Here is a 55,978-nt window from a genome sequence, read left to right on the forward strand (position 1 = left end):
GGATTGTCGACCTTGATCGCATTCGAGGGATCGGCTTCGATCCAGTCGCCGCCGACCAATGCGGCCTGCCGGAACAATGTTGCGTCTTTCAAATCCATGACTGTCTCCTGCCGACGGTAGAAAGCGGGCGTTTTCGCCCGCACCTGGAGTAGCCGTTCAAGGCGCTATGATCGGCTGTGCCTTCAAGTCAGGCTCGGCCACGTCAGCACCGGCAAACAAGCTGCCATGTTCGAACCAGGATTTGGGAGCGGGTGCGCCCCAAAGTGTCTGACGCTGCGGATCTTTCAGATCCCACTTGATCGGCTCAAGATCGGGATCGACGGTCTGATAGTCCGAGCAATAGATCTCGATGCGGTGGCCATCGGGATCGAGGATATAGAGGAAGAAGGCGTTGGAGATGCCGTGGCGTCCCGGACCGCGCTCGATATTGGCGACCCAGCCGGTGGTTGCCATCAGGTCGAGCAGGTCGATGATGTTGAGCGGCGTCGGCACCCAGAATGCGGTGTGGTGCAGGCGCGGACCGCGGCCATTGGTGAAGGCGATGTCATGGACGCCGCCCTTGCGATGGGTCCAGGCGGCCCAAAGACGGCCGGTCTCTTCATCCTCGGTATACTCGGTTACGCGGAAGCCGAGCTCGTTATAGAAGGCGACGCTCTCGTCGACATTGGTCGAGAAGCAGTTGAAGTGATCGATGCGCAGCGGCTTCACGCCCTTGTAGAGGGCGTATTGCTGATGGATCGGCGGCAGCCGGTCCATCTTCGAATAGAATTCGAGCGGTATGCCATGTGGATCGCGTGTGCGGAAGGTCCGCGCCTGGTAGCGACGCTCTACCCATTCGACCGGCAGGCCCTTGTCCTTGAAGAAGTGCGCGGCCTTGTCGAGGTCCTCGTCGCCGAACACCTTGAAGCCGAGATCGCGGGCTTCGGCCTTGTCGGACTTCTTGAGCACGATGCAGTGATGGCCTCGTTCCTCCATCGCCCGCAGATAGATCGTGTCGGCGGTCTCGTCCGTCACCTGCAGGCCGAGCGTGTCGACATAGAAGGCGCGGGACTTGGCAAGATCGGTGACGCCGAATTCGACATGGCTAAGGCGCACGATGTTGAAGGGCGGATAGAGATTGGGTTTCGGCAGGGGCATGGGTTCCTCCTCTTTATGCGCATTTATGTGTATTGACGGCTCAGCCGCCGAGTTTCTGGATGGCGTGCGGCTTGGTGGCGAAGGCGACGTTCTTGGTTTCCATGTAGAAATCGAAAGACCAGTCGCCGCCGTCGCGGCCGATGCCCGAATTCTTCACGCCACCGAAGGGGGTCGGCAGGTGGCGCACATTTTCCGAGTTCACCCAGATCATCCCAGCTTCGAGATGGTCGGTGAAACGGAAGGCGCGGGTCACGTCCGACGTCCAGAGATAGCCGGTCAGGCCGTATTGGACGTCGTTGGCGAGCGCCAGCGCATCGGCTTCGTCCTTGAAGGGGATAGCGGTCAGCACCGGCCCGAATATCTCTTCCTGGGCGATGCGCATCTTGTTGTTGGCACCGGTGAACAGAGTGGGGGAGACATAGCAACCGCCGCCCGGGCCGTTGACCTTCTCACCGCCGGCGGCGAGCGTTGCGCCTTCCGATCGGCCGATCTCAATATATTCCAGCACCTTCTGTTCGTGCACCGGATGCACGAGAGGGCCGATCACCGTCTCGGGATCGAGGGGATGGCCGACCTTGATGCGTTTGGCCTTCTCGGCGACGAGGTTGGTGAACTTGTCATAGACGCTTTCCTCGACCAGCAGGCGCGAGGACGAGGTGCAGCGTTCGCCGTTTAGCGAATAGATCATGAAGACAGCGGCGTCGGCGGCGCGCTCCAGATCGGCATCGGCGAAGACGACGACCGGGTTTTTGCCGCCAAGCTCGAAATGCACGCGCTTCAGCGTGTCGGCGCCCTGCTTCATGATCATCGAGCCGGTGCGGCTTTCGCCGACGAAGCCGATGGCCTTGATCAGCGGATGCTCTGTCAACGCGCGGCCGGCATCCTCGCCAAAACCGTTGACGAGATTCCAAACACCCTTCGGCAAGCCGGCTTCCTCGGCGATTTCCACCAGCAGGCGCGCGGTCAGCGGCGAGAATTCGGCCGGCTTGTGGACGATGGTGCAGCCGGCGGCAAGCGCCGGCGCGATCTTCCAGGTCGACAGCATGAAGGGCGTGTTCCAGGGCGTGATGATGCCGACGGGGCCAATCGGCACGCGGGACGTCAAATTCACTTGACCGTCAGCGCGTATCGCTTTCCCGTCACGGGCCTCCGGCGCGCGGTCGGCGAAGAAGCGGAAGTTCTCCGCCCCGCGCAGGGCGGCCTTGGCCATGAACTTCAGCGACTGTCCGGTATCCATGCATTCGACGAAGGCGATTTCTTCGGCGCGGGCAACGATTGCGTCAGCTATTTTGTGCAGGAGTTTCTTGCGCGTATCGCCGGGCATGGCGGCCCATTCGGCAAAGGCGGCTTTTGCGGCCCTTGCAGCGCGATCGATATCGGCCGCCTTGCCGCGGGCGACGGTGGCAAGTGGCTTCAGATCGACCGGCGAGATGGTCTCGAAGGTCGAGCCATCATCACCAGGCACATCCTCGCCATTGATGCGGTTCAGGACACCGCGCTCCTTGAACCGGGCAAGATAGGCTTCCGCCTTTGCGATGTTTTCCTGCAGTTTGGACATCGTCTATTCCTTTGATGTTATGTCGTCCCGTGAGGGGAAGTGTCACTTGCCGCGCAGCCGCGGATGAATGGCGTTCTTCTTCCAGCTCAGTTCCGCATCGATCTCGCGGATCTCCAGCGACAGCGCGAAATGCGGAGTCTCGAAGAGGGGGCCGAGAGTGTCGATGGCCGCGGCGAAGATCGCTTCGCCGGTGCGCTTTTTCTCTTCGTCCGTGCGGCCCTTCCCAATCCGGAAGTTCAGGTCGACGAAGGCGTTCTCTGGCAGCTTGTCGGCGATGGCGTAGTGGTCGGCGCGAAAGGCGCGCACACGCACGGCACCAACCTCGAAAAGGCCCGTCTCCAGGACCGTCTTCAGCAGCATCTCGCAGAGCGCGCCGATGTCGGCACGGCCCTCCAGATTGGCCGAATATTCGATGGCGAGATGTGGCATGAAGTCCTCCCAACCCCTCATTTATTTAACACGTTAACAATTATGCCGAAGATGTCAAGCGGCGGCCTAGAGCTTTCTTGCCATCTCCAGACTTTCAGCGATGTAACGCGACAGGCGCGCCGGGGCGTCCGGAGTTTCAGGACGCTCGGCCAGCCATCCGATATAGGTGAGGCTTCTCAGCACCATGAAGAGCGGCAGGCTTGCCAGCGCTGCGCCGGAAAGCGCGCGTCGGCTGCGGTAGCCGCCTAGCAGCGCTTTCTCGATTGCGGGATAGGCCGGCTCGTTGCGGTTTTTCAACAGGGTGGTCGCGAGATCGAAGAGGCGGTAGCCATGTCCCGCATCGTCGAAATCGATGAAGGCAACGTTGCTTTCGTTTTCCGTCAGGAAGATGTTTTCCCGCACGAGATCGGCATGGATTAGGCCGTAGTCGAGGTCGTCTGGAGATATCGCCGCAAGCGCATGACGCAGCTCATCTCGCAATGCCGAGAGCGCGGCGGCGCTGTCGGATGAAAGGCCTCGGCAATCCCAGAAGCGCCCCCAGAGCGGCTTTTTTCCGAGCAAGCCTTCGGCGTCCCATGCCGGCCGGCGAAAGCGCTCCGGCGGCTTCCAGGTATCGGCAAGCTCGTGCATGGTTGCCATGCCTTGACCGACGCGGAAGAAGACGTCCACCTGCATCTCAGCCGATTGCGACAGCGGCATGCCAGTTTGGCCGAGCGGAAGGCCATCGATCCAGCTCACCACGTCGGCATGCTGTTCGGGAAAATGCTTGTTAGCCGGCAAGAGGACGAGGCTTTGCCCGTTGCGCGTCGGAACCGGGCTCGGCACGTCGAGGCCGCCGAGCTTAAGGGCGGCCATGAAATGCAGTTCCGAGCGCAGGCTCGTCTCGTCGTGATAGCCCGGCCGATGCAACCGCAGCGCGGCGAATTGCCCGTCTCTCAGCACAATGCGGAAGACGGCATTTTCCCGATATTTCATCAGGACTGGTTCGCGAGCCTGCGCGGACCAATGGTCCAGTGCCTCCAGCGCACGCTTTTGTAGAGCATCCCGTATAGTCTGCGGCAACTGATCAGCCATATCAGCCTCACAGGCCGGACAATACGTCGTCGAAGATCGACAACATGAAGTCGGCATTTGCCCTGGAGAATGGCATCGGCGGGCGGATCTTGGTAGCGCACTGGTGAATGCCGATCTTGCCCATCAGCACGCCGCGTTCACGCATGGCGTTGACGATCCGGGTCGCCTCTGCGGAGGCCGGCTCCTTCGTTTGCCTGTCCAACACGAATTCCGTGCCCATGAAGAGGCCTCTGCCGCGCACATCGCCAATGATCGAATGCTTCTGCGCCAATCTCTTGAACGCATCGCGCGTATATTCGCCGACGTTGCGGGCATTCTCGATGAGGTTCTCATCCTCAATGACATCGAGCACGGCCATGGCCGCCGCGCAGGAGACAGGATTGCCGCCGAAGGTGTTGAAATAGCGGAACGCCTTGCGGAAGGCATTTATCGTATCGACATTGGCAATGACGCCGCCGACCGGATGGCCATTGGCCATCGGCTTGCCGAGCGTCACGATCTCGGGAACGATGCCGGCGTGCTGATGGCCCCACATGTGCGAGCCGGTGCGGCCGAAGCCGGGCTGGACCTCGTCGGTGATGACCAGACCGCCGGCCTTGCGCACGGCTGCGATCGTCTTGTCGAGAAAGCCAAGCGGCAGATCCGGAAAGCCCTCATTGGCGAAGAACGGATCGATGATGATGGCCGAGAAACCGTGCGGGCTATCCTGAAGCGAGGCGATCGCCTTCTCGACTTCGGCTGCAAATGCCGTGGCGAAGGCATCGCCACCTTCGCCACCGAGAGGACGGTAGCTGTCCGGCGCCGGCACATGGCGGACATGGCCGCCGAAGCCGCCGACCGGCGGCATGCGGGTCGATAGCTGCGACACCGCGGTCGTGTTGCCGTGGTAGGTATGGTTCGTAGCAATGACGCCGGTCTTGCCGGTCACGGCCTGGGCCATGCGTAGCGCCACGTCGTTCGCTTCGCTACCGGTGCAGGTCAGGATCGCCGCATTCAGGCTCTTGTCGAAGGTTGCCGTCAGCCGCTCGACATAGTCGAGAATGCCTTCGTGCAGGTAGCGCGTATGGGCATTCAGCGTCGACGCCTGCCGCGTGATCGCTTCGACCACGCGGGGATTGCAATGGCCGACATGCGGCACATTGTTGTAGCAGTCGAGATATTTGCGGCCGTCGGCGTCCCAAAGCCAGACGCCTTCGCCGCGCACGAGATGCACCGGGTCGTCATAGAAGAGCGACATGTTTCGGCCAAGAAGCCGTTCGCGTCGCGCGATGAGGGCTGCGTTCTCGGACATGATCAGCCCCTCGCTGCGGCGAGACCTGCGTCGAGCGCGGTCAGGATGGTCTGAACATTCACGGCGGTCAGGATCAGCGGCGGCGACATGATGACGTTGGTGCCAGACGTGCGAACCAGAACGCCGGCGTCATAGGTCGCATCCTGAACCTTCTGCACGACATCCTTGGCAGCACCGCTCTTCTTCGCGCGGTCGCTGACGAGTTCGAGGGCGCACATCAAGCCCTTGCCACGCACGTCGCCCACCAATTCGTGCTTGTCCTGCAGCTTCTTCAACCCGGCCAGCAGTTCTTCGCCGCGAGCCGAGGCATTATCGGCGACATTGAGCCGCCTGGTTTCCTTCAAGGTAGCGAGTGCTGCGGCGGCACCGACGGGATGGCCGGAATAGGTGTAGCCATGGCCGATGCTGCCGACCGGACCCTTGCTGCTTTCGAAGACCTGCGCCACCTTGTCGGAGATCATCACCGCGCCGAAGGGGAAATAGCCGTTGGTGATCGCCTTGGCCGTCGACATCAGGTCCGGCTGGACGCCCGAGAGGCGCGATCCGGTCCAGGCGCCGGTGCGGCCGAAAGCCGTGATGACCTCGTCGGCGATCAACAGGATGCCGTGTCGGTCGCAGATCTCGCGCATCAGCGGCAGGAAGGTGTCATGCGGGACGATAACGCCGCCGGCGCCGAGCACCGGCTCGACGATCAGGGCGGCGATGGTATCGGCACCCTGGAAGGCTATTTCATCCTCGAAGAGCCTGCCGATAGCAGCCGCAATCTCCGCGCCGTCGGTAGTGTTGAACGGGTTGCGATACGTGAATGGAGCGGGCAGGTGGATGACGCCCGGCAGCAGCGGCTCGTAATTGCGGCGGAAGTTCTGGTTGCCGTTCACCGAGGCGCCACCGAAATGCGTGCCGTGATAGCCCTTCTTCAGCGCGACGAATTTGGTGCGCTCCGGCTCGCCGTTGACCTTGTGGTACTGGCGCGCCAGCCGCAGGCAGGTTTCGACCGAATCCGAGCCACCCGAGGTGAAGAAGGAACGGCTAAGGCCATCCGGCTTGAACCATTCGGCAAGCTCGTAGGAGAGTTCGATCAGCGGCGAGTTCGTCGTGCCGCGGAAGGTCGAATAATAGGGCAGCTCGTCGAGCTGGTCGCGGATCGCCTTCTTTACCGGCTCGCAGGAATAGCCGAGATTGACGTTCCAGAGGCCACCGACCGCGTCCAGCACCTTCCTGCCGTGGATATCGACGATCTCGACGCCGTCGCCGGCATTGATGATCCGCGGTGGATTTGCCTGCATTTCCGCCGGATGGGCCATCGGATGCCACAGGTGGCGGGCGTTGTTTTCGATGATGAAATTGGTTTCACGCATATCGATTCCTCTTGGTTCAGAGCCCGAGCATGGCAAGTGCGCGGGCGTAGCTTTCAGCAGGGCAGGTCACGTCGAAATGCACGTGAGGCAGGTTCACGACTTTGGCGCCCTCGATGTTTTTCTTCTGGTCGTCGACGAAGACGCAGGCCTCGCGCGGCAGGTCGAGCTCGGAAAGAACGAGCTCGTAGGAGCGCGGATCGGGCTTGAGGATCTTCGTGTAGGTGGCATCGACGATGACATCGAAAAGATCAACCAGGGGGAAACGCTGGCGGAACTCGATGCCGTAGAAGAGATCGAGTTCGTTCGACAGGATCGCCAGCTTGAGGCCCGCCTCCTTCGTGCGCAGGATGGCGTCGCGCGCTTCCGGCCGGAGAACCAGTTCCGGTTCAGCGCCACGCGCTCGGCGCACGAAGGTCTGCATATCCGTCCAGTTCTCGCCGACCAGATCGCCGACTTCGCCGGCACGTGTGAGCCAATAGTCGCGTTCGGTGATTTCGCGGTTCTGCATCGCCACCCAGAGCGGGTCCGTTGTCGTGTCGAACGGGCCGAGCCAGGTCAGCGATCCCTTTGGAAGGCCGAGCGTGCGTTCGGTGATGTCGTGCGTTTCGAAAAGGGTGCGGGTGACGACGCCGCCGAAGTCGAGGATAAGAGCGCGGTCTTGTGTCATGGCCGCCCCTCCGGAATGACGCCTTCGGCTACCCATTGATCGAAGATGGTAAGCGCCGCCGCCGAAAAGGCTGGTGCGTTGATATGCGCATCGACTTCCCGCAGCGTAACGGTAGCCGGAATGGCCCGGCGCATTTCGTCTATGAAAGCTTCGAGGCCATCAGGGTCATGCAGCGGCTCATCCGGCTTATCCCATTCCTGCAGTCCTTCGGTCGGCAGCAGGAAAGCGACTTTCGCACCGCCGCGTTKCAGTTTCTGCCCGATCAACCGGGCGACCTCCCGTCGTCCCTCCGGCGATGTCGTCACCGATCCGATCAGCCGGTTATGGGCGTGATAGGGGCGATCGGCGAAAATCTCCGGCAGGGCCTGCCACGCCTGAAGATCGACCATGTCGACCGCGCCGGGTGCAACGATCTGCGGAATGCCGGCGCGTCCGGCATTTTCGAGCCTGTCCGGGCCGGACGTGACGACGGTGCCATAATGATGATTGCTGACTTCCTGGATGCAGAAATCAAAGACGGCGGCAAAGTCGCCCTGAGAGGCGATCGCTTCATAGGCGCGTCCGCCCATGCCGGTGGAATGGAACACGGCGACGTCATAGCCGCGTTTTTCCAGCTCAGGGCGTAGATATTTCATATATTTCAGGCAGGACGAGCCGAGTGAAGTCATCCCGACGAGCGGCCGTTTGCGATCGGGCTTGGTGCCGTGCTTCGCCGCGCCGACGACCGCACCGCAGGCCTGCGAAAGGACCGAGCGGCAGATGCTGTTGAGGCCATAGAGGCCGCCGGCCCAGAGGATCATCATCAGGTCGGGAGCTATGCGTTCAGGCGGGATGAGATGGGAGTAAGCGATGGTCGAAACTACAAATTTCGGGACTCCGAGCGGCAGGACGGCAGCCACATCGAGCGCCAGATCCGTTCCCATGGAGCCGCCGAGCACGATGACGCCGTCGACCAGTCCATCGTCATAGAGGCGGCGGGTCAGCGCAGCCGCACCCTTTGCCATGGCCGCCATGGCGCTGTTTTCATCGCCGCTTTCGGCGATTGCCTCGATCGAGGTTGCGGCGGCGTTTGCAACGTCGTGCTTGGAGTAATCCGCTCTATAGGGCGGATCGCCGAGAACGCTGACATCGACCATKACCGGCTGGCCGCCGGCTTCCTGGATGACGGATGCCATGAATTGCAGTTCATCGCATTTGGTGTCACCGGTTCCGACGACGAGTATCCTTGGCGAGGGGGCCTCATCAGGGCTCATCAATCTGTCCTCCTATGATGGAATGGTTCCCATGGGTCTTTCCGACCCGTAATATTTTTCTGAGATCGCATTGGCCGCAGCGACTGCCTGCGCGCCGAATTCGTGAATGGTTGCTTTCGCGGTGCGAGAGAGCGGTGCCGCAACAGCAACGCAGCCGATCGGATGGCCGTTGGGCGTGCGGATCGGCGCCGCGGTACTGATAACGCCGGCTTCGAGACCTTGGTCACTGATGGAAAAGCCACGTGCTGCCGTCTCATCGAGCAGATCGCGCACACGCTGCGGGTCGACAACGGTGTGATCGGTAAATTTCTCGAGCGTCTTTCTGAGGGCTTCCTCGATCTCTGACCGCGGGCAGAATGCCAGGAAAGCGAGGCCGGACGCCGTGGCATGAAAAGGCAAGAGGCTGCCGACATCGATCATGATGCGGTGCGCGCGGGGCGAATCCTCCACATGGATGGTCGAGAGCTGCCCACCGGAGAATTCCGAAAGATGTACCGTTTCGGTTGACGATTCGGCGAGCGACTTGATGAACGGGATCGCGACCCGCAACAGGGGAAAGCGTGCTTCGCGAATGCGGGCGAGGCGAACCGGCGCCGATCCGATGCGATAGCGGCGCGTATCCTGATCCTGCTCGACGAAGCCGTGCTTTTCCAGCTCCACCAGAAAGCGGCGTGCGGTTGCCTTGTCCAGCGCGCACAGGCGGGCGATGTCGGTGAGGCCCGCCTCCTTGTCCAGCCGTGACAGGGTATCGAGCAATGAAAGCGCCTTTCCGATCGTGCTCATCGTTCCTCCTCTTGGGCGGGTCGGGTTCTGATTTCCTGCGTCCGGCCGAAGCTTCCGTCACATCAGGTCGCCGACCTTGCGCCGCGACACGATAGCAGCGACCMAAGATACTTAACATGCGAAATAACTTGACAGAGGCCGGCAATGTTTGCAAGTCTATATTTGAAGCTACGGTTCAAATAATGAACCTTAAGCGCTGATGGCGGTAAAATCAACAAAAGCTCAAGCCCCGCTCGTCAGTCCGGTTTTGGTGGAGGTCGCCTGCGCGCAATCGCAGCGATGATCGGATATTCTCAACAAGGGGAACGAACGCAGATGAACACACAAAATTCGCAAGGGCCGGCTGAAAACCAGTTGCGCAAAAATAGCCTCGGCGTGGGTGCCGTGACCTTTCTGGTGGTTTCGGCCGCAGCGCCGCTCACCGCGGTCGCTGGCGGCGTGCCGCTTTCGATGATGCTTGGCAACGGGCCGGGCATCCCGCTGACCTTCCTATTGGTGACAGGGATTCTATTGCTGTTTTCCGTCGGCTATGTCGCCATGGCGCGCCATATCCGCAATGCCGGCGCCTTCTATGCCTATACGGCCCAAGGTCTCGGCGGCCTCATGGGCGGCGCTGCCGCGCTGATTGCCATCCTCGCCTACAATGCCATGCAGGTCGGCGTTCTCGGGCTTTTCGGGGCGGCTACGAAGGGTTTCTTTGCCGAGCAGCTCGGCCTTGATCTTCCCTGGTGGGTCTGGAGCTTTGTTGGCATCGCTTTCGTTGCCGTTTTTGGCTACCGACGCGTCGACCTATCGGCCAAGGTGCTGATGGTGCTCGTCATTCTCGAATATCTGGTCGTGCTCATCATCGACGCTGCCATCTTCGTCCAGGGCGGCGATGCCGGTCTCTCCGCAGCACCCTTCACCCCGACCGCTTTTTGGAGCGGGACGCCTGCCATCGGCCTCCTGTTCTGCTTCGCCGCCTTCATCGGCTTTGAGGCAACGACCATCTACAGCGAGGAAGCCCGCGAGCCGGAAAAGACCGTACCGCGCGCAACCTATATTTCAGTTCTCATCATCGGCCTCTTCTACATGCTGACCTCGTGGCTGATGGTGAACGGTGCCGGCGTCGATAAACTCGTTCCGACCCTGCAAGGCCTTGCCGATCCGACCACGTTCCTCTTCGGTCTTGCCGAGCGCTATGTCGGTCATTGGATTACGGTCGTGATGAGCGTTCTCTTCATCACCAGCCTCTTTGCCGGCGTCCTTGCGTTCCACAATGGCGTGGCACGTTATATGTATGTCGCCGGTCGCGAGGGCCTGTTGCCGAAGTCGGTCGGCGTCACGCATCCGATCTTCCAGAGCCCGCATGTCGGCTCGACCATCCAGACCATCATCGCCGTGCTCGTGGTCGCGCTCTTTGCGGTGACGGGTCAGGACCCAGTGCTGGCGCTCTTCTCCTGGCTCACCAATGTCGCCACGCTGGCAATCATTCTGCTAATGGCATTCACGGCCTTCTCGATCGTGGTGTTCTTCACCCGAAATCCTGGGCTGGAACGCAACGCATTGGCAGTCAAGGTTTTGCCGATCGTGACGGGCCTGATCCTTTTGGCGCTCGTCTATTACATCTCGGCGAACTTCGGCGCGATCGCTGGTGCCAATGGCGTGCTCGCCGTCTTGTTGCCGGGCCTCGTGCTGATCGCTGCAGTCATCGGGCTTGTCGCAGCGGCCCGCCTGAAGTCTTCGGATGCGGCAGGCTTTGCCCGCCTCGGTGCCGGCCAGGAAGCCTGAAGCCGTTCCAATCGCGGTGGCGGGAAAGACCCGCCACCCTCTTTGTGAGAAAATGAGATGCAGGACAAGATCGACCAGCTCCGGGCACTACCCGTTCCCCCACAGGCATTGTTTATCGGCGGTGCATGGCGCCAGGCGGCCAGCGGTGCTGCGATGGACGTTGTTTCGCCGATCGATGGAACGAGACTGACCACCATCGCCGATGCCGGCAAGCAAGATGTCGATCTTGCGGTCAAGGCTGCGCGACATGCCTTTGAAAAGGGGACTTGGTCGAAAGCCGCACCGGCGGAGCGCAAGAAGGTGCTGCTGAAGATCGCCGAGCTGATCGAGAAGAACGCGCTCGAACTGGCCGTGCTTGGCGTACGTGACAACGGCACGGAAATCTCTATGGCCCTGAAGGCCGAGCCCGGCAGCGCCGCGGGCACGTTCCGCTATTATGCTGAGGCGACCGACAAGGTCTATGGCGAGATCGCCCCGACGGCAGAGAATATTCTGGGTCTGATCCATCGCGAGCCGGTKGGCGTCGTAGCCGCGATCGTGCCGTGGAATTTCCCGATGATGATCGGCGCCTGGAAGATTGCTCCGGCGCTCGCCGCGGGCAATTCCGTCGTGCTGAAACCCGCTGAAGGTGCATCGCTGACGCTTCTCAAACTTGCCGAAATTTGTACTGAGGCCGGATTGCCTGAAGGCGTGTTCAACGTTGTCACCGGGCGCGGCGCCATCTGCGGCGAGGCGCTGGGATTGCATATGGATATCGATGTGCTCGCCTTCACCGGGTCCGGTCCCATTGGACGGCGACTGTTAGAATATTCGGCGCGCTCAAATCTGAAGCGCGTCTATCTGGAGCTCGGCGGCAAGTCCCCGAACATCGTCTTTGCCGATGCGCCGGATCTCGATCAGGCGGCCAAGGTGTCGGCCTACGGCATCTTCCGCAATTCCGGCCAGGTCTGCGTCGCCGGCTCCCGGCTACTCGTCGAAAAGTCGATCCATGCCACCTTCTCGGAGAATGTCGCCCGCATCGCCGAGAGCATGAAAGTCGGCGATCCCCTGCAGTTGACGACGGAAGTGGGCGCTATTTCCAGCGAGATCCAATTGAAGAAGGACCTCGGCTATGTCGCGCAGGCGGTATCGGAGGGCGCATCGTTGCGTAGCGGCGGCTCGCGCATTCTTGAGGAAACCGGCGGCTACTACATGCGACCGACCGTCTTCGATGTCACCCCGTCCATGACTTTGGCACGCGAAGAGGTGTTCGGGCCTATCCTGTCGATCATTCCCTTCGAAACAGAGGCTGAAGCTCTGCAGATTGCCAATGCCACGGAATATGGTCTGGCTTCCGCTGTCTGGTCGTCGAACCTGTCGCGGGCCCATCGAATGGTGCGCGGAATTCGCGCCGGCGTGGTGCATGTCAACACCTATGGCGGCGCCGATAACAGCGTGCCGCTTGGCGGCGTCAGGCAATCGGGTAACGGCCACGACAAGTCGCTGCATGCGTTTGACAAATACGTGGATCTGAAGACGGCGTGGATCCAGCTCTGACGTGATGCGGGACCGCGTCGTTTCAATTTAGGCGACGCGGCAGTCCAGATTGTCGGAATGCTCTTCTTGTCATGCAAACAGGGTGCCGCGCGATCGTCGGCACCCTGTTTGTTTCCAGCGATCAGGCGGAGGTCTACCCGCCGAAGCTGCCTGATTGGGTTGGCACATGCACATAGTTACGGTMGAAATAGAGAAGGGCGTGCCCATCCCTGCGACTGCGAATATCCATCACTTCGCCGATGAAGATATGGTGGGTGCCGACGAGATGTGCCTCCGTCAAGCGGCAATCGAAGGAAACGATCGCGTCTGAAAGCGCCTGGCTGCCGGAACGGAAGTCGATCCATTCCGCTGCGGCATAGCGGTCGTCCATGTCTTCGCGCTGGCCGGCAAAGTAGCCGGCTAGTTCCTTGTGCTCCTGCGTCAGGACGTTGACGCAGAAGCGACGGTTTTCGAAGAAGAGGGCTGTTTGTGTCGAGCGGCTGTTCATGCAGACCAGCAGTGTCGGCGGTTCGTCGGTGACGCTGCACATGGCCGTGGCGGTGAAGCCGCCGCGGCCGGCGGGGCCGTTGGTGGTGATCACGTTGACCGGCGCGCAGACCCGCGCCATCGCGTTGCGGAATTCGGTTTTCGAGAGTTGCTCCCCCATGGCAGCGGCCTCACTCGGCGGCATTGCGGATGGGGGAGGTTTGCCCAAGCGGCGGGAGCCAGGTGTCTCCAGTCCAGCCGTTTTCGTCGTAATCGCTCATGCAGCGATCGACGAGGGCTTCCATCTCCTTCAAACGGCCGCCTCGTTCGGCGCCCTTGAGCACCTGCAGCCGGACCTCTTCCGGCGCACCGGCATAGTTGAGCTCGTAAAGGGCATGCCGTCCGCCGAATTCGGTGCCGGTCGCATCCCAGAGCAACTTCATGATCTTGATGCGTTCGATATGGCCCATGTCGTTGGAGCCGCGCACATATTGGGCGAGGTAGCGGTCGATCTCCGGATTGCTGAAATCCTTGGCTGAAGAGGGCAAGTAGATGAGGCCCGAGGCGACGACCTTGCGCACCGTTTCGATGACACGCGGATAGGCCTCCGACATGAAGGTGCGGTAGGAAAGGGCGGCTTCCATGTTTGGCAGCACCGCGCCATTGGCCCAGGGCTGAGGATTGTAGGCCATGGCGTGGGAGAAAGACCAGAACATGTGGCGAAGCGCGATGACTTCGCCGAGTGCGGCCTGATTGCCCCGGAAGGCATCGCCGCCGGTGGCTCGCAGCGCCTTGGCCAGCAGTCCGGCGATGAAATCGAGTTTGACGGCGAAACGCGTGCAGCCCTGGAAACAATAGCCATGCATGAAGCCGGAAGCCGGATGGAAGGAGAGGATCTTCGCCGCATCGCGCAGCACGAGCACATCCTCCCAAGGCACGAAGACGTTGTCGAGCACAAGGATCGCATCGTTTTCGTCAAAGCGTGACGACAGCGGATAGTCGAACGGATGTCCCACCGTATTGGCGGTCTGCTCATAGGAGACGCGGCAGAACATCTTGATGCCAGGCGCATTCATCGGCACGATGAACATCACCGACAGCGAGGGGTCTTCCGTGACCGTTGCCGAGCTCTGAGCAAGGAAATTGTAGTGGGTGAGCGCCGAAGACGTCGCCACCACCTTGGCGCCGGAGACGTAAATGCCGGCATCGGTTTCCTTGGTGATATGAACGAAGACATTCTTGACGGCATCGGCCGGCTTGTGACGGTCGATCGGTGGATTGACGATCGCGTGATTCATGAACAGCACGGATTCCTGCGCGCGCTTGTGCCAGGAAAGCGCATTGTCCTTGAACGGACCGTACCAGTCGGCATTGGCGCCGAGCGTGTTCATGAGCGCCGCCTTGTAATCAGCCGTGCGGCCCATCCAGCCATAGGACATGCGCGCCCAATCGGCGACGGCGCCCTGCTGCGCCACGAGCTCAGCGGAAGACTTCGCGACCCGGAAATATTTGTGGGTGTAGCCGCCGTTGCCGGTATCGGTCGGTGAGGTCAGGCGCTCCTTGGACTTTTCGTCGTGCAGCGCATCATACATGCGCGCGATGGAGCGTGCGGAATTGCGCATCGAGGGATGCGCCGTCACATCGGCAATGCGCTCGCCATTGATATAGACTTCGCGACCATCGCGCAGGCTTTCCAGATATTCGGCGCCGGTAAACGGACGGGTCTTGTCGCTGCGATGATCTTCAGCTCGCATCTCGTATTCCTCCATTGAGATATTGACAAAAGCTAATTCGGAACGCGACGCGCGGCCATGGACAAACTCTCTAATTCGCTGGTACTTTTTCCGGCATGACGTTGCGAAGCGAAGTTCCGAATTTCTTTGTCTATGGCGAGCCGAGCCGTTCGCTTGAGGTCGGCTTTTTGCATGTCGAAACGGTGATGGAGCGCAAAACGCTGCATTTCGGCCATGTTGCGCCCCACCAGCATCCGCTGATGGGGCAGATCACCTTTTGGTTCCAGGGTGGCGGAACCTATCGAATAGAAGATGAGACTTGGAACTTTTCTGCTCCGGCGATCAGCTTTGTCCCGAGCAATGTCGTCCACGGGTTTGACGTCGAGGACACATCGGATGCCATTGTGGTCTCGGTTTCCGACGACATGTTGAAGGCGCTCGCGCCACAGGTGGATCTCAGCCTCGACGTTCCGATTTTCCTGACCGGCCAACCGTCGGATCCGGCATGGTCAAAGCTCGGCACGCTTCTCGACATGATTGCGGAAGAATATCGAGAGCGGGGAGCCGAAGGCGAGAAGGTTCTGGGCGGCCTGATCGGCGTCGTGTTGTCCCTCATGGGCCGTATCGGCGGCCGCATGGCGTTACCATCCACCTCGCCGACGGTCGCGCTTGGGCTTGCGCTGCGCCGTGCCATTGATCTTCACTACAAGAAGGATTGGCCCGTCGGAGCCTATGTGAACCTGCTGGCGACCACGCCGCATCTCCTCGATAAGGCAGCCCGCGAAGTCTTCGGGCGGTCTGTCAAGGAGTTGCGATTGGAGCGGCGGCTGCTGGAGGCGAAGCGTCTCCTGATGTTTACCGTTCGACCGGTGGAAGACATCGGTCGTGAGATCGGCTTCGAGGATCCGGCCTATTTTTCACGTTTCTTTCGCAAGCGGATCGGCGAAGCGCCCGCCGCTTGGCGCCGGCGTCACCTACAGCCGGAATGATAACGAGAAACAGGTTCAATCAGAATATTTCGCCGATCTAGATGCCGTCGCGCAAGTTTTCGATCCGCACGGATGACGTGGCGATTTCCTCGAACTTCACCCTACATGGCTGGCCGAGCGGCGCCTGAGCAATCAGCCCTACACAAAAGGACTCGTCAGCGGAGCCGAGCACAAAGATTCGCACCATCTTCCAGAAGCGCCCGTCGAGCGACCAATGAAACGCGACCAGATTGCCGTTCTTGTGGATTCGTAGATAGACCGACTCGGTATTCGGCTCCTCCGAATTGCAATCATCGGACGTGTCCCGCGTTACAACGGAGACGATGGTAGCGTCATTGAGCGCGGACAGCTCGTGGACCAGTTTGGCCCAGTGGCCAGACGCGGCGCGGATAATCAGCCCACCGGCGTCATAGATCGTGGCGAGAGCGGCGGTAACCTTCACCTGGAGAACAAAGACATGCGAGGCCACGGCAACCTCCAGCGACGGCGCGTTTAGCTCCGGCGCGGACCCGTCCGGGCTGACGAAATAATTCGTTCCGCCAAGCGCTTCGATCTCCACACTGTCGTCAGTGACGGTAAATGTGCCGAATTCGGGGTTCACGCGATTTGCCGCGTTCAGATTCATTATTCTCTCCTATTTCCTTCCGCCCGCGATTGAATCGCACCGCTGCCGAGCGGCCGCCGGCATGCAGGTAGTCTCGGTAACGGTGAATGAATTCGGGTGCAAGCTGTCCGCCGGCCATCGTCGTGAAGTGCAGCCTTTGAGTAGCTTTTTGCTTCGGAAAGACCCGTATGAGCTGTTGCGCACCACGTATGGAGCATGCCAACCACTCGACGTTTGACAGCTTTTAGTCCAGGCGAACGCTAATCTTTGGAGTTCGCAGCGAACGAGCGGGCATGCACTTATCCGCGAGGGATCGATTTTGGACGCCAGAACAAGTTTGACTCGGACTTGCTGCTTTTCTGGAATTGCTCTCGCTATTCGCTCTGTCGGAAATTGCGGATCCGATCGAAGAGCACAGCAAGCACGATCGCACCGCCGATGAAGGTCCCTTGCCAGAAGGCATTGATGCCGAGCAGGCCGAGGCTGTTGCGGATCACCTCGATCAGCGCGGCTCCGATTAGTGCACCGAAGGCGGTGCCGACGCCGCCGGCGAGATTGGCGCCGCCGATGACGGCGGCCGCAATGACCTGGAGTTCCATGCCGGCGCCGATATTGGTGGTGACGGCGCCGAGCCAGCCCGTTTGAATGATGCCGGCGAGTCCTGCCGAAAGGGCGGATATCATGTAGACGGCAACTTTGATCTTTCTGACCGGCACGCCCGTGAGCGTTGCCGCCTGCTCATTGCCGCCGATCGCGAAGATATAGCGGCCGAACCTGGTCCAGCGCAGCAGGAAGCCGGTGATCAGCGCCAGCACGATCATGTAGATCACGGGATTGGCGATGCCGAAAAGCCAGGCGCCGCCGCCGAGCGCCAGCAGCTTGTCGTGATCGGGTCCGAACTGGAAAACCACGGTGTTGTTTGAGGCGACCATGGCAATGCTGCGCGCGATCGACAGCATGCCCAGCGTCACGACGAAGGGCGGAAAACCGAGATAGGCGATCAATATGCCGTTGAAGACGCCGATCAGGAGCGCAGTGCCGATTGAGGCCGCGATGCCGAGCTCGATACCGTAGCCGGCATGCATGACCACCGCGAGCACCATGCTGCATAGGCAGAGCACGGACCCCACCGACAGGTCGATACCGCCGGTGACGATGACCATCGTCATTCCGAGAGCGATGATGGCGATGAAAGTGACGTTCCGGGTGATATTGTAGAGGTTCTTGGCCGTCGCGAAGGAATCCGTCGCAAAGGACAGGAAAAGACAGGCGAGAATGACGGCGATCAGCACCCAGAAGGTCTGGCTCGCCAAAATGGTGGCCAGCCAGCTTTGCTGCTTCTGCTCGATCGTCCGGTCCAGGGTAATTGCCATTGTCGACCTTCTTTTCTTCGCGAAACGCGCTTGCCGCCTTAGACCTGTTCGATAGCCCCGGTGATGAGCCCGGTGACCTCTTCCGGGGAGCTTGTTGCAATTGGCTTGTCGGCGACTTTTCTGCCCCGCCGCATCACGATGACCCTATCGGCCACATCAAAGACATCCGGCATGCGATGGCTGATCAGGATGACAGCGATGCCACGGTCGCGCAGATGACGGATCAGGTTCAGAACTTCTGCCACCTGCCGGACCGAAATTGCCGCCGTGGGCTCGTCCATCAGCACGATCTTTGCCTCGGACAGCATGGTGCGGGCAATCGCCACCGCCTGCCGTTGACCGCCGGACATCTGCTTGACGAGATCGCGCGGCCTGGTCTCCGACTTGAGCTCCTTGAAGATTTGCCCGGCTCGCTTGTACATCGCCTTATAGTCGAGCACGCGCAAAGGGCCKATGCCATGCCGTAGCTCGCGGCCGAGAAAGACGTTCGCCGCCGCCGACAGATTGTTGCAGAGCGCGAGGTCCTGATAGACGATCTCGATGCCGTGCTGCCGCGCTTCCACCGGGCGATGGAGTACAAGTTCGGCGCCATCGAGCCGCATCATTCCGTGGCTCGGCCGGAAGTTGCCGGCGATCATTTTGACCAGTGTCGATTTGCCGGCGCCGTTGTCGCCCATGAGGCCGACGACCTGTCCTGCCTCCAGCGAAAACGAAACGTCGTTGACCGCCTGGATTGCACCAAAATGCTTGGAAATATTTGTAAGCTCGAGAACCGCCACCAGCCTTCTAGCCTCCCGAACCCTGCCGGCTTGGGACAGATGCCCATGCTCGTCTCGGACCACGGTTCGCTTCCCCGATCTCCTCCTAGAAAAGCGACTGCTTATATTTATGCAAAACCTGGTGAGAGCGTCAATCAATCGCCCGATGAATTGGCTCAACTAACTCAAAAATTGTTTAGCAAAGGCAAATACTCGTTGACGAGCGAAGCGCTAGAATATTAGCTATTTATAGAGGTAGGGGTATGCTGATCCTTGTCACCGGAGCGACGGGCAAGGTCGGGCAGCATTTTATCGCCGAGCTGCTTGACGACCCGCGGTTTTCGAAAGCGCGCATCCGTGCGCTTTGCCATAATCGTCTGTGTCCTGAAAACGACCGCGTTGAGGTGACACGCGGCTCGATCGCGGATCGGAACGTGGTGATTGCGGCGCTTTCCGGGGTCACTCATATTCTGCATCTTGCCACCTGTAAGGAAACTCCCGACGACGTCATGGACGTGACGGTCAAGGGTCTCTTCTGGCTGCTTGAGGAATTCCGCACAAGCGCGACCGCGCGGCAGTTCATCCTCATCGGCGGCGATGCCGGCATCGGCCATTTCTATTATCGCCATGATGGTCCGATTACCGAGCATGCGCCGCACCGAGCCTATCCCGGATGTTACGCGTTGTCGAAAGTGCTGGAAGAGGTGATGCTGGAGCAGTTCACGATCCAATACGGCATCAATGGCTGCTGTCTCCGTGCGCCCTGGATCATGGAAAAGGATGACTTCAAATGCAGCTTATCCTTTGGCGACGACGTATTCGGCGGCCCCCGCTGGAAAACGCTGGTTCCGGAGGCCGACGCCGAGCAATACGCACGAACGGGGACCGTGCCTCTGCTGCGCGATGCCGACGGCCGGCCGCTGAAACGCAATTTCGTGCATGTCGATGATCTCGTCTCGGCAATCCTTTCGGCGATCGACAATCCGCGTGCGAAGAAAGAGCTCTTCAACATCTGCATGGACCGCCCGGTCGATTATGGGGAAGTCGCTGCTTACCTTGCCCGCACGCGAGGCCTCGACTCCGTCGACATACCAAGCCGATATTATTCGAACTGGATGGACAACAGCAAGGCCAAGTACCTGCTGGACTGGCAACCCAAATACGATCTGGAAATGCTCATCGACTCGGCTTGGCGTTACGAGCGGCCACGCAATGATCCGCGCGTCGTCTGGTATCCGGGTTGATCGCATGACGGACACGCCGTGTCCGCCTGTTTCAAGTGGAGGTACCAATGAAGAAAACGTTATTGATTGCCACCGCAGTGCTGGCACTGGCCGCGGGGGATGCCCTTGCCAAAAAGCAGCTCGTCATCGTGGTGAAAGGCCTCGACAACCCGTTCTTCGAGGCAATCAACCAGGGGTGCCAGAAGTGGAACAAGGAAAATGCCAGCGCGGAATATGAGTGCTTCTACACTGGCCCGGCATCGACATCCGACGAGGCAGGAGAGGCGCAGATCGTCCAGGACATGCTCGGCAAGGCCGACACGGCTGCGATTGCGATTTCGCCGTCGAATGCAAAGCTTATCGCCCAGACCCTCAAGACGGCCAATCCATCGGTCCCGGTGATGACGATCGACGCTGATCTTGCCGCTGAAGATTCCGCTCTGCGCAAGACCTATCTCGGAACGGACAACTACCTGATGGGTGTTCGTATCGGAGAATATATTAAGAAGGCCAAACCCAATGGCGGGAAAATTTGCCTGATCGAAGGCAATCCCGGCGCCGACAACATTCTGCGCCGCGCCCAGGGTACACGCGATGCTCTAACCGGCAAGAAAGGGCTAACGGCGCTGAAGGGCGAAGGCGGCTGGACCGAAGTCGCAGGCTGCCCGGTCTTCACCAATGACGACGGTGCCAAGGGCGTTCAGGCGATGACCGACATCCTCGCCGCTAATCCGGATCTCGATGGTTTCGCCATCGAAGGCGGCTGGCCGCTGTTCGGAGCGCCGCAGCCCTACCGGGATCTGTTCAAGCCCATGGCCAAGCGTCTCGCCAGCAACGATTTCGTCATCGGTGCCGCCGACACCATCGGTGACGAAGTAGCGATCGCACGCGAAGGTCTGGTTACCGCTCTCGTCGGCCAACGGCCTTTCGAAATGGGCTACAAGGCACCTTCCGTAATGATGGATCTGATTGCCGGCAAGAAGGTCGATGATCCAGTCTTCACCGGCCTTGACGAATGCACCAAGGATACGGTCGATACCTGTATCCAGAAATGACGTTCGCCTTTGGAGGGTCTGCCTCGCGGTTACGGTGCCGGTCGACACCACGACCATTACACCTGGCAACGCAAAGCAGATGGGAAAATAATGACCGAAATAGGCCCGGCTGGACGCCTTCGTCCCGCCGGGCTGAGATCAATTTCTGGCATAGCCCCGAGATCAACCGCCCGATCCCATCTGTCGGCAAGGTCTTCAGGAGAGGAGGGCCCCGCGCGCCTGACGCCCTGATTGATATGGGGGCGTCTTGGCTGCCGGCTGCTTCGGCCAGTTTCAATTCAGCGACTGATTTCGTCCCTTCGTCTCGGTCGAACGAGGGACCACTATATAGGATCGATCACCGACTGATCCGAGTGGACAAAATAATCGACGAGAGTGTGCGCTCGACACCATCGACCATGCCGATTTCGTCGACAAGTCGATCAAGCTCCGAGATCGATGGCGCTTCAATAACCGCGATAAGATCGAACGTACCGCTCACGGAATGAAGCGACTTGACCGCCTGAATGCGCTGAAGCGTGCTGCAAACCTGTGAGAGCACCTTCGGTGCAAGCGTGATCATGATATGCGCTCTCACCAGGCTCGATGAATAAGCATCTGACAACCTGACGCCATAGCCTGCAATAACGCCTTCTCTTTCCAGTCGCTCCAAGCGGGCCTGTACCGTCGTTCGCGATAGAAGCAGCTTTTTTGCCAATGTCGCCACTGGCATCCGGGCATTGTCGCCCAGCAACGCCAGCAATTCCCGATCCTTGTCTGTGAGGTTCATCGCTTCCTCGACATTATGATAATCAGCCTCGTCGATCTGCCAAATAATATGCAGCATAATGCGCTATTGGTCGCTATGATTCGATCGAACTCCCCTCACATTTATAAAAATCCTATATGCAAACCGAGGGGACTTATATGATGGACATAGTGGTAATTGGTGCCGGCAAGATCGGTGGCGCGATCGCTGTGATGCTCGCTGAAACTGGCGATTACAATGTGATCGTGACGGATCGCGACCAGGTTCAGTTAGCAAAGCTGGACAATCATCCGGCGATATCTGGTGCAGTGGTCGATATTGCCGACAAGAAGGCACTTGTCGATGTGCTCCGCGGCAAGTTTGCTGTCCTCTCGGCAGCACCATTTAATCTCACCGGCAAGGTGGCCGAAGCAGCTCTTGAGGCATCGGTCCATTACCTCGATCTCACGGAAGATGTCGCCACGACCAAAAAGGTCGAAGAATTGGCAAAGGGTTCCGACCTGGCCTTCATTCCCCAGTGCGGCTTGGCTCCCGGTTTTATTTCAATTGTGGCGAACGATCTTGCCAAGCGATTTGACACTCTGGATAGCGTCCGCATGCGGGTGGGCGCACTGCCGCAGTATCCGTCTAATGCTCTGAACTACAATCTCACCTGGAGCACCGATGGGCTCATCAACGAATACATCGAGCCCTGCGAAGCGATCGTCGAAGGCAAGCTGGTGACTGTTCCGGCCATGGAAGAGCGGGAAGAGTTTTCCCTCGATGGCGTCACCTACGAAGCGTTCAATACGTCCGGCGGCCTCGGCACGCTGGCCAAGACACTCGAGAGCCGCGTGCGCACGATGAACTACCGGACGATCCGGTATCCCGGCCACCAGGCTATAATTAAGGCGCTTCTGAACGACCTTAACCTGAAAAACCGTCGTGATGTGCTGAAGGATCTTTTCGAGCACGCACTTCCTGCCACCATGCAGGACGTCGTCGTGATCTTCGTCACCGTTTGCGGCTGGAAGGACGGTCGCTATCTTCAGGAAACCTATGCAAACAAGGTCTACGCAGGGGTCGTTGCTGGCAAGAGGATGAGTGCCATCCAGGTCACGACGGCGGCTGGCATAACGACGGTTCTTGATCTTCTTGCTTCTGGAAAGCTCCCTCAGAAGGGCTTCGTTCGGCAGGAAGAGGTCACTCTAGCCGATTTCCTCAACAATCGCTTTGGACGGGTCTACGACCCGGAAGCGCTTCGTCTAAAGCAGGCCGTTTAGCCTCAACGTCAGAATGACCAACACGCTGACATCGTTAGATATCGGGCGTGTTGGTCCTGCGGAGGCGGCGCAGGCCCAAGGTTTAGGCGTATGTAGGCCGGTGTCTGCCTCGAGTGAACATATGAATGCATCGTGCCCGAGACCACGTCGATGACGATTCGGAATGGTTCGATTTGAAAACCGACGGCTTCGATTTCCTGATTCTGGTTCTAGGTGGGTGCTGATTATGGAAGGACTGGCCCATTCCACAATCAACACATCGCCTGCCTCACTTTTGCGTAAGCATAAGTGCACTGGTCAGATCGCCGAGCGGCTTCTGTTTGCGCGCCGCGATAGCAGCGTCGCGCACGGTGATGCCATGGAGCGTCGGGAGTTCGAAGCGGCGCGTGATGAAACGTAGGATCGAGGTCGTGTCCATTGGCGTGTGATCGACGAAGCCGTGCCGCGCAAAGGGCGAGACGATAATGGCTGGAATACGTGAACCCGGTCCCCAACGGTCGCCTTTGGGCGGCGCCACGTGATCCCAAATGCCGCCATTTTCGTCATAGGTGACGACGACCAGCATATGAGGCCATTGTGGACTCTTCTCAAGATGCGCGATCAGGTCGGCGATATGGGCATCGCCGGCCTCGATATCGGCATAGCCGGAGTGCTCGTTAAGATTGCCTTGGGGCTTATAGAAAGAGACTTGCGGCAGCGTGCCGGCATCGATCGCTTTGATGAACTCAGTGCCGCCTAAGCCGCCATCCCTCAGATGCTCGGCCCTGGCCGCGGTGCCGGGAGCGAAATTGGCATAATAGTTGAAAGGCTGGTGGTGATATTGAAGATTCGGCACCGGCTCCTTGTTGCCATGGTCGAGCACATCCTGCCAAGCCCCGCTATACCAAGCCCAAGTCACATGCTTGAGGCTGAGCATATCGCCGATGGTGGGCTCTATCTGTGGCGGCAATGTTGTTGGCTTGTTCGGGTCTGCCAGTGCTTTGTCGCCGTCCGGCGCGGGACCATTGCCACTCGGCTGATAGGGTGGCTGCATGGTGTTGACGGCGTAGAAATCGGGCGTGAGATTGCCATCGCCGGCGAACTTCGGAATGCCATCCATCGCGGATTTTGGCGAGTTGGCGGCGGCCTTGAGCGTMACCCCGTCCGGCTCGACCACTGCGATCGAAGGCTTAGCGGCGCTGGTGTCGGCGTTGGGATAATAGGGCGCACAGGCACAAATCAGCCATTGGTGGTTGAAGAAGGAGCCGCCGAAAGCGCCCATGAAGAAATTATCGGCCAGCGCGTATTTCTGAGCGACTTTCCACATCGCCGTCTTCGAGCCGTCCCAAAAGCTCATCGCTAGCGCGCCTGAATCGGCATAGGCGACGAATTTATCGTTGCGTCCGCCATCGATCTGCATCTGGTTCTGATAGTAGCGGTGCCAGAGGTCGCGCGTGATTGTATTCGAAGTGAGGTTGAACCCTTTGGGGTCGTCTGCGCGGAACGGCCGATTGGGGAGGTGCTCGGTCTCCGCTTGGGTCACCGGCGGTGTGACGCCTTTGGCGGTGAGGCCCTCCCAGATCGGCGGTAACTCACGGAAAGGCCTGCCGTCGCGATCGCGCTGGATGCGGGCACTTGCCGGCGCCTTCGAAACCCCGTTAGCCCCTGGGAAGCTGCCGTAGAGATTGTCGAAGCTTCGATTTTCCGCATAGATTACCACCACGGTATCGATCAGCTTCAGATCACCGGTGGTATTCCGCGCAGACCCAGCCGTTGCGCCGGAGGCGCTACCGCCGGCGATGGCAGGACCAAAAGCCGTCACAGAAAGACTTAAGGCGCAGACGGCCGCAGCAGAGATCGATTTCATTTGGATTGGCCTCCCCAGAATTCGGTGGGTGTACCTCCACCGCGGACGACAGCTTATCCGGGCGAATAGCTAACGCAAGCTCTAATTGAAATGATTCTAAAATCCGTCTAACGATATTTTGGACGGACCTGAGATTGCAGTGAAGGACACGACCATAACGATGCAATCCAAATCGCGAACAAGACAGTGGGTCGGGATTTGTACTGCTGCATTGTTGTTGACGACGACCTCGGTCCATACGGGTCAAGCTGTGTCGCGGGCGGACGTGCGACGGCAAGCACAAGCATTGAACGCGCTCGGGAAAGCCCTCTTCTTTGATCCCTCCCTGTCAGCATCCGGCAAGATGGCCTGCTCTTCCTGCCACGATCCCAACCACGCCTTCGGGCCGACCAATGACCAGGCCGTGCAACTCGGCGGCGGCGACTTGCATCAGCCGGGCCTACGGGCGGTGCCTTCGCTCAAATATCTGCAGGTGGTGCCGCCCTTCACCGAGCACTTCTTTGAATCCGAGGACGAAGCCGACGAAAGTGTCGACAATGGGCCGACCGGTGGCCTGACCTGGGACGGCCGGGTCGATCGCGGCTGGGAGCAAGCCAAGATTCCCCTGCTGTCTGACTTCGAGATGGGCAATAAAAGTGAAGCTGACGTGGCTGGCCGCGTGCTCGCGGCGCGCTACGGCAAGGCGATCACCGATATTGCCGGGTTAAAGGCCGGCAGTGATCCGGCGATCGTCTTTCGAACGGCGGTCAAGGCGTTGGAAGTCTTTCAGCAGGACTATCGGACCTTCTATCCCTATTCGAGCAAATATGACGCGGTACTGGCCGGCAAGGCTCAGCTCACACCACAAGAGGCAAGGGGGCTCGACGTGTTCAATGCAGCCGAGAAGGGGAACTGTGCTTCCTGTCACGTCAGTCAGCGCGGCAATGATGGCACGCCGCCGCAGTTCACCGATTACGGGCTGATCGCCATCGGCGTTCCCCGCAATCGCGACATTCCTGCGAACAAGGATCCGGCGTTCTACGATCTCGGCCTATGCGGTCCCCTGCGCACCGACTTCATTGGGCGTGAGGATTATTGCGGGCTCTTTCGCACACCAACACTGCGCAACGTCGCTCTTCGCAAGACCTTCTTCCACAATGGCGACATTCACTCTCTGCGTGACGCCGTACGCTTCTACGTGGAACGGGAGACCCATCCGGAGCGCTGGTATCCTCGCAGGCCCGACGGGAGCGTTGACAAATACGATGATCTGCCGGCGGCGGCGAAGGCCAACATCAACACCGACCCACCTTTCGATCGCAAGACAGGAGACGAGCCGGCGCTCTCTCCCGCTGAAATCGACGACGTCGTAGCCTTCCTCGGCACGCTCACTGACGGCTACGAACCATCGGAGTGAGGGCGTGAGCGGCCATGATTTGCCCGATGCTGTCGCTTGCTCGGCAGATCGAGTAGCCGGGCGATAGTTTCCGCACCCTTGCCAGAAACCGTTATCTTGCCGCTATCGCCTATTTGGAGTTCAGTTCCGTTTGAGAAGCTGAGGGACCAGCCGTCATCGGCGTCTAGGCGGCGCCTGTCCGTTAGTTCGATACCGGCCGCAGAGACAAGCGCAATCGCCTTATCGACGTCCATGATCATCCCCCATGCAAGAACCCCTCGAGCATTTGTACTAGCGGTCTTCGTGGTCCACAAGCACGCTGCAAAATGCTCAAAAATCTAGCCGTGCGTCGAGGAGCGGGTTCGGCGTGAGCCTCACAGCGACTATTGCGTCACGCGGACGAATGGATCCTGAGCGTAGTTCCGATTCCGCTTGGACGCTTTCCGTCTTCCATCACATACCGTGGAAGGTTCGGCTCCGCCTTGTGGGGCAAGGCAGAGCCGGGAACCGAACAACGGCTCACTGAGTGCGCTCAAGTGTCGGGGAAACTTGTCCGCCTCCTAATTTTATACTACCAAAAGACGAATTTCTAGATGCTAAATCATGCCGCACCGGCGCGGATTCGACGACGGTTTGGGGTACCAAACGCCAACCGTCTCAAGTGCCCCTTCCAACATACTGTGGGGACAACGGTCGTCTCTACGATCATTGGAATGTGGTGCACGGACGACTGACCAGATCCAGGTCCGAATATATGATGAAAGCGGGTGATGAGGAGGATTGCTTTGACCAAGTCACCCCCATCTCGCTTTTCAGCGGTTGCTTTTTCACCGCCGTCGGCATCCTTGCCACTGCCGCCTTCTCCGGCCTGACGGGCGACGTAAAGCAGAGTGCCCTGCCTGCTCTGTTCATGTTGCTGGATGCTGCCCGCGGCAGTGACCGCGGCTTTCGATGGAACGCTCGTTGTCCTCGGCCGCCTGCGTCAACGCGCGATCGTCAGGACTACGGGAGAGACGTCGGGCCTGACCACCGCAATGGTGTTGCTCCACCTCCATGCCCATGCGTCGGCGCTCGCCGGGGCCAAAATAGTTTGCCAGCTCGTTCTCCTTTTTGGATCGGCGCGCGCCGCGAGGCGGCTACCGCGCCTACATGTGACCAAACCCATTCTTGTTGAGGACATGGCGTTTTCGCGCCAGATCGTCGGCAATCGTCTGGTTGTATTTCTCGCCTCGTATTCGGGCACGCTCGTCGTCGGAAGCTTTCTCGGAATAGCGCAGTATCGTCGCCATTGTTTCGGAGCTGCTGGGCGAGCCGGTACGATCGTTGAGTTGGGTATATCCTCCAGATCGGCGCAGGCGCGCTGGCCTATGCCGCTATACTGATGGTCACAATCCAAATAGGCAGGCGTCTGCGTTGGCTAACATGGGAATAAGGAGCCGCAAGGACTTGCGCCCCATCAATCCTGCCGTCATCTCGTCCGATGCCGTAATTTGCTGAAGCTGCCGGAACACGCGTTGTGTTATAGGCATCCGATCGCCGCGCGCGAACGCGCATCGGTGCACCAACGCATCCGAATCTGCCACAACACCAGTATCCACTCATTGTTGAACGAAAATCCGTTCAATCGGGTTCGGACATTAACAGGGCAGTCCACAAGTCTATCGCTCACCAACTGAAGAGAGGACGGACAGAGCCATAGGAACCTGCGGATTCACGATCATATTGCCGTAAACAAGGGTGTTGTCGAAATTCGTTGGTGGCAAGGATACGGACAGGCGGCCTGGAGCGCCCTTGCAGGAGCCCTCCCAGCCTATCGGCATCGAGACCCCGTTCAAAAGCTCATCAGATCGGCCATTTCGGGTGACCACGGCGGATCATAGACCAGGTTGACGACGGCTTCGCTGACGTTCGCAAGCGTCTCGATCCTGGCTTTCGCCGCCTGGGATAGAAATTCCGAGGCCGGACAGAAGCGGGTGGTGGTTGTCATCTCGACCGTTACGACGCCGCCATCTGAAATCGAGACATCATAGATCAGGCCGAGGTCGACGATGTTGGTTCCGACCTCGGGATCGTCGATCTCCCGGAGGGCATCAAGCACGTCCTCCCGTGTCGGGTCAGTTCCGCGCATCGCTGCCATCCATCGGCGTCGCCCGGATCATGATCCGGTATACGCTACCCGTCTCATCAAAGTTGCCGATCCACTCGTGCCCTCGTTCCTTCAGCTCGTTGAACAGGAAGACCGGCTCGCGGTTCAACAGCGCGAAAAGCACTTCGCCGCTTGCCATCGTCTCCAGCCTTGCCAGGATTCTTTCCATGGGTTCGGGGGGAGGTAGATCGGTGAGGTCGAGGTTCCAAACTGGCTCGGGCCAAATCGCTTCCGCGTCGCCTTTCCGGGCATCGTCTGCAGCGGCAACGGGAAGGAACTCGATCTCCCAATCGTCTTCCGCGAGCCGCCGCGCGGTGTAGGTGAAACCCCGCTGCGAGAGCTGCCGGATCAGCGGCCTGGGCTCAAAAATGGCGTGAAGCCTGACACCTTCGCCTGGAGCAAGGCTGGCAAAGGTATCCATGATCAGTTGAAAGGGCATCCCGCCACCGCGCAGGATCTGTCGTACGTCGAGTTCACGAAGCTGAACCATTGGCGTTACCTCTATTGTTGCCGGCAAAAAAGAATGATGGATGTTTGAACGGGAATTGCTTGGCTTCGGCGTCTACGCCAACGAGGCCTCGCGACAGTGCGAGCTCCACGGCAAGCGCTGCGGTCGAAAGCGCCTGAACGAACGCAGCCATGCGGAAGGCGTCATCCCATTGTAGAAAGATCGCGGCCGCGGCGCAGACGACCGCCACGTAGAAAGCACCGAGCCAAATGGACGACCGGCCGGCGGCAACAAGGTCCGCCAGGCGTGGCGTCGGACGCCGTCCGAGGAGCGGACCGAACGCCTCGATCCATGTGAGGAAGGGTACGATCTTCAGGAGCTGCGCGAGCCCGAGGCCGCTCAGCCAGCCGAAGACGAAGAGATAGGAGAGTGCGATGATGGCATGTTGGCCAGCGTGGAAGACAAGCGCGAAAGCCAGAAGCGGAACCGAAGCGCCGAGCAGGACGAACGCTGGCAGAGACCAGAAGGTATTTAGCTCAAGAGTCTTCCGGCGACGGCCGCGATAGGTGCGAAACAGTTCGGCCAGGTATGCCGCGGTGGCGATCAAAAGGAAGAAGGGCGCGAGAAGGGCCAACGTGCCCGCGGCGACATTGGCGTCGAAGACGAGCGCGATGGCAGCGCAGACAAGAAGGCCAACCACTGCCCACCCGCCACTGTAAAGCAAAACGGACCGCTTCATGTCGTTCGACAGCAGAAACATCGGCAGCAGCTTATAGGTGACCCCGATCGCACCGAACGTCATCCAGCCGCCCAGTCCGAGGCCGGCATGCAACGGCGCGGCGTCGACCACGAAGGACACGACGGACGGTATGCCGACGGTGCCGGAGATCACGAGCGCAAAGAGCGCGCCCAGAGCGACAGTCGCCGCCAGGCTGCAAATTCCGATGAGGAGAAAGCGCGACGCTTCATGGGCGTTTCGCCCGCGCCAGAGAAGTGCGAAGAGCACGGAGGCGATCGACAGGATCGAAATAACCAGAACTGACGCGGCGGTGACCATGACTGGACCGGCCATCACAGAGCCGTTTTCGATCAGCCTGAAACCGCACAGAAGCAGTCCCAGCCCGAAAACCACGCCGCCAAGGACCGTCAGACCGAGATTGCCGGTCGGCAGGCTTAGCCCCGTCACGACAGGTCCGAATTGCAGAAGGGCTCCGATCATCAGCAGGCCCAGCCATCCGATCGTCGTTGAGTGCACGATGATGAGCGCACGGGGCTCGGCGATATCAAGTGACGGCACCCGGCTTCCGGTCGCAAGCAAGCCTTCCGCGAAGAGCAGAAATAAGAGCGCCGCTGCGAAATAGGACATCGTCCATCGCGACAGGCTCGTGCCCATTGGCATCATCGTGCCTCCCCGCGTCAGTGGCTGCCGCAGCAGCAGTCGCAGCCGGCGTCGAGGCGCGTAATCTCGACACGCCACACCTCCGGTCCCTGCTCCAGATATTCCCAGGAAAACTTGCCGGGTAGGGCAGTTTCCAATTGATACTGGAGCGGTCGTGGCTCGTGGTCGCTCGTAATGTGGAGGACTGCACCCGGCGTCAGCGCATGAAGAGCGCCAAAAATGCGCGGGTGACGTTCGGCTGGCCGAAGAACTCGGACGTCGATATGCGCGATGTCGATTTGGGTGGGATAGGCGTCGGTCATGCTGGTTCCTTTTGCCGCTGCTCATGAAGTGCGTGGACGACGGCTCGCCCGTTCGTCGATGTTCAAGATACGCGTTCGGGAATCTGCGAACTTTGACAGCGAACAAACATCAGGAAAGTTTCGGATAGTCGGAGTTCCCCTTCATTGACTTATGACAAGGAAGGCTTTCCCGCCGGCGGGCATAAGGAGCCATGAGCTTCATAAGGGAAAAGAAGATGTCCAACGCCCTGGTGGCCAAATACGGCGAAGCCCGCCTGCCACGCTACACGAGTTATCCCACCGCGCCTGCATTCGCGGCCAATGTGGGGCCAGAGGACTATGAGCAGGCCTTGGCAGCCGCTGCGACAGGCGGCCCGGTGTCGCTATATCTCCACGTCCCTTTTTGCCGCGCCATGTGCTGGTATTGCGGCTGTMATACGACCATCACCCGCCACGACGGCCCTATTCTCGACTACCTCGACGTGATGAGCCGGGAGATCGAACTGGTTTCGAAGGCTGCCGGCGGCAACATGCCGGTCAAGAATGTGCATTTCGGCGGCGGCACGCCGACGATCATGAAGCCGCACGAATTTTCAGCTCTCATGACGAAGCTTCGAACGTCGTTTTCCTTTGTGCCGGAAGCCAGCGTGGCGGTCGAGATCGACCCTCGGACGCTTACAAGCGAAATGATCATCGCGCTCGGCGAGAACGGCGTCGACAGAGCAAGTCTTGGCGTCCAGAGCTTTGATCCGGTCGTCCAGAAGGCGATCAACCGCATCCAGACGTTCAGCCAGACGAAGGCGGCGGTTGCAGGCCTGCTGGCTTACGGCGTTTCGAGCATCAACTTCGACCTCATCTATGGCCTGCCTTTTCAAACCGTCGACTCCTGCGTCGAAACGGTGAAGATGGCGATCGAGCTGCGGCCGGAGCGGTTCGCGGTTTTCGGATACGCTCACGTCCCCGCATTCAAGAAGCATCAACGGCTCATCGACGAGTCCGCGCTTCCAGGGGCCCAAGAGCGCAACGAGCAGGCTGAAGCCATTGCAGAGGCCCTCGTCGCCGCAGGATACGTCCGAATCGGCCTCGATCATTTTGCGCTGCCTGATGACGAACTCGCGATCGCGGCCCGCTCCGGCACGCTGCGAAGAAACTTCCAGGGATATACGACGGACGATTGCGAAACCCTCGTCGGCCTGGGGGCCTCCTCCATCGGACGTCTGCCATCCGGTTACTACCAGAACCATGTCGCGATCGGACGGTATGCCGATATGGTCTCTTCCGGCATCCTTCCAACTGCGAAGGGCTATCTTCTCACCCAGGAAGACAGGCTCCGCGGCCGGGTCATCGAACGGCTCATGTGTGATTTTGAGGTCGATCTCGAGGCGCTTAGCCGCGAGGCCGGATACGATGCAGGATTCCTGCTAGAGCGGAACGACAGGTTTCGCGAGTTGGTGGCCGACGGAGTGGTTGCCATTGTCGAAGGCCGCGTCACCGTTTCCAAGGACTCGCGCTTTATGGTCCGTGCTGTGGCAGCGGTGTTCGATGCCTATTTAGGAGCGCTGGGACGAACGCATAGCAAGGCGGCTTAGGCGCCGCCGCAACCTTCACTGCTGATTGGGTCGTAAAGCCCCGGCGAAACCGCTGGCTCCGAGACGTTCGATTTTCATATGACCGTCTCCACAACGCGAAAGCCATGCGCGACCTTCCCCCAGGAAGGTCGTTTCCCTTTCTTGAAGCTATGCACCCGAAGGCACCGGCTACGCCGTCAGGCTCCTGTAGATCGCAGGGAGGGTGCTTGGCAGCTTGGCGATATCAGAGACAAGCGCATATCCGTGGCGGCCGAAGATCGCGGGAAGGTAGTCGCCCGAACTTCGATCCACCGTGACCGCAAAAACGACCTGGCCACGGCCCCGCGCCTCGATGACCGCCCGCCTGCAGTCCTCCAGCGCGAACCTTCCCTCATAGTGATCGACATCGTTTGGCTTCCCGTCGGTCAAGATCATCAGCAGTCTCTTCCTAGCGCCCTGCTTGTCGAGCTGCTGCGAGACGTGCCGGATCGCGGCGCCCATGCGGGTGTAGTAGCCGGGCCTCAGGCTGGCTATGCGGCAGGCGACCGCCGGTGAGAAGCTTTCGTCGAAGCGCTTGACCGAATCGATACGGATCCAGTCGCGTCGGCGCGAGGTGAAGGTTTCGATGGAGAACCTGTCGCCGCAGGCGTCAAGACCGCGTGCGAGCACGTCGAGGGCCTGCATTTCCACATCGAGAATCCTTCTGTTGTCCACCCATGAATCCGTAGACAGGGAGACGTCGACGAGCAGCGAGGTTGCGAGTTCATGCGCAGCCGGTCGGGCGCACTCGTAGATGTGATCGTTCGGCTGCCCCGTGGCGAGAAGATCGATACGCGAGCGGACGACCGCTTCGAGATCGAGATCGCTTCCGTCCAACTGCGCCCGTCGTATTTCGCGCTTTGGACGAAGTGTTTCGAACTGCTTCTTCACCTTGCGAATGACGGACTGATCGCTGGCCAGTGCCATCCGGTCATCGTCCTGAGCCGTCCCGAGCACGACCCGGCAATGATCGGGGAGATACTCCCCCTTGCGATAGTTCCATTCGGGATAGACGAATTCCCCGTGAATGCGCCTGGGATCAGCGGCTTCGGGGGAAAGATCGAGGTCAAAATGAAACTTCGATTTCGGCTTCTCCCTCGTCTCGCTGAGCGTGATTTCGTCCAGATCGTCCGCGGCGGAGGGCTCGTTGTCTTCCCTGTCATCCGTTGGGCGGTCCACAGCCACCATCTCCGCCATGGCGAGAATCTTCTCGAACCGGTTCAGTATGAACGGATCGCGCTTGCGATCGTCGGCGTCCTTCTGGCGCTTGCCTTCATGTGTTGGCTTTTCCGTTTCGTCACGCTGCGAAGCATCGGAGGGAAGATCGTCGCGCTCCGCGTTCATGCCGTCCGCCCCGCCCCGGAAATCCGGCCAGAGTGGAATCGGCAGCATCGGGAGATAACCCGCCGGCGCCGCATGAATCTCGGGCCGGGCGTTGGGCGGGAGATCATGCTCGATCGGAAAGGACAGGGCCGTCATTGCGAAGGTCTCGATCCGAGCCTCGACCGAGGGAAGCCTGCCTCGCTGCCGGCAGGAAACCAGAGCATGGCTCAGGCGTGCATACCGGCTGCTCATGCCGGGAAATGTCTCCACCAATAACCGTGAGTTACGGCGGCCCGCTTCGACGCGGGCGACATCCCGGACGGCTAGGTCGGAGGACATCTGATCAGGCGCAACCGCGACTGCGACCGCGAAATATCCCGCGAGCCAGAAGTATAGGTCGCGATTGAGCTGAGTGTCGTCGAAGATTTCGATCGTCGCCGGAAGGTACAGCGCCGAGTTGTCCCAGGTCGGATGATCGCTCCTCTCTTCGCCGAGGCCTACGACCTGGCGCAGGCGAAGGCGATGGGCGGAGGTCTTCTGCCTCGACTTCTGGATCTGAAGAGTAGACTCGCCGCCGAAGGCGCGGAAGCAGACGGCGAGCTGCGACTTGACGTCCGCGAGTTGTACCGCCTGATCCGGATGGCGCGGCCATGAGCTCGTGTCGCCGACGAAGCGATGCCATGCGCGCCCTACGGTTTCTTCAAGTTCCAGAAATTCCAGCATCGTATCCGATCCTATGCAAACGTTGCCTTGGCCACTTCAAGGAGCGCGGCCTTCACGTCGGGCTCGTCTGTGAGCGGCTCTATGATGGCGGCGCGGACGGCGTCAAAGGTCGGCAGTCCGGCGTCGAGGAGTGTGGCGCAGTAGATCAGCAGTCGGGTCGACACACCTTCTTCCAGATCCTGCCCCTTGAGCGCGCGCAGGCGCCGCGCCAGATCGACGAGCGGAGCGACTTTTCCTTCCGGAAGTCCGCTCTCGGTCGCCACCGTGGCGATCTCCTTTTCACGGGGAAGGAAGTCGAACTCGATCGACACGAAACGCTGACGGGTGCTCGGCTTCAGAGCCTTCATCAGGTTTTGGTAGCCCGGATTATAGGACACGACGACCATGAATCCGGACTGAGCCTCCAAGATCTCGCCCGTCCGTTCAAGCGGAAGGATTCGACGATCATCGGTGAGCGGATGCAGCACGACCGCGACATCCTTGCGCGCTTCGACGATTTCATCCAGGTAGCAGACGCCGCCGTCGCGGACCGCCCTTGTAAGGGGGCCATCGACCCAGACCGTCTCACCGCCCTTGAGCAGGTAGCGGCCGGTCAGGTCGGCGGCCGTGAGGTCATCGTGGCAGGAAACGGTGGAGACTGGCAGTCCAAGCCGCGCGGCCATGTGATGTACGAACCGAGTCTTCCCGCAGCCTGTCGGCCCTTTAAGGAGGACCGGCAACTGCCGGGTCCATGCGCGTTCGAACAGTGCGCATTCGTTGCCTTGAGGCGTATAGTGAGGGATTTCCGCCTTTGGGTTCAGCGGAAGATTGAGAGCTATCGTCATTTCCGATCTCCGTGAGGTAGCCCGCCTATTCGGCGGGCTGAACTGTGGCGTTGATGACGCGCTCGCGGCCTGGAACAAGGACCGACCAAATGAACATGAGCGCGCTGATGAAGACGAATATCCCGGAACCGAGTCTCACCCAGTAGAACAGGCTGAGCTGGTCCTGGACGTCCATGTAGGACTGACCGAGAACGCGCTGCAGATGCACCTGGATGATGCCGGCGAAGGTGAGCGCAAAGGTCATTACGGACATGGCCCCGCACATGATCCAGAAGCTGCCGATCGAGAGCCACTGATTGTAGGGAGCCCGGCCGCGTATCTGCGGGATCGCGTAAGTCATGGCCGCAAGGTTCAGCATGACGTAGGCGCCGAAGAATGCGAGGTGCCCGTGCGCTGCCGTGACCTGTGTTCCGTGGGTGTAATAGTTTACCGATGACAGCGTGTGGAGGAATCCCCAGACGCCCGCTCCGAAGAACGCCATCACGGAGCAGCCGATAGACCAAAGCAGTGCCGCCTTGTTTTCATGCTTACGTCCGGCCCGCCACGTCATCACGAAGGTGAAGACGACCATCGTGAAAAACGGTGCGACTTCCAGCGTCGAGAAGAGCGAGCCGATCCACTGCCAGTAACCAGGCGCGCCGATCCAGTAATAATGATGGCCGGTCCCGAGGATACCAGAGAAGAGTGCGAGGCCTATGATGACGTACAGCCACTTCTCGACGACTTCACGGTCGACACCGTTGAGCTTGATCATCAGAAAGGCGAGAACCGAGGCCATGATCAGTTCCCAGACGCCCTCCACCCACAGATGAACGACCCACCACCAGTACATCTTGTCCAGCGCAAGGTTTGATGGATTGTAGAAGGAGAAAAGGAAGAAGATCGCCACGCCCCAGAGGCCGAAGAGCAGGATGTTCGTGATCGTCGTCTTGCGGCCCTTGAGCGCCGTCATCGTGACGTTGAAAAGGAACATCAGCGCGACGACGACGATGCCGACCTTGATGGGGAAGGGCTGTTCGAGAAATTCGCGGCCTTCATGGATGTGGAAGAGGTATCCGACGACCGCCACGCCCGCAGCGACGAAAAACAGCCAGAACTGCGCAATCGCCAGCTTGGGACTGTACAATTCCGTCTCGCATTCCTCGGGAAGAAGGAAGTAGGTGGTTCCCATGAAACCCATCAGAAGCCAGACGATCAACGCGTTCGTGTGGATCATTCGGACGATATTGAATGGCAGCGTCACCGAAAGGGTATTCGGCAGCACGTAGATCGTGCCGGCCAGCACGCCGAACAGGAGCTGGGCCATGAAAAGGCCGAGAGCCCCGTAGAAATAGAGCATTGCGACGCTCTGTGTCTTGTATCTCATGATTTTGTCCTCTCGCGTCTCAGCCGGCCTGGTTCGGTGGCCAGTTCTGCGTCTTCGTCTTGCTGACCCATTCGAGGAAGTCGGCGAGATCGTTCACTTCTTGGTCCGTCAAGTTGAACTGGGGCATCTGCCGGCGTCCCTCGATGCCGGATGGCTGAGCTGCCATCCATGCATGCAGTGCCTCGCGGGCACTGGCGGGATCTTTGTCCCCGCCCCAGCGGATCCACACGTTGGAAAGTTCGGGCGCGAAGTAGGCGCCTTCGCCATCGATCGTGTGGCAGTTGATGCAGGAATTTCGCTCCCAGATCCGCTTTCCGCGGGCGACGCCGTCCGTCAGTGTCGCCTCGTTGGTGGCAACGGTGCGAATGTAGTAGTGGCTGTGGGCCGTCAGTCCCACGAAGATTGCGAAGAAGAAGGCGGAACCGCCGTAAAAGACGTTGCGGGCCGCGGTTTTTGTCAGGCGTTCAGCCATCGATCACCCTTTCATGTCATTGGCGGAACCGCCGTGACGTCGAAGTTCGAGCCATCTGCTCGTGACCTCTGCATGATTGAATTCGGGGGAGGGGTCTTTGTTAATTCGCAAGCATGCGGGCGAATGCGGTCGCGTCCTTGGTTATCGACGCTTTACTGCCAGACGGCGAGAACCAGGGGCCTCGCGAGCGCAAGAAGCAGGATAGCCGCCGCCCAGGCAATCAGAGCCGGACCAATGGGAGAGCGGCTCCGTCGAAGGTCCAAAAAGTCGAGCACGACGAGTCTCACCTTCGCTACGATCATCGAGGCGATAAGGGCCGGCAGAAGATATTTGGGCATGGCTCCGGTCAAATACCACGAAGACGCCAAGACGCCGGCAGTCAGAAGCACGAGGAGTGCGAAGGTCTGCGTGAGCGCTGTCTCGTCCCGGTGAAATTTCATATCAGATACACCACGGGGAGCATCACCAGCCAAACGATATCGATGACATGCCAGAGCGTGCTGATGAGATGGGCGTTTTGCCGGTTGGGGAAACACGCGACAATCGCCAGGATCACAGATCCAAAGAAAACATGCGCGAGGTGGAACCCTGTCAGCAGCAGGTAGAGTTGCGTGAAGGTGTCAGTCGCGACGATCGATATCCCCTCCACTTGGTATTCGTATAGTTTGATGACGACGAAGAGCAGACCGCCCGCTGCGGCTCCGAGGAGCCGAAGTCTGCTTCGCGAGGTCGGGGAAGCGGCGGAGGCTGCAAGCCAGCCGCTTGTGAGCAGAACTATGGTGTTCAATACAGGGATGCCCTGATGCAAATGCGCTCTTCCGGCCTCGAAATCGGCAGGATGGAGCCACCCTGCGGCAACGAATGCAGCGAGAAGCGCGCCGAATGCCACAAGCTCGCTCCAGGCGAGTATCCAAACGAGCAGGTCTCCCTCGTCGGTGTCCGCAACGTTCCCGTCCGGCTGTGATGTTGCGGTCATGGTCATGGAAGAGCTGTATGTCCATTCGCTGCTTCCTTCTTTGCCGTAACGCAACGACGAACATGGTCGCGGGACTACTGAGAACCCTGAGTTAGTGGCCTATGACTGCCGGGGCTCCCGAAACCGATCGGTTTATTTGATCGATCGCAATGAAACGTCCGCTGAGCGCTCCTATGGTCGCCACGATTGGAGGCCCAATGACCGACGCACAGATTGGACTATCGATAGCGACCCCGGTGATCGTGGTGTTCGCGCTAGCGCTCTACCGCATGGGCGTTCTGCAACGCACGGGCGTTGTTTCCGCCGTTCTGGCTGCCGTCGCCATCGCGGCCAGCCTGTATATGCAGAGGTAGACATGCGATCTTCAAACAATGCCTTTCACGGCCTCGAAGGCTGCTATGATCAGCTTCTTTCCTGGTGCGATCTTCTGGAGGCTGTGGCCGACTTCCTTCCCTGCCATATCGATGAGCGGTTTTGTGAAACGATCACGAAAGGGTTGCTCTCTTGCCTGGACAGCACCTGCGATATGGAAGAGCAGGAGATAGCTTCGCGCCTTGTTCTGATAATGACAAGCGAAGAACTGGCCGGCGCGATCGAACGTATGAAGATGAGCCGGATGTTCGCACGCAAGTCGGCCCAGGATGTCGTGGACGTGCTCGTCGCATTGAAAGCGGGCAAGTGCCCGCTTTCGTGGGATGCTGTCGGCCATCTCCTGCGCTCATTCTTCTGCCCGATGCGTAGTCACATCAAAGAGGAGCGACAGCTCATCGGACGAATCCGCAAAGCGCTCGAGGCCGCGGCACTAGCGCAACGGACTGACGTCGCCACGGAAGCCGCTTAGTATCCGGGCTTTGAGTGGGCAAACTGGACGATATCTCCCAGCGTACACGGGAACGCGATCGAAGCTCGGTCGCTGCCTCGACCCCGTTCTTCGCCTGAACAAGCGCTTCGTCCCGATCTTTGACCCAGCGCAAATACGGCTTTGTTCCCGCATCTTACACGTCGCCAGCGCTGGAGTCGGCACGTCCGTCTCCACTGATCAATCAAGACCGGAAAGGTGCGGGCATTGAACATTGAAAATGAACATGAGGGGCAGGGTGGCGGTGCGACCCGGCGCGATTTCCTCCATCTCGCGACTGGCGCGGCAGGTGCCGCCGGCGTTGCCGCCGTTGCATGGCCGTTTATCGACCAGATGCGCCCCGACGCGTCCACGCTCGCTCTTGCTTCCATCGAAGTCGACGTCTCGAGCCTGGAACCTGGCATGTCGCTGACGGCGAAATGGCGCGGCAAACCGGTCTTCATCCGCAATCGCACCCCGGAAGAGGTGGCTGTGGCTGCTGCCGTGCCTCTTTCGGAGCTAAAGGATCCTACCGCGCGTAATGCCAACCTGCCGGCGAATGCCACGGCTACAGGCACAGAACGCTCGGCGGGTGAGGGCAAGGAGAATTGGATCGTCATGATCGGCTCCTGCACGCATCTGGGCTGCGTGCCGCTCGGTCAGGCCGGAGAATATGGCGGCTGGTTCTGTCCCTGCCACGGTTCGGTCTATGATACCGCCGGTCGCATCCGCAAGGGACCGGCGCCGCAGAATTTGGCGATCCCGCCGTACGCGTTCGTGTCAAACACGGTCGTAAAGATCGGCTGAGGACGAATCCATGAGCGCGCATTCCAGCTATCAGCCTTCGACCACGCTTGAGAAGTGGGTCGATTCACGACTTCCTCTTCCTCGGATGATGTATGACAGTTTCATCGCCTATCCGGTCCCGCGCAATCTGAACTATGCCTATACGTTCGGCGCCATGCTGGCGGTGATGCTGGTCCTGCAGATCCTGACCGGTGTCGTTCTCGCCATGCATTATGCAGCCGATACGACGATCGCCTTCAACTCGGTCGAAAAGATCGTCCGCGACGTCAATCACGGCTGGCTGCTGCGCTACATGCACGCCAACGGCGCCTCCTTCTTCTTCGTGGCGGTCTATCTGCACATCGCCCGCGGTCTGTATTACGGCTCCTACAAGGCGCCGCGCGAAATCCTCTGGATCCTCGGCGTGATCATCTATCTCCTGATGATGGCGACGGCCTTCATGGGCTATGTTCTGCCCTGGGGTCAGATGTCGTTTTGGGGGGCGACCGTCATCACCGGCTTCTTCTCGGCCTTCCCCTGGGTCGGCGATTGGATCCAGACCTTCCTGCTCGGCGGCTTTGCCGTCGACGACCCGACCCTCAACCGCTTCTTCTCGCTGCATTACCTGCTGCCGTTCATGATCGCCGGCGTCGTCGTCCTGCACATCTGGGCGCTGCATGTCACCGGCCAGACGAACCCGACCGGCGTCGAGGTCAAGTCGAAGACCGATACCGTGGCCTTCACGCCCTATGCGACGCTGAAGGATGCGCTCGGCGTCTCCATCTTCCTGCTGGTGTTTGCCTATTTCGTCTTCTATCTGCCGAACTTCCTCGGCCATGCCGACAACTACATTCCGGCCAACCCACTGAAGACGCCGGCCCACATCGTTCCGGAATGGTACTTCCTGCCGTTCTACGCGATGCTGCGTTCGATCACCTTCAACATCGGCCCGATCGATTCCAAGCTCGGCGGCGTCCTGACGATGTTCGGTGCGATCATCGTGCTGTTCTTCCTGCCCTGGCTCGACACCTCGAAGATCCGTTCGGCGGTTTATCGTCCGTGGTACAAGCTGTTCTTCTGGCTGTTCGTCGCCGATGCCATCCTGCTCGGCTGGCTCGGCTCGCAGCCGGCGGAAGGCGTCTACACCACGGCTGCGCAGTTTGCGACGCTGTTCTACTTCCTGTTCTTCCTCGTCGCCATGCCGGTTCTCGGCCTGGTGGAAACCCCGAGACGCATTCCGAATTCGATTACGGAGGCGGTTCTTGAAAAGCAGAGTGGCAAGACAGCCGCTCCGGTTGAAGCATAACCGGCGACGATAGAGGAAGAGAACATGAAAAAGCTTGTTGCCGGCCTTCTGTCGATCGCCCTCATCGGTGGCTTTGCGACGGTTGSWGCCGTTGCCGCGGAGACCAARCCTGCCGCYGAAGCGGCGACGCCGCATTATCCGCTGAAGGAGCCGAGGGAGCAGCACTGGACCTTCTCCGGYCCCTTCGGCTACTACGACAAGGCGCAGCTYCAGCGYGGCCTGAAGGTCTATACGGAAGTCTGCTCCGCCTGTCATTCGATGAAGCTGGTGCCRTTCCGCACGCTGGAAGARCTCGGCTATTCGGAAGCGCAGGTCAAAACCTTCGCGGCGAATTACGAGGTGCAGGACGGCCCGAACGCCCAGGGTGAGATGTTCACCCGCAAGGCGGTTCCGTCCGACCACTTCCCGCCGCCATTCCCGAATGACGAAGCGGCGGCSGCCTCGAACAATGGTGCGGTGCCGCCGGACATGTCGCTGCTTGCCAAGGCGCGTGAGRTCGAACGCGGTTTCCCGCAGTTCATCTTCGATATCTTCACGCAGTATCAGGAAGGCGGCCCGGATTATATCTACTCGCTGCTGACCGGCTATGAAGAGCCGCCGGCCGGCTTCCAGGTGCCGCAGAACTCGCACTACAATCCGTATTTCGATGCGGCKGCGAGCTTTGCCATGCCGAAGCCACTCTCCGACGGCCAGGTCACCTATGACGACGGCTCGCCGCAGACGGTCGACCAATATGCRCGCGACGTTGCCTCCTTCCTGATGTGGGCCTCGGAGCCGCATCTCGARGACCGCAAGCAACTCGGCTTCATGGTCATCATCTTCCTGCTGATCTTCTCGGCGCTGATCTAYCTCACCAAGCGYTCGGTTTACGCGTGCAAGTGATTGGTGGTGCGGCTCGTTCCTCATCAGGAGCGGGCCGCATCATATTGACATGCTGTTCTCGAAAGTGACCGTTCCTTTGGTGAGGTTGCCAGAGCAAATCACAACAGCGCTAGAACGGTGTCGATATTTGCTAGAAAGTGAAGCGGCTTCGGTGGCGAAGAGGATCGAGAAGCCGTGAACCGTCCAGATGGATGGATCGAGCCAGATAAAGCAGCTTCCCCGCCATCTGTTGGGATGTTTTGACAGAGATCCGACACCAAACGCAAGCGATCCGCCGGCGGGGTGACCATCGGCGGATTCGACGCAGTAACTGCGGTATTGCTGTCGATCGGACTTGAGGTGCAGTCGGGTTTTGGATTCAGAAGCGTCGGCCGTGACCCCCGGCCGACGCTTCCCCCCCAATGTGAGGCTGCCCCGTATGAGCCTCACAGGTTCGTCTAAGTTCCAGTTCCTGTACGGGCTGGCGCAAGGGCCGCCCGCGTGAGTTTCGTTACTGGGTGGCCTTAACGAGATCGGCATCCAGGCGCTTGCGAATCATCGGAGGAACCTGAGCAGTCTTAATTGCGGAGACGTTTGCCGGATTGTCGCCAACCTGGATCAGCGCGACCATGCCCATGCCGGCATGCGGCGTGCACTTCACGACATAATCGCCGGCAACGTCGAACTTCTGCTGGAATTGCTCGCTGGGCTTGGACTTGAACTCAGGCGCGCCGTCAGGAATCAGACCCTTATACGTTTCGACGTTGTGGCTCTTGTCGGTGGGGACGAAGGTGACGGTATCTCCGGGAGCGATCTTGATGAAGCCGGGCTCAAATGCCATCGCACCGTCGGCGCCCTTGTTGAGCAATTGAATCTGGTGATCGGCGGCCATCAACGGAGCTGCCGATACAATGAGGGCAGCCGTTGCAGCGATAAGACCGACTTTGAAACGCATCTGGATATCTCCTATTCTATGGGGCCTCGTTGGCCTCGAGAACGTTTCTAGGAGATGTGGACGGTGCGTTCTTTGACGCTCGTCAATTTGGGAAGTGATTCAAGCTTTTTGGAAATGATTCAAGAGTTTCGCGGTTTCGGGATTGTTCGAGGCTGCCTTGATTGCCGGTGGGCCGCCAGCGCTGCGTCTGGATGACGGAGACGACTTCCAGTGCAACGAGCACATTGTTCCGGGCTGGTCCCGCGGGACCGCCAGGGCGAGACACACCCTCTCGTTTGGATCATTTCCGGTCGATAAGGTCCCGGACCCTGGATGCCAGCTCGCGCGCCGTATAGGGCTTCCGCAGCCACTGCGCCCCGGAGATGATATCCTTTTCGGCAAGCCCCGGTTCTGAATATCCCGAAGTGAAGAGGACGGTGATATCCGGCCTGAGTTCGCGGGCCTCTCGCGCCAACTCGTCACCGGTCATACCGCCGGGCATGACGATATCGGTGAAGAGTAGTTCGATTTCCTCGTTTTCCTTTAGGACATCGAGTGCGCGATGGCCGTTTTCCGCTTCAAGCACCGAATATCCCATGTCTGAAAGCCGCGCGACGGCGACACGGCGGACACGAGGATCATCTTCGACGACGAGGACCAGTTCATTGCCGCCTGGCAGGGCGCTCTCGACCTTCGTTGCTCCGCCGGTGTCGCCAAGCCGGGCGCCGGTCTCCGCTGGAAGGTAGATCCGGATCGTCGTGCCCCGTCCGACCTCGCTGTAGATCTGCAGGTGTCCGCCGGACTGCTTGACGAAGCCGTAGACCATGCTGAGGCCGAGACCGGTTCCCGATCCCACCTCCTTAGTCGTGAAAAAAGGCTCGATGGCGCGCTTCTGCACATCCGCGCTCATGCCGATGCCGGTATCGGTCATGGAAATGAGCACGAAGTTGCCGCTGCGGACTTCGGGATACATCTTCGCATAGTCAGCATCGAGGTGGACGCGTGAGACTTCGGTGGTAAGGCTGCCGCCTCTCGGCATCGCATCACGCGCGTTGAGCGCAATGTTCAGGATCGCATTCTGAAGCTGTGATGGGTCGACGAGGACGTTGAAGTTCGATCCCGACAAAACCGTGGAGAGCTTGATGTTCTCGCCGAGCGTACGGCGTAATAGGTCGGAGAAACCGGTGAGGAGTTGGCTAAGATCGGCTGGCTTGGGGTTGAGAGGCTGGCGTCGGCCGAAGGCTAGCAATTGCCCTGTCAGCTTCGCACCATCCGCGGCTGCCGCCTGTGCCTCCCGCAGGATATCCTTGAGCCGGCCTTCCGGAAGCTTGTCCTCGATCATCTCCAAATTTCCGCTGATGACGGTCAGGAGATTGTTGAAATCGTGGGCGAGGCCGCCGGTCAATTGTCCGACCGCTTCCATCTTCTGGGCCTGACGGAGGTCTTCCTCGATTTTGAAGCGGCTGGTCAGATCGCGCACGAAACCGGTGAAAATCCGCTCGCCGTCGGATGTCGCTTCACCGACATGCAGTTCGATCGGAAATTCCGTGCCATCTGCCCGCTGGCCTGTGACCACGCGGCCGTAACCGATGATTCGCTTCTCGCCCGTATCGAGGTAGTGGTCGATATAGCCATCGTGTGCGGCCCGGTAGGGGTTTGGCATCAGATTGCTGACGTTGCGGCCGCAGATTTCGTCGGCCGACATTCCGAAGAGCTTTTCGGCGGCCTTGCTGAAGGAAATGACGATGCCCTTCTGATCGATGACGACCATGGCATCGGGAACGGTGTCGAGGATCGATCTCAGATGCGCTTCGCGCGTGCGGACATCCTGTTCCGCCTTTCTGAGCGCGCTGACGTCGCTATTGGTCTGGATGACGGCCGGCTCGCCGTCCGGCAGGTTCACCAGCACGCACCGGCTGGCGATGAAGATATCGTGGCCGTCCTTGTGGCGATGAACGATCTCGCCGCGCCAAAACCCCCGCGACCTGAGCTGGGCGCGGATTGAGTCCTGCGGTTCCGAAGGGCGCGTCGCGAGGAGATCGTGGACGTTCTCCCCGACGGCTTCCTCACGGGTCCAGCCATAAAGGTTTTCGCTGCCGATCGACCAATGCGTGATGGTTCCCTCGAGGCGGTAGACGATGATGTCGGCCCCGTCGAGCACATGCACCAGCGCATCCAGTTCCTGTGGCGATGCGGTACGAGGCGAAATGAGGCGATGAGGCATGGCCACGATATTCTTCGAGACGTTAATGGACACTCATCCTATGACAGGTTTCGGCTGAGAAATCATCAGCATTGCCGGATAGTTGCTGAAGACGCGAGAAGCTCAGGATCCTGAGGTCGTGCCGTCCTTCCGAAGCGACGACATTCCTCAATGCCAGCTTGCTGATGGTGCGCGATACGGTCTCGATGGTCATCCCAAGGTAGTCGGCGATGTCCTGCCGGTTCATCGGAATGTGAAGGAGGCCCTTCTGCGTCGTCCCACGCCGGTTTGCCATCGTCATGATAAAGCTGCAGAGGCGTTCCTCGGCATTCTTCTTGGAGAGCAGAACCATCTGGTCGTGCGCGGCCATGGTCTCCCGACACAGCAGGTTGATGTATTCAGGCCGCAGCGATTCGGAGCGGACGACTTCCTCGTGGAAGCTCTTGCGCGAAATCCGGCGAACCTTGCAGTCGGTGACCGCTTCGGCGGTAAAGAGGAAATCGTCCTGCAGGAAGGCGCCGATCACATCGCCGGCGAAATGGAATCCCGTGACGGCCCGGCGCCCTTCGCCGATGATGCGATGCAGGCGGACCACGCCTTGCTGGACGTGGAAGAAATGCTTCACCGCATCGCCCTCCCAACAGAGCGCCTTGCCGGCTTCCACCGTCTCAGTCGGCGCGGTTCGAAAAACTGATGCAAGCGGCTGCTGGCCGATTGTAATCGCTTCGTTCGCGACTTCCGCATGGTCGAATGCCTGGTTTCTCTGCATAAGCATCGTTGCGTCCCTTCGTTTGACTGTGACCGCAATAGATGCCGGCCCCGTCACAAGAGAATGAGCGCCGTGTTCGAAAGCGTGCGAAAGTGTAACGGTTTGTAACAAGCCCGGAAGCTGGGGCCGCGTCCGCCTTTCGTTGATCTAAATCAAGGAGGTGCGGCCCGCTTCATGACAGTCCTTCCCCAGAGTGCGAGGAAGCCGGCCGGCATGCGGTCGCCAGCGCACTGGGGATGACACCATGAACTATACCGTCGAGACGATGGCGGTCGCCATCGCAGCGTTCGCGACTCTGGTGATGGCAGGGCTCGCGCACGACCATCTATTCGCCGTCCATATGGGCATAATCTGTTTCTGCCTGACCATTGGAACAATCCTGCTCATTAGACGGGTCGACTTTTCTCCGGCGGGCCAGGTGCCGAAGGTCGAGGCATCAGGCTACTTCGACGAGGTCGTGCGGTATGGCTTGATCGCCACCGTCTTCTGGGGCGTCGTCGGTTTCCTTGTCGGTCTCGTGATCGCGCTACAACTGGCGTTTCCCGATCTGAACTTCGCGCCGTACCTGAATTTCGGACGGCTCCGGCCGGTTCACACATCGGCCGTGATCTTTGCGTTTGGCGGCAACGGTCTGATCATGACCTCTTTCTATGTCGTCCAACGCACCTGTCGTGCGCGCCTCTTCGGCGGAAGTCTGCCCTGGTTCGTCTTCTGGGGATATCAGCTTTTCATCGTCATGGCGGCCACCGGCTACGTCCTTGGAATCACGCAGGCGCGCGAATATGCCGAGCCGGAATGGTACGAGGACATCTGGCTTACGGTGGTCTGGGTCGCCTATCTGGTCGTGTTCCTGGGAACTATCCTGAAGCGTAAGGAACCGCATATCTACGTCGCGAACTGGTTCTACCTCGGCTTCATCGTCACCATCGCGATGCTCCACGTCGTGAACAACCTCGCGGTTCCGGTCTCTTTCCTCGGAACGAAAAGCTACTCGGTTTTTTCCGGTGTCCAGGATGCGCTGACCCAGTGGTGGTACGGTCATAACGCCGTCGGGTTCTTCCTGACAGCCGGCTTCCTCGGCATGATGTACTACTTCATCCCCAAACAGGCCAATCGGCCGATCTACTCGTACCGGCTCTCGATCATCCACTTCTGGGCTCTGATCTTCATGTACATCTGGGCCGGTCCGCACCATCTGCACTATACGGCGCTGCCCGACTGGGCCCAGACGCTTGGCATGGTCTTCTCGGTAATGCTCTGGATGCCGTCGTGGGGCGGCATGATCAACGGCCTCATGACGCTCTCGGGCGCCTGGGACAAGATCCGGACCGACCCAATCATCCGCATGATGATCGTCGCGCTCGCCTTCTACGGAATGTCGACCTTCGAAGGTCCGATGATGTCGGTGAAGACGGTGAACTCTCTCAGCCACTACACTGAATGGACCATTGGCCACGTGCATTCCGGCGCGCTTGGATGGGTCGGCATGATCACCTTCGGCGCGATCTACTACCTGACGCCGAAGCTGTGGGGCCGGGAGCGTCTTTATAGCCTGCGCATGGTCAACTGGCACTTCTGGCTCGCCACTCTTGGCATCGTCATCTACGCCGCCGTCCTATGGGTCGCCGGCATCCAGCAGGGCCTGATGTGGCGCGAATACAATGCGCAGGGCTTCCTCGTCTACTCTTTCGCGGAAACCGTGGCAGCCATGTTCCCATACTACGTCCTGCGCGCCGTCGGCGGCGGCCTCTACCTGGCCGGGGGCCTGGTCATGGCATGGAACGTCTTCATGACGGTCCGCGGTCACCTGCGGAACGAAGCTGCTCTTCCGACCTCTTACGTGCCTCAGGCACAGCCCGCCGAGTGAGGTGAAAAAAATGGCATCGATACTAGACAAACACCAGTTCCTCGAGAAGAACGCCACGCTGCTTCTGCTGGGCTCGCTCCTCGTGGTCAGCATAGGCGGCATCGTCGAGATCGCTCCGCTGTTCTATCTCCAGAACACGATCGAGAAGGTGGAGGGGATGCGCCCCTACACGCCCTTGGAGCTCGCCGGCCGCAACATCTACATCCGCGAAGGCTGCTATCTCTGCCATAGCCAGATGATCAGACCGTTCCGCGACGAGGTTGAGCGTTACGGGCACTATTCGCTTGCCGCGGAGTCGATGTACKACCACCCGTTCCAATGGGGATCCAAGCGGACGGGACCGGATCTTGCCCGTGTCGGAGGCCGCTATTCAAACGAATGGCACGTCCAACACCTTTCGAACCCTAGAGCGGTCGTGCCTGAGTCGATCATGCCGACTTACGCCTTCCTCAGGAATCAGGAGGTGACCGTCAAAGACGTAGGGATGGATCTGAAAGCCAACGAGGACGTGGGGGTCCCCTACACCGACGATATGATCGCCAATGCCGAGGCGGACATGAAGGCGCAGGCCGACCCGAATGCGGACACGGCCAGCCTCCTCAAGCGCTATCCAAAAGCGAAGACCGGCGACTTCGATGGCGATCCGACCAAGCTCACCGAGATGGATGCTCTTGTCGCCTACCTGCAGATGCTCGGCACGTTGGTCGACTTTTCGACCTACGACGACGCCACCGGTTACCGATGAGGTGAAGCAATGGAAACGTACAACGCAATGCGGCACTTCGCCGACAGTTGGGGTCTTCTGGCCATGACCGCTTTCTTTGTGGGCGCGATCCTCGTGACGCTGCGGCCCGGTGGCAAGAAGGCCGCGGACGCCGCCGCCAACATACCCTTGAAGGATGACTGAGATGTCGGAAAAGCATGTAGACGAACTCAGCGGCGTCGAAACTACCGGACACGAATGGGACGGGATCCGCGAACTGAACAACCCCATGCCGCGATGGTGGGTATGGACGTTCTATGCAACCATCGTCTGGGCAATAGGATATGCGATACTCTATCCGTCCATCCCGATGATTGCGTCGGCCACGAAGGGATACCTAAATTTCTCCAGCCGTGCTGCGCTCCAGCAGGATCTTGACCAGGCCAAGTCGGCTCAGATGAAGTTCCATGATATGATCGCGGCGAAGACGGTTCAGGAGATCGACACCGACCCAAAGCTCCGCGAATTCGCGGTCGCCGGCGGCGCGTCTGCCTTCAAGGTGAATTGCGCGCCCTGCCATGGTTCGGGCGCGAGCGGTGGGCCGGGCTTTCCCAATCTCAACGATGACGACTGGCTCTGGGGCGGAGATCTCGATTCGATACAGAAGACGATCTCGCACGGCATTCGATTCGACGCCGATCCCGACACGCACCTTTCCGAGATGCCGGCCTTCGGCGAAATGCTCGACAAGACCCAGATTCGCCAGGTCGCGGCCTATGTCTGGGGGTTGACGAATGCGCCTTCGGATCCGGCTCTGGCTTCGGCCGGCAAGCAGGTATTCATGGATAACTGTGCCGCCTGCCACGGAGAGGATGCGAAGGGCAAATTCGAAGTTGGCGCGCCTAATCTTGCCGACGCCATATGGCTCAAGGGCAAAGGGGAAGACGCGATCATTCGCCAGGTCACCGCACCGAAGCACGGGGTGATGCCGGCGTGGTCCGCCCGGCTTGGCGACACGACCGTCAAGGAACTGACCGTGTTCGTCCACTCGCTGGGCGGCGGAAAATAGGGGGCTCACATGATCAATCGCGAACACAACCCGCTTCTTGCACTTTACGGAATACCACGCGCGGTCGTCCATTCAAGGGTGTCCGCCCGGGCAAAATCGATGGCGCCTTCGTGCGATCAGGACGATCCGGAGAAGATTGGAAATCCCGTCGTCAGTTTGACCTCGCTGAAAGATCATAAATCCGAAAGCCGCTAAATTTGAATGCGGGGAGGCGTGGAAGCGCCTTCTCCTGCAATCTTCAGGGTCACGCCTCGGTCACCAGGGCGTGGCCTCATTTTAAGAGGTGGCGCGAGTCCGCCGGATCGATTTTGTTTGATGCCGGCCAAATACGGGGGCACGCCCATGCTGCTATCCAGATGCCGCACGACTCCTTAAGGCTGCGTCTTGGTTCCCCGGACGCAGCCTCTTTTTTGATCGTCTGTTTCTTGACCTGGATCAAGGATGACCGCCTCGGACGCTGGCAGAAGAGATGGAAGAACAGCGGACGATTCTCATGAACCTCTATACAGCGCCAGATCCAAAGGAAGTCGAACGGGTCAACGTGGAGCCCGTCAACGCGCGCAGAAACCGGCGCCCGCTATACGCCGCCCGCAAGAAGGTGTTTCCGAAGCGGGCTGAGGGCCGTTTCCGCCGATTCAAATGGATTGTGATGCTGATAACGCTCGGCATCTACTATCTAGCGCCCTGGATTCGGTGGGATCGCGGACCCTATGCGCCCGATCAGGCCATTCTGGTCGATCTCGCATCGAAGCGCTTCTTCTTCTTTTTCATCGAGATATGGCCGCAGGAGTTCTACTACGTCGCCGGCCTGCTGGTGATGGCCGGCTTCGGCCTTTTTCTCGTCACCTCCGCGGTCGGGCGCGCCTGGTGCGGCTATGCCTGTCCGCAGACCGTCTGGGTCGATCTGTTCCTGGTCGTGGAGCGTGCGATCGAAGGGGATCGAAACGCCAGGATGAAGCTCGACGCCGGCCCCTGGAGCTTCGACAAGATCAGGAAGAGAGTGCTCAAGCATTCCATCTGGCTCGTTATCGGCGTTGCGACCGGCGGTGCATGGATATTCTATTTCGCCGACGCACCGACGCTTCTGCATAGCCTCCTGGCCGGCGAAGCTCCCGCAGTCGCTTATGCCACCGTCGCTATCCTGGCCTCGACGACCTATGTTCTCGGTGGTCTGATGCGCGAACAGGTCTGCACGTATATGTGCCCGTGGCCGCGCATCCAGGGAGCGATGCTCGACGAGAACTCGCTCGTCGTCACCTACAACGACTGGCGCGGCGAACAGCGCTCGCGCCATGCCAAAAAGGCGCAGGCGATGGGCGAAGTCGTCGGTGACTGCGTCGACTGCAATGCCTGCGTCGCCGTCTGTCCGATGGGAATCGACATCAGGGATGGCCAGCAGATGGAGTGCATCACCTGCGCCCTCTGCATTGACGCCTGCGACGGCGTGATGGACAAGCTCGGAAAGCCCCGCGGCCTGATCGCATATGCAACGCTGAGCGAATATTCCGCCAACATGGCCCTTGCAACGGATGGCGGAAGGACCGCTGTCCAGCCGGCAAGGGTGAGAAATGCGGACGGCACGTTTGTCGATGCCGTTCGCCACTTCAACTGGCGGATCATTTTCCGTCCGAGAGTGGTCTTCTACGCGGTCGTCTGGTCTGCAATCGGCCTCGCCATGTTGGCCCATCTGTCGATGCGCGAGCGCCTGGAGCTCAACGTCCTCCACGATCGCAATCCGCAATACGTCCTTGAAAGCGATGGGTCGATCCGGAACGGTTACACGCTGCGCATTCTCAACATGGTCCCGAAGCCCAGAAAGATCGAGTTGAGGCTGATCGGGATGGAGGACGCGACCATGCGCATCCCTGAGTTCGGCGTAAAGGATACCCGCAGTTTCATTGTCGACGCCTCACCGGACGTGGCCAACACGCTCAAAGTCTTCGTCACCCGCAAACAGACCGGCGTCGCCGTCAACGAATTCCTGTTCTCGGTCGAAGATGCCGACCATTCAGACAGAGCAACTTACCGCGCGGCATTCAACGCACCAGGAGAGGTCAAATGAGCATTCGCGCCCAAGGGTTTACCGGCAGACACATGCTGCTGACGACCGTCGCCTTCTTCGGCGTCATCATTACCGTCAATGTTACGATGGCATGGCTGGCGTCGTCGACCTGGAGCGGCCTGGTGGTGAACGACACCTATCTCGCCAGCCAGGAATTCAACAAGAACGCTGCCGCGATGAAGGCGATGACCGCATCCGGCATCGCGGGCAGCCTTTCGATCAAGGGTCGGGAGATCCATTACGACATCCGCAATAATAATGGATCGCCGGCGGCAGTCGACGACGTGACCGCCAACTTCAAGAGGCCCGTCGGAGACCACGAGGACTTCGCCGTCGCTCTCAAAAAACTCTCCGAGGGCCACTTTCTAGCGGATCACGACGTTGCCACCGGCGACTGGATCGTCGAGATCGTCGCGAAACGAGGAGAGACCCTCGTCATGCATCAGGCCGTGCGCATCGACACCGCTGAGACAGATCAATGACCTGCTGTACGATGAGTGCTGAAGCCGCGATGGCCATGAGTCGAAGCAATTTGAGCGCCGAGGAGATCACCCTTGCCAGCCAGCCATTGGGCGGAGGTTTGAGGCAGCTCGACCTCAGCGCGCCGGATGTGCACTGTGGTGCCTGCATCTCGACGATCGAGAAAACCTTGACGGCGCTTCCTTATGTGCAAAAGGCCAGGGTCAACCTCACCTCCAAGAGGGTGACCTGCGTCTACGCCGAGCAGACGGCGGAGGGCACGACGGATCCTTCGGAAATCGTGGCCGCCGTCGAAGCCGCCGGTTATCGCGCCCATCTCTTCACGCCCTTTGCCCCGGAAAATGACAGCATGAAGAACCAGCTCCTGCTCGCCGTGGGGGTTTCCGGGTTCGCGGCCACGAATATCATGCTTCTGTCGGTATCGGTCTGGTCGGGCGCGGACGCGGCGACACGCGATCTGTTCCATTGGATCTCGGCAATGATCGCCGCTCCGGCGCTGATCTATGCCGGCCGTTTCTTTTTCCGATCGGCGTGGAACGCGCTAAGCCGCGGCCGCACCAACATGGACGTTCCAATCTCCCTTGCCGTGATGCTCTCCTATGCAGTCTCGGTTTGGGAGACCATCCACCATGGCGAACATGCCTGGTTCGATGCATCGGTCTCATTGCTGTTCTTTCTGTTGATCGGAAGGACACTGGATCACGTGATGCGCGAAAAGGCTCGCGCCGCGATCAATGGGCTGGCCAGGCTGGCGCCTCGCGGTGCGGTTCGAATCCTTCCAGACGGGTCGAGAACCTATGTCGCCGTCGATGAAATMGCGGTCGGTGACGAAATTGCGGTCTTTGCGGGCGAGCGCGTTCCGGTGGACGGCGTCGTCGTCGAGGGCGAAGGCGACCTCGATCTTTCCATCGTCACCGGCGAAAGCCGTCCTGTCGCGGTTTTCGCGGGCGCAGACGTCAGATCGGGCGCCATGAACCTGACGGGCTCGCTGGTGATACGGGCGACGAAGCTGGCGAAAGAATCCCTTTTGGCCGAAATCATCGTGCTGATGGAGGCTGCCGAGGGCGGTCGCGCCCGTTACCGGCGCATAGCCGATCGAGCCGCCGCGCTTTATTCGCCAGCAGTACATCTTCTCGCCTTGGTGTCCTTCCTCGCCTGGGGCTTTGCCGGAGGTGATTGGAAGCATGCGATGCTCGTCGCCGTCGCGGTGCTGATCATCACCTGCCCCTGCGCCTTGGGACTTGCCGTCCCGGTCGTTCAGGTCGTGGCAGCCGGCGAGCTTTTTCGCAAGGGCGTGATGGTCAAAGATGGCTCTGCGCTCGAAAGGCTGGCCGAAGTCGACACCGTGGCGTTCGATAAGACCGGCACGCTGACGATGGGGACGCCCCACCTTGTGGCGCGTGAGGCGGCCAGCGAGACATATGTTTTATCGGCCGCCGGGCTTGCAGCTCATTCGCGGCACCCTCTCTCCCGGGCTCTGGCGCGAAGCTCGAACCAGGTTCCGATGGAATTCGACCGAGTAGCGGAAGTTCCCGGCGGCGGCCTGGAGGGTCGGCGTGGCGACGACGTCTACAGACTTGGCAGTGCCTTCTTCGCAGCCGGTGGCGCGCCTGCGGCGCCGGCAACCGAGGGTCCGTTCTCCGAAGTCGTGTTTTCACGAAACAACGTGGTTCTCGCGCGGTTTTTCTTCGAGGATGCCCTGAGACCAGGCGCGCCCGAGGCGGTTGCCGGGCTCGAGACTGCAGGCTTCGCAACAGTCATCCTTTCCGGCGACCGGCAGAACGTGGTGGATCATGCTGCGCGAGCGCTCCATATCGATCGGGCGATCGGCGGACTGACGCCTGCGCAGAAGGTTGAGGAGTGCAAGGCGCTCGGCGACGGCGGCTGCCGCGTTCTGATGGTCGGTGACGGCATCAATGATGCGCCGGCACTGGCCGCCGCCCATGTTTCGATGGCGCCCGCCACCGCCTCGGACATCGGTCGCCAGGCGGCTGATCTGGTCTTCTTCAACGATCGGCTGGATGTGGTCCCCGAAGCTATCCAAGTCGCAAGGCKAGCAGCGATGCTCATCCGCCAGAACTTTGCTTTGGCCATTGCTTATAACGTGCTTGCGGTTCCGATCGCAATCGCAGGCTTCGCCACGCCGCTGATTGCTGCCGTCGCAATGTCCTCATCGTCCCTGATTGTCGTGACCAACGCCTTGCGGCTTAGCGCGCTGGCAAAACCCCGCTGGTCGCGAATGCCAGGAGAGGCCGGTGGAAGCCAGGAGGCCAAGCTCGCATGAACATGCTGATCTACCTGATCCCGATCGCGTTGTTCATGGGTGGCATGGGGCTGGCCGCGTTTCTCTGGTCGCTCAAAAACGGTCAGTACGACGATCTGCAGGGCGCCGCATGGAGGATACTCGCGGATGACGAAACCGACCCACCGAAACCATAGCCGTCGTTTGGGGGCAGTTTGATGCTTGCAAAAATACAGTTGCTTCAACGATCCCCGCTCTGCGAGGGATTGAACGAGCATACCGTAACGAACCTTCTTTCGCTGGTGGAGTTCCGGAGGTTTGGTCCGAACGAATGCATCGTCTCGGAAGGCGAGGACGCTCTCCATGTCTTCTTCGTCGTGACCGGCATCGTGCGGCTCACGAGGGGAAGAGCGAGTGGCCGCGAGACCGACGTCGGCATCTGCGAACCTGGAGACGTCTTCTCCGAATATCTTGTCCCGGGAGGTCGCTCCCATGCGCTCACCGCATGGGCGGCAGACTCTGCCGAGGTTGCCGCGATTGATCTCCTCCAGCTTCGCATTCTTGCCGCGGAACATCCGGGCGTGCTGTTGAACCTGATGCGGATCGCCTCGCGGCATCTCGTGGAGGCCTTCGAGTGCATCGCGGGCGATCGGTCTCAGACGGCAGCCCAGCGGGTGGCAAACTACTTTCTGCGCCATTGTCCGAGGTCTGCGACGCAGGCGTCGTTCCGCTTGCCATATCGAAAACGAATTCTTGCCGGAAAACTTKGATTGGCGCCGGAGGCTCTCTCTCGCGCATTCTCGGCACTTTCKGACGTCGGCGTCGTCGTGGCGGGAAAAACCGTGCGGATCGACAACGTCGAAATGCTGCGCACAATCTGCTGAGCTCTTCCAAATTTGGAATCTTTTGCTGCTCGATATATCGGGCGAGTAGGGTGGGTTCGTCAGCGAATATTTGATCCCGATCAATGTCGGGCCGCTGAGCGAAGGTAAGGTGCGGACGAAGAAAGGCGTCTCCACCTATGATGATTTGGATATTATTCGCGGTCGTTACGACGGCAACAACGGCGGCATTGCTACATCCGCTGTCTTCGGGCCGGATACCATCCGCGGCGGTTTCCGTCGACGCGACCGCCGTATATCGCGATCAATTGCTGGAGCTCGACAGGGAGTTCGGGCTCGGCCGGATTTCGGCGAACGAGTATGAAATCACGAAGGCGGAGACGGCCAGGCGTCTTTTGAAGGCGGCCGAGCGCGATCGAACCGAAGTGTCGACGACAGCGAGGTCCTACAGGTGGTGGAAGCTGATCGTCGTGGTCTTCCTGCAGCTTCTCAGCGTCGGTATCTACACCGTTCTAGGCTCGCCGGAGCTTCCTTCCAAACCACTGGAGGAACGGCTGAGAAATCCCGGCGAGGACACCACGATCCTGGTCCGGAAGATCGAAGATCATCTGCGGCTCTTTCCTGAAGACGGGAAAGGCTGGGACGTCGTCGCTCCGGTCTATTTGAAGATGGGTCGCGTCGCCGAGGCCGAAACTGCGTATCGAAACGTCATTCGAATCCTTGGTCCGAGCGTTGCGAGGCTTGACGGATTGTCGGAGACGACAATGGCTCTCGCCGATGGAAAGGTGGCTGCCGAAACCCGCACGATCCTCGCGCAGATCCTGCAACTTGAGCCGAACAACCCCCGTGCGCTCTTCTACCTGGCGCTTGCCTTGGAGCAGGATGGCAAGGCGGCGGAAGCAAAGACGGCCTTCGAGGCGCTGGCGCAGCAATCGCCGCCCGAGGCGCCGTGGATGATGGCGGTCAATGACCATATCGCCAAGAACGGCGGCGCGGCCGATGGGACGGCGGCAGGCTCGGCCAATGCCAAAACACCCGGCAATCCGACGGCCGATCAGGTGGCCGCTGTTAATGCCATGAACGCGGGCGATCGTCAGCAGATGATCCGCGGCATGGTCGACAGCCTCGACGCTAAGCTGAAGGAAGACYCGAAGAATTTCGAAG

The 55,978-nt window shown here is 59.8% G+C and carries 54 protein-coding genes; 24 read left to right on the top strand and 30 right to left on the bottom strand.

The window, feature by feature from the left end; all coding sequences use genetic code 11:
- Positions 1-156 precede the first annotated feature (156 nt).
- From hpaD to QD357_RS28900, 9 genes are all read right to left on the bottom strand, one after another.
- Positions 157-1,137, bottom strand: a complete 981-nt coding sequence (gene hpaD / locus QD357_RS28860; protein WP_414125596.1) for a 3,4-dihydroxyphenylacetate 2,3-dioxygenase — start codon at positions 1,135-1,137, stop codon at positions 157-159.
- A 40-nt stretch (positions 1,138-1,177) separates the two neighbouring features.
- On the bottom strand, positions 1,178-2,695 hold the full coding sequence (gene hpaE / locus QD357_RS28865) for a 5-carboxymethyl-2-hydroxymuconate semialdehyde dehydrogenase (protein WP_414125597.1): 1,518 nt from the start codon (positions 2,693-2,695) through the stop codon (positions 1,178-1,180).
- A 42-nt stretch (positions 2,696-2,737) separates the two neighbouring features.
- On the bottom strand, positions 2,738-3,124 hold the full coding sequence (locus QD357_RS28870; protein WP_183940558.1) for a 5-carboxymethyl-2-hydroxymuconate Delta-isomerase: 387 nt from the start codon (positions 3,122-3,124) through the stop codon (positions 2,738-2,740).
- A gap of 66 nt (positions 3,125-3,190) precedes the next feature.
- Positions 3,191-4,198 (bottom strand): homoserine kinase, encoded by a 1,008-nt coding sequence (locus QD357_RS28875; RefSeq protein WP_414125598.1) that lies wholly within the window; start codon positions 4,196-4,198, stop codon positions 3,191-3,193.
- A 7-nt stretch (positions 4,199-4,205) separates the two neighbouring features.
- The gene (locus QD357_RS28880) at positions 4,206-5,489 is read right to left on the bottom strand and encodes an aspartate aminotransferase family protein (protein WP_414125599.1); all 1,284 of its coding nucleotides are present in this window, start codon (positions 5,487-5,489) and stop codon (positions 4,206-4,208) included.
- A gap of 2 nt (positions 5,490-5,491) precedes the next feature.
- Positions 5,492-6,847, bottom strand: coding sequence for an aspartate aminotransferase family protein (locus tag QD357_RS28885; RefSeq protein WP_414125600.1), 1,356 nt, complete (start codon positions 6,845-6,847; stop codon positions 5,492-5,494).
- A gap of 16 nt (positions 6,848-6,863) precedes the next feature.
- Positions 6,864-7,514, bottom strand: a complete 651-nt coding sequence (locus QD357_RS28890; protein ID WP_414125601.1) for an HAD family hydrolase — start codon at positions 7,512-7,514, stop codon at positions 6,864-6,866.
- Positions 7,511-8,767 (bottom strand): Tm-1-like ATP-binding domain-containing protein, encoded by a 1,257-nt coding sequence (locus QD357_RS28895; RefSeq protein WP_414125602.1) that lies wholly within the window; start codon positions 8,765-8,767, stop codon positions 7,511-7,513. Before QD357_RS28895 ends, QD357_RS28890 begins: the two co-directional genes overlap by 4 nt.
- A gap of 12 nt (positions 8,768-8,779) precedes the next feature.
- Entirely contained in the window at positions 8,780-9,550 is a 771-nt protein-coding gene (locus QD357_RS28900) for an IclR family transcriptional regulator (protein WP_183940570.1), read from the bottom strand.
- A gap of 315 nt (positions 9,551-9,865) precedes the next feature.
- On the opposite strand from QD357_RS28900, the gene QD357_RS28905 reads away from it, so the two are divergent.
- Positions 9,866-11,320 carry an APC family permease gene (locus QD357_RS28905; RefSeq protein ID WP_414125603.1) on the top strand — a complete coding sequence of 485 codons (1,455 nt, stop codon included), beginning with the start codon at positions 9,866-9,868 and terminating at the stop codon, positions 11,318-11,320.
- 57 nt (positions 11,321-11,377) lie between these two features.
- A complete protein-coding gene (locus QD357_RS28910; RefSeq protein WP_414125604.1) occupies positions 11,378-12,856 on the top strand; it encodes an aldehyde dehydrogenase in 1,479 nt (492 codons plus the stop codon).
- 133 nt (positions 12,857-12,989) lie between these two features.
- On the opposite strand, the gene QD357_RS28915 is transcribed toward QD357_RS28910, so the two are convergent.
- Both QD357_RS28915 and QD357_RS28920 read right to left on the bottom strand, forming a co-directional pair.
- Positions 12,990-13,502, bottom strand: a complete 513-nt coding sequence (locus QD357_RS28915; RefSeq protein WP_414125605.1) for a flavin reductase — start codon at positions 13,500-13,502, stop codon at positions 12,990-12,992.
- 10 nt (positions 13,503-13,512) lie between these two features.
- A complete protein-coding gene (locus QD357_RS28920; RefSeq protein ID WP_183940578.1) occupies positions 13,513-15,075 on the bottom strand; it encodes a 4-hydroxyphenylacetate 3-hydroxylase N-terminal domain-containing protein in 1,563 nt (520 codons plus the stop codon).
- Between the two features lie 95 nt (positions 15,076-15,170).
- Here QD357_RS28920 and QD357_RS28925 point away from each other — a divergent pair, with 95 nt between their 5' ends.
- The gene (locus tag QD357_RS28925) at positions 15,171-16,043 is read left to right on the top strand and encodes a helix-turn-helix domain-containing protein (protein ID WP_414125606.1); all 873 of its coding nucleotides are present in this window, start codon (positions 15,171-15,173) and stop codon (positions 16,041-16,043) included.
- A 37-nt stretch (positions 16,044-16,080) separates the two neighbouring features.
- Here QD357_RS28925 and QD357_RS28930 read toward each other — a convergent pair whose 3' ends face one another.
- The 3 genes from QD357_RS28930 to QD357_RS28940 all read right to left on the bottom strand — a co-directional run bounded on the left by QD357_RS28930 (position 16,081) and on the right by QD357_RS28940 (position 18,862).
- On the bottom strand, positions 16,081-16,668 hold the full coding sequence (locus QD357_RS28930) for a DUF1349 domain-containing protein (protein WP_414125607.1): 588 nt from the start codon (positions 16,666-16,668) through the stop codon (positions 16,081-16,083).
- Positions 16,669-17,021: 353 nt separating this feature from the next.
- Positions 17,022-18,020: an ABC transporter permease gene (locus QD357_RS28935; protein ID WP_414125608.1), complete on the bottom strand. Its 999-nt coding sequence runs from the start codon at positions 18,018-18,020 to the stop codon at positions 17,022-17,024.
- Between the two features lie 38 nt (positions 18,021-18,058).
- Positions 18,059-18,862, bottom strand: a complete 804-nt coding sequence (locus tag QD357_RS28940) for an ATP-binding cassette domain-containing protein (RefSeq protein WP_331371174.1) — start codon at positions 18,860-18,862, stop codon at positions 18,059-18,061.
- 179 nt (positions 18,863-19,041) lie between these two features.
- Here QD357_RS28940 and QD357_RS28945 point away from each other — a divergent pair, with 179 nt between their 5' ends.
- Positions 19,042-20,022, top strand: a complete 981-nt coding sequence (locus tag QD357_RS28945) for an NAD-dependent epimerase/dehydratase family protein (protein ID WP_183940588.1) — start codon at positions 19,042-19,044, stop codon at positions 20,020-20,022.
- 47 nt (positions 20,023-20,069) lie between these two features.
- Positions 20,070-21,056: a sugar-binding protein gene (locus QD357_RS28950; RefSeq protein ID WP_183940590.1), complete on the top strand. Its 987-nt coding sequence runs from the start codon at positions 20,070-20,072 to the stop codon at positions 21,054-21,056.
- A gap of 337 nt (positions 21,057-21,393) precedes the next feature.
- On the opposite strand, the gene QD357_RS28955 is transcribed toward QD357_RS28950, so the two are convergent.
- On the bottom strand, positions 21,394-21,825 hold the full coding sequence (locus tag QD357_RS28955) for an Lrp/AsnC family transcriptional regulator (protein ID WP_183940630.1): 432 nt from the start codon (positions 21,823-21,825) through the stop codon (positions 21,394-21,396).
- 137 nt (positions 21,826-21,962) lie between these two features.
- On the opposite strand from QD357_RS28955, the gene QD357_RS28960 reads away from it, so the two are divergent.
- On the top strand, positions 21,963-23,066 hold the full coding sequence (locus QD357_RS28960; protein ID WP_183940592.1) for a saccharopine dehydrogenase family protein: 1,104 nt from the start codon (positions 21,963-21,965) through the stop codon (positions 23,064-23,066).
- A gap of 268 nt (positions 23,067-23,334) precedes the next feature.
- Here QD357_RS28960 and QD357_RS28965 read toward each other — a convergent pair whose 3' ends face one another.
- A complete protein-coding gene (locus QD357_RS28965) occupies positions 23,335-24,912 on the bottom strand; it encodes an acid phosphatase (protein WP_183940594.1) in 1,578 nt (525 codons plus the stop codon).
- 160 nt (positions 24,913-25,072) lie between these two features.
- Here QD357_RS28965 and QD357_RS28970 point away from each other — a divergent pair, with 160 nt between their 5' ends.
- The gene (locus QD357_RS28970; RefSeq protein ID WP_183940632.1) at positions 25,073-26,308 is read left to right on the top strand and encodes a cytochrome c peroxidase; all 1,236 of its coding nucleotides are present in this window, start codon (positions 25,073-25,075) and stop codon (positions 26,306-26,308) included.
- Positions 26,309-27,321: 1,013 nt separating this feature from the next.
- Positions 27,322-27,669 carry a hypothetical protein gene (locus QD357_RS28975; protein ID WP_414125626.1) on the top strand — a complete coding sequence of 116 codons (348 nt, stop codon included), beginning with the start codon at positions 27,322-27,324 and terminating at the stop codon, positions 27,667-27,669.
- A 449-nt stretch (positions 27,670-28,118) separates the two neighbouring features.
- On the opposite strand, the gene QD357_RS28980 is transcribed toward QD357_RS28975, so the two are convergent.
- The 4 genes from QD357_RS28980 to QD357_RS28995 are packed head-to-tail and all read right to left on the bottom strand — an operon-like array spanning position 28,119 to position 30,582.
- On the bottom strand, positions 28,119-28,415 hold the full coding sequence (locus QD357_RS28980; RefSeq protein WP_183940598.1) for a metal-sulfur cluster assembly factor: 297 nt from the start codon (positions 28,413-28,415) through the stop codon (positions 28,119-28,121).
- A complete protein-coding gene (locus QD357_RS28985; RefSeq protein WP_414125609.1) occupies positions 28,402-28,923 on the bottom strand; it encodes a DUF2249 domain-containing protein in 522 nt (173 codons plus the stop codon). Before QD357_RS28985 ends, QD357_RS28980 begins: the two co-directional genes overlap by 14 nt.
- Positions 28,907-30,280: a hypothetical protein gene (locus QD357_RS28990; RefSeq protein WP_414125610.1), complete on the bottom strand. Its 1,374-nt coding sequence runs from the start codon at positions 30,278-30,280 to the stop codon at positions 28,907-28,909. The genes QD357_RS28985 and QD357_RS28990 overlap by 17 nt, the downstream gene beginning before the upstream one ends.
- 17 nt (positions 30,281-30,297) lie before the next feature.
- The gene (locus QD357_RS28995; protein WP_183940603.1) at positions 30,298-30,582 is read right to left on the bottom strand and encodes a DUF2249 domain-containing protein; all 285 of its coding nucleotides are present in this window, start codon (positions 30,580-30,582) and stop codon (positions 30,298-30,300) included.
- 215 nt (positions 30,583-30,797) lie between these two features.
- Between QD357_RS28995 and hemN the strand changes: the two genes are divergently transcribed.
- On the top strand, positions 30,798-32,150 hold the full coding sequence (gene hemN / locus QD357_RS29000; RefSeq protein WP_414125612.1) for an oxygen-independent coproporphyrinogen III oxidase: 1,353 nt from the start codon (positions 30,798-30,800) through the stop codon (positions 32,148-32,150).
- Positions 32,151-32,318: 168 nt separating this feature from the next.
- Here hemN and QD357_RS29005 read toward each other — a convergent pair whose 3' ends face one another.
- The 6 genes from QD357_RS29005 to QD357_RS29030 all read right to left on the bottom strand — a co-directional run bounded on the left by QD357_RS29005 (position 32,319) and on the right by QD357_RS29030 (position 37,858).
- A complete protein-coding gene (locus QD357_RS29005; RefSeq protein WP_183940607.1) occupies positions 32,319-34,214 on the bottom strand; it encodes a nitric oxide reductase activation protein NorD in 1,896 nt (631 codons plus the stop codon).
- A gap of 11 nt (positions 34,215-34,225) precedes the next feature.
- On the bottom strand, positions 34,226-35,038 hold the full coding sequence (locus tag QD357_RS29010; RefSeq protein ID WP_414125613.1) for a CbbQ/NirQ/NorQ/GpvN family protein: 813 nt from the start codon (positions 35,036-35,038) through the stop codon (positions 34,226-34,228).
- Between the two features lie 25 nt (positions 35,039-35,063).
- A complete protein-coding gene (locus QD357_RS29015) occupies positions 35,064-36,404 on the bottom strand; it encodes a cbb3-type cytochrome c oxidase subunit I (RefSeq protein ID WP_414125614.1) in 1,341 nt (446 codons plus the stop codon).
- 19 nt (positions 36,405-36,423) lie between these two features.
- Positions 36,424-36,876 (bottom strand): c-type cytochrome, encoded by a 453-nt coding sequence (locus tag QD357_RS29020; RefSeq protein ID WP_183940612.1) that lies wholly within the window; start codon positions 36,874-36,876, stop codon positions 36,424-36,426.
- Positions 36,877-37,028: 152 nt separating this feature from the next.
- On the bottom strand, positions 37,029-37,316 hold the full coding sequence (locus tag QD357_RS29025) for a cytochrome C oxidase subunit IV family protein (protein ID WP_183940614.1): 288 nt from the start codon (positions 37,314-37,316) through the stop codon (positions 37,029-37,031).
- On the bottom strand, positions 37,313-37,858 hold the full coding sequence (locus QD357_RS29030; protein ID WP_246451594.1) for a cytochrome c oxidase subunit 3: 546 nt from the start codon (positions 37,856-37,858) through the stop codon (positions 37,313-37,315). Before QD357_RS29030 ends, QD357_RS29025 begins: the two co-directional genes overlap by 4 nt.
- Before the next feature lie 191 nt (positions 37,859-38,049).
- Here QD357_RS29030 and QD357_RS29035 point away from each other — a divergent pair, with 191 nt between their 5' ends.
- Positions 38,050-38,205: a hypothetical protein gene (locus QD357_RS29035; RefSeq protein ID WP_183940616.1), complete on the top strand. Its 156-nt coding sequence runs from the start codon at positions 38,050-38,052 to the stop codon at positions 38,203-38,205.
- Between the two features lie 11 nt (positions 38,206-38,216).
- Here the strand turns inward: QD357_RS29035 and QD357_RS29040 are convergent, their stop codons facing one another.
- Positions 38,217-38,561 carry a hypothetical protein gene (locus QD357_RS29040; RefSeq protein ID WP_183940617.1) on the bottom strand — a complete coding sequence of 115 codons (345 nt, stop codon included), beginning with the start codon at positions 38,559-38,561 and terminating at the stop codon, positions 38,217-38,219.
- A 357-nt stretch (positions 38,562-38,918) separates the two neighbouring features.
- Between QD357_RS29040 and petA the strand changes: the two genes are divergently transcribed.
- The 3 genes from petA to QD357_RS29055 are packed head-to-tail and all read left to right on the top strand — an operon-like array spanning position 38,919 to position 41,664.
- Entirely contained in the window at positions 38,919-39,497 is a 579-nt protein-coding gene (petA, locus tag QD357_RS29045; protein WP_183940619.1) for a ubiquinol-cytochrome c reductase iron-sulfur subunit, read from the top strand.
- Between the two features lie 10 nt (positions 39,498-39,507).
- Positions 39,508-40,782 carry a cytochrome b gene (locus tag QD357_RS29050; protein WP_414125615.1) on the top strand — a complete coding sequence of 425 codons (1,275 nt, stop codon included), beginning with the start codon at positions 39,508-39,510 and terminating at the stop codon, positions 40,780-40,782.
- Between the two features lie 24 nt (positions 40,783-40,806).
- Positions 40,807-41,664, top strand: coding sequence for a cytochrome c1 (locus QD357_RS29055; RefSeq protein WP_414125616.1), 858 nt, complete (start codon positions 40,807-40,809; stop codon positions 41,662-41,664).
- A gap of 490 nt (positions 41,665-42,154) precedes the next feature.
- Here QD357_RS29055 and QD357_RS29060 read toward each other — a convergent pair whose 3' ends face one another.
- From QD357_RS29060 to QD357_RS29070, 3 genes are all read right to left on the bottom strand, one after another.
- Positions 42,155-42,598 carry a pseudoazurin gene (locus tag QD357_RS29060; RefSeq protein WP_183939838.1) on the bottom strand — a complete coding sequence of 148 codons (444 nt, stop codon included), beginning with the start codon at positions 42,596-42,598 and terminating at the stop codon, positions 42,155-42,157.
- A gap of 280 nt (positions 42,599-42,878) precedes the next feature.
- Positions 42,879-44,801, bottom strand: coding sequence for a PAS domain S-box protein (locus QD357_RS29065; RefSeq protein WP_414125617.1), 1,923 nt, complete (start codon positions 44,799-44,801; stop codon positions 42,879-42,881).
- 22 nt (positions 44,802-44,823) lie between these two features.
- Complete coding sequence (locus QD357_RS29070) at positions 44,824-45,555, bottom strand: Crp/Fnr family transcriptional regulator (RefSeq protein ID WP_414125618.1); 732 nt, start codon at positions 45,553-45,555, stop codon at positions 44,824-44,826.
- 238 nt (positions 45,556-45,793) lie between these two features.
- On the opposite strand from QD357_RS29070, the gene ccoN reads away from it, so the two are divergent.
- The 11 genes from ccoN to ccmI all read left to right on the top strand — a co-directional run.
- Positions 45,794-47,416, top strand: coding sequence for a cytochrome-c oxidase, cbb3-type subunit I (ccoN, locus tag QD357_RS29075; protein ID WP_183939844.1), 1,623 nt, complete (start codon positions 45,794-45,796; stop codon positions 47,414-47,416).
- 10 nt (positions 47,417-47,426) lie between these two features.
- A complete protein-coding gene (ccoO, locus tag QD357_RS29080; RefSeq protein ID WP_414125619.1) occupies positions 47,427-48,161 on the top strand; it encodes a cytochrome-c oxidase, cbb3-type subunit II in 735 nt (244 codons plus the stop codon).
- Positions 48,162-48,170: 9 nt separating this feature from the next.
- On the top strand, positions 48,171-48,323 hold the full coding sequence (locus QD357_RS29085; RefSeq protein ID WP_183939848.1) for a cbb3-type cytochrome c oxidase subunit 3: 153 nt from the start codon (positions 48,171-48,173) through the stop codon (positions 48,321-48,323).
- A 1-nt stretch (position 48,324) separates the two neighbouring features.
- A complete protein-coding gene (gene ccoP, locus QD357_RS29090) occupies positions 48,325-49,188 on the top strand; it encodes a cytochrome-c oxidase, cbb3-type subunit III (protein ID WP_414125620.1) in 864 nt (287 codons plus the stop codon).
- Between the two features lie 9 nt (positions 49,189-49,197).
- Positions 49,198-49,383 carry a hypothetical protein gene (locus QD357_RS29095; protein ID WP_414125621.1) on the top strand — a complete coding sequence of 62 codons (186 nt, stop codon included), beginning with the start codon at positions 49,198-49,200 and terminating at the stop codon, positions 49,381-49,383.
- A gap of 298 nt (positions 49,384-49,681) precedes the next feature.
- Positions 49,682-51,250 (top strand): cytochrome c oxidase accessory protein CcoG, encoded by a 1,569-nt coding sequence (ccoG, locus tag QD357_RS29100; protein ID WP_414125622.1) that lies wholly within the window; start codon positions 49,682-49,684, stop codon positions 51,248-51,250.
- Positions 51,247-51,732 (top strand): FixH family protein, encoded by a 486-nt coding sequence (locus QD357_RS29105; RefSeq protein ID WP_183939854.1) that lies wholly within the window; start codon positions 51,247-51,249, stop codon positions 51,730-51,732. Before ccoG ends, QD357_RS29105 begins: the two co-directional genes overlap by 4 nt.
- Positions 51,729-54,014, top strand: a complete 2,286-nt coding sequence (locus QD357_RS29110) for a cation-translocating P-type ATPase (RefSeq protein ID WP_414125623.1) — start codon at positions 51,729-51,731, stop codon at positions 54,012-54,014. The genes QD357_RS29105 and QD357_RS29110 overlap by 4 nt, the downstream gene beginning before the upstream one ends.
- Positions 54,011-54,169 (top strand): cbb3-type cytochrome oxidase assembly protein CcoS, encoded by a 159-nt coding sequence (ccoS, locus tag QD357_RS29115; protein WP_183939858.1) that lies wholly within the window; start codon positions 54,011-54,013, stop codon positions 54,167-54,169. Before QD357_RS29110 ends, ccoS begins: the two co-directional genes overlap by 4 nt.
- A gap of 21 nt (positions 54,170-54,190) precedes the next feature.
- Positions 54,191-54,856 (top strand): Crp/Fnr family transcriptional regulator, encoded by a 666-nt coding sequence (locus QD357_RS29120; protein ID WP_414125624.1) that lies wholly within the window; start codon positions 54,191-54,193, stop codon positions 54,854-54,856.
- A gap of 140 nt (positions 54,857-54,996) precedes the next feature.
- Positions 54,997-55,978 (top strand): c-type cytochrome biogenesis protein CcmI (ccmI, locus tag QD357_RS29125; RefSeq protein ID WP_414125625.1); only part of this gene is annotated, 982 nt, incomplete at its 3' end.

Source organism: Rhizobium sp. BR 317 (assembly GCF_047445835.1).
GTDB classification, from domain to species: domain Bacteria; phylum Pseudomonadota; class Alphaproteobacteria; order Rhizobiales; family Rhizobiaceae; genus Rhizobium; species Rhizobium paranaense.

Coding starts and splice junctions, on each gene's coding strand:
- QD357_RS28935 (WP_414125608.1), bottom strand. CDS start 18,020: ATGGCAATTACCCTGGACCGGACGATCGAGCAGAAGCAGCAAAGCTGG.
- hpaD (WP_414125596.1), bottom strand. CDS start 1,137: ATGCCCCTGCCGAAACCCAATCTCTATCCGCCCTTCAACATCGTGCGC.
- QD357_RS28925 (WP_414125606.1), top strand. CDS start 15,171: ATGACGTTGCGAAGCGAAGTTCCGAATTTCTTTGTCTATGGCGAGCCG.
- QD357_RS29010 (WP_414125613.1), bottom strand. CDS start 35,038: ATGACGATAGCTCTCAATCTTCCGCTGAACCCAAAGGCGGAAATCCCT.
- QD357_RS29020 (WP_183940612.1), bottom strand. CDS start 36,876: ATGGCTGAACGCCTGACAAAAACCGCGGCCCGCAACGTCTTTTACGGC.
- QD357_RS28900 (WP_183940570.1), bottom strand. CDS start 9,550: ATGAGCACGATCGGAAAGGCGCTTTCATTGCTCGATACCCTGTCACGG.
- QD357_RS29040 (WP_183940617.1), bottom strand. CDS start 38,561: ATGGCCGACAGCATCCCACGAAAGCGGGCACTTGCCCGCTTTCAATGC.
- QD357_RS29085 (WP_183939848.1), top strand. CDS start 48,171: ATGGAAACGTACAACGCAATGCGGCACTTCGCCGACAGTTGGGGTCTT.
- ccoS (WP_183939858.1), top strand. CDS start 54,011: ATGAACATGCTGATCTACCTGATCCCGATCGCGTTGTTCATGGGTGGC.
- ccoP (WP_414125620.1), top strand. CDS start 48,325: ATGTCGGAAAAGCATGTAGACGAACTCAGCGGCGTCGAAACTACCGGA.
- QD357_RS28890 (WP_414125601.1), bottom strand. CDS start 7,514: ATGACACAAGACCGCGCTCTTATCCTCGACTTCGGCGGCGTCGTCACC.
- QD357_RS29025 (WP_183940614.1), bottom strand. CDS start 37,316: ATGAAATTTCACCGGGACGAGACAGCGCTCACGCAGACCTTCGCACTC.
- QD357_RS29005 (WP_183940607.1), bottom strand. CDS start 34,214: ATGCTGGAATTTCTGGAACTTGAAGAAACCGTAGGGCGCGCATGGCAT.
- QD357_RS28980 (WP_183940598.1), bottom strand. CDS start 28,415: ATGCGCGGAACTGACCCGACACGGGAGGACGTGCTTGATGCCCTCCGG.
- QD357_RS28945 (WP_183940588.1), top strand. CDS start 19,042: ATGCTGATCCTTGTCACCGGAGCGACGGGCAAGGTCGGGCAGCATTTT.
- QD357_RS28990 (WP_414125610.1), bottom strand. CDS start 30,280: ATGCCAATGGGCACGAGCCTGTCGCGATGGACGATGTCCTATTTCGCA.
- ccoN (WP_183939844.1), top strand. CDS start 45,794: ATGAACTATACCGTCGAGACGATGGCGGTCGCCATCGCAGCGTTCGCG.
- QD357_RS29065 (WP_414125617.1), bottom strand. CDS start 44,801: ATGCCTCATCGCCTCATTTCGCCTCGTACCGCATCGCCACAGGAACTG.
- QD357_RS28885 (WP_414125600.1), bottom strand. CDS start 6,847: ATGCGTGAAACCAATTTCATCATCGAAAACAACGCCCGCCACCTGTGG.
- QD357_RS28905 (WP_414125603.1), top strand. CDS start 9,866: ATGAACACACAAAATTCGCAAGGGCCGGCTGAAAACCAGTTGCGCAAA.
- QD357_RS29035 (WP_183940616.1), top strand. CDS start 38,050: ATGACCGACGCACAGATTGGACTATCGATAGCGACCCCGGTGATCGTG.
- hpaE (WP_414125597.1), bottom strand. CDS start 2,695: ATGTCCAAACTGCAGGAAAACATCGCAAAGGCGGAAGCCTATCTTGCC.
- QD357_RS29030 (WP_246451594.1), bottom strand. CDS start 37,858: ATGACCATGACCGCAACATCACAGCCGGACGGGAACGTTGCGGACACC.
- QD357_RS28985 (WP_414125609.1), bottom strand. CDS start 28,923: ATGGTTCAGCTTCGTGAACTCGACGTACGACAGATCCTGCGCGGTGGC.
- QD357_RS28920 (WP_183940578.1), bottom strand. CDS start 15,075: ATGCGAGCTGAAGATCATCGCAGCGACAAGACCCGTCCGTTTACCGGC.
- QD357_RS28955 (WP_183940630.1), bottom strand. CDS start 21,825: ATGAACCTCACAGACAAGGATCGGGAATTGCTGGCGTTGCTGGGCGAC.
- QD357_RS28975 (WP_414125626.1), top strand. CDS start 27,322: ATGGTGTTGCTCCACCTCCATGCCCATGCGTCGGCGCTCGCCGGGGCC.
- ccoG (WP_414125622.1), top strand. CDS start 49,682: ATGAACCTCTATACAGCGCCAGATCCAAAGGAAGTCGAACGGGTCAAC.
- QD357_RS28880 (WP_414125599.1), bottom strand. CDS start 5,489: ATGTCCGAGAACGCAGCCCTCATCGCGCGACGCGAACGGCTTCTTGGC.
- QD357_RS28970 (WP_183940632.1), top strand. CDS start 25,073: ATGCAATCCAAATCGCGAACAAGACAGTGGGTCGGGATTTGTACTGCT.
- QD357_RS28960 (WP_183940592.1), top strand. CDS start 21,963: ATGATGGACATAGTGGTAATTGGTGCCGGCAAGATCGGTGGCGCGATC.
- QD357_RS28875 (WP_414125598.1), bottom strand. CDS start 4,198: ATGGCTGATCAGTTGCCGCAGACTATACGGGATGCTCTACAAAAGCGT.
- QD357_RS28870 (WP_183940558.1), bottom strand. CDS start 3,124: ATGCCACATCTCGCCATCGAATATTCGGCCAATCTGGAGGGCCGTGCC.
- QD357_RS28995 (WP_183940603.1), bottom strand. CDS start 30,582: ATGACCGACGCCTATCCCACCCAAATCGACATCGCGCATATCGACGTC.
- QD357_RS29060 (WP_183939838.1), bottom strand. CDS start 42,598: ATGCGTTTCAAAGTCGGTCTTATCGCTGCAACGGCTGCCCTCATTGTA.
- QD357_RS29050 (WP_414125615.1), top strand. CDS start 39,508: ATGAGCGCGCATTCCAGCTATCAGCCTTCGACCACGCTTGAGAAGTGG.
- QD357_RS29015 (WP_414125614.1), bottom strand. CDS start 36,404: ATGAGATACAAGACACAGAGCGTCGCAATGCTCTATTTCTACGGGGCT.
- QD357_RS28950 (WP_183940590.1), top strand. CDS start 20,070: ATGAAGAAAACGTTATTGATTGCCACCGCAGTGCTGGCACTGGCCGCG.
- QD357_RS29070 (WP_414125618.1), bottom strand. CDS start 45,555: ATGCTTATGCAGAGAAACCAGGCATTCGACCATGCGGAAGTCGCGAAC.
- QD357_RS28930 (WP_414125607.1), bottom strand. CDS start 16,668: ATGAATCTGAACGCGGCAAATCGCGTGAACCCCGAATTCGGCACATTT.
- QD357_RS29105 (WP_183939854.1), top strand. CDS start 51,247: ATGAGCATTCGCGCCCAAGGGTTTACCGGCAGACACATGCTGCTGACG.
- QD357_RS29095 (WP_414125621.1), top strand. CDS start 49,198: ATGATCAATCGCGAACACAACCCGCTTCTTGCACTTTACGGAATACCA.